The sequence below is a fragment of the Pedobacter aquatilis genome (genome assembly GCF_032678425.1).
In the GTDB taxonomy this organism is placed as follows: domain Bacteria; phylum Bacteroidota; class Bacteroidia; order Sphingobacteriales; family Sphingobacteriaceae; genus Pedobacter; species Pedobacter aquatilis_B.
Genome location: NZ_JAVTSG010000002.1, coordinates 230,686 through 288,356 on the forward strand (window position 1 = coordinate 230,686; position 57,671 = coordinate 288,356).

Here is a 57,671-nt window from a genome sequence, read left to right on the forward strand (position 1 = left end):
TAACCGATCAAGTTCGGCTCCCTGCTCTTTGCTCTTTAATCCTTGCTCCTTGCTCCTCACTAACGCTTCACACAACTTCGCAACCGACATAATCGGCCCACCATAAATGTAAGCCGGTTTATAGGAAGCAGAAATGTGGAGGGTTTTCAATTTTTTAAATAGTTATCTAATCGCTTAATTACGAATTTATTCAGGAAGATGTAAATTAAGAAGAAGGCAAAGAAACTACCTACAAGCTTATCCAAAGCGGTTTCAAAAAGATTAATTTGAAATATAAACGGAACCAGAAAAGCAAATCCCCATATTTTATTGTATGATTTTAGCAAAATAAACTTATAACATAAACCTATAATAACTCCCCAAAGCAAAAGGGGTACAAGCATTCCAGGGAAACCAAAATCAATATAACTTTCTGTAACGTAACCCAGGCTAACAGAAGTACCTGAGCTTGCCCCGGCGAAACCTACCCCAGTGTAGGTTATTGTTTTCTCCGTATCATCAATTACTGTCTTTTCTGGAAATAAAATACGTGGCATCAAAACTCTTTTGAAGGCGTCTAACCACAATCTTCCATGTTCATGCGGTCGATTAAGAGGAACGAACGAGGTAGAAGCCGAAAAGATATCAATATAAGTAAGGCGATCTAATAAATTAGTAATGCCGTCCTCGTATTTGAGCTTTTCCGCATTGCGTGTCAAATCATATAACTTCTCAAGAGCTTCAGTTTTTGAAACGGTTACAATCTGAGCACTTTCCCCACCCGATAAATATTTTCGATACTCAGGTTTTACGTACTGCCAAACGATCATCAAATTGAATAGTAGGACAATTAACAAGCCAAATAAAGCATAATTAAGATAGGTATATGCCCTTTTGACAAATACATATAGTACAATGGCAATAATGAAAAAATCTTTAAAAGAACTGAAATAGCCAGTTAAGCTGAAGATAATTTCAGTAGTTAAGATGGTATAGAACAATTTTTTATTTTTATCGAATAAAAAATAATAAGTAAAAAAGAAAAAGAAAATAGCCCATTTAAGATCTTGCACTTTAATAAAAAACTGTTGTAATCCAGGCAAAGCATGGGAAAAGTAAATAAGAAAAGGAGTAAGAATTACTGCACCTAGGTAAAGGGTAACTATTTTTTTTAAATTATAATTTTCAAGTTGTTTTTTTAAATCAGCTCGTTCCAATTGAGGTATTTTTTGGGTAACCATAAAAATTCCTATGCTGATAACATAGAGTGAGATTAAACTGTAATAATAGGCTTTATCTATATTTTGATAATAGGTAAACAAATCACCAAAATCTTTATAAAGGTAATCTGCATAGAATACTTTTAAACAAATCTGCGACCATTGCATCATCAAAGCGAAAAACAAAATGGGCGGTTCGTTCTTTCGCCAAAGTAACTTAGCAGCAAACGGAATAAAAAGTATCGCAAAAAATGTAGCCGTTGGGTTTATCGTAAACAATGATAAAGCCAATATTACCCCAATTCCAATTTTTAAACTTCCTAATTCTATAGCTTGCTTAAACATTTTTAGATTATGCTATGGTAACTTTTAGCAGCAACTTTTCAATTTTTAATTTTCTACTAACTGTAAAAATTAGCCATCTAAATAATAAAAAAATGATGTTAGTCTCTGCTGATAAGGATTTATATGTCTTTTTGGCTTCCTGATATTCTTTTTTAGAAATTAGGAATAAGAAATCATTGAAATAACTCGTTTGGGTTTTAAATAAATAAAATTTTCTCCCTTTATTTTTTTCATTACCAGTCATCAAGCTAATTATTTTTTTATGAATGCTTATATCTTCAACGATTCTAGGATAAATGCTCTTGAAATTTCTACTTAATTGATTTGAATGCCTTCTCAAATAAATTAGTTTTCTATCTATTCTTCCAATTGATGACATCTCAGCTATTCTTGTCCAGAACTCAAAATCACCGCTGACTTTAAGATCTGTCCTGAATAAATCCGTTTTTTCAATAATGGCTTTATTGAGTGTTACAGTAGATATATTGTCTGTAATACATCCATATCTTACACTTATGTTTAAATATAAATTTAATGGGATGATTTCAGGCGTATTATCTATCAAGTGATTTTCTATAATATTATTATTTTCATCAATATATTCAACTGAATGATAACTCATACCCAAATTGGGGTGTTTTTTATGAAATTGAATGCAATTTACTAGGCAATCTGATTTCATGATATCATCTTGTGCCCAAATATGAATTAAATTTGTTAAAGAAGTATTTATTAGTATATTTAATGTTGCAAAAAGCCCCAAATTTCTAGTATTCTTAATAAATTTTATTCTGTCTGGGTATTTTTCCTGTATACCTTGAATGATATTCTTACTGGAATCGCTAGAAAAATCATCACAAATGATAAAGTCAAATGCTTGGCTGCTTTGAGATAGAACAGAGAGTATCGATTCTTCTAAATACTGTTGACCATTATGTACCGGCAGAATTACAGTAATATCATTCATGATTCAGTTCTTTAATAATTTTTTTTACTTGGTCTTCAAAGGTCCATTTACAAATTATCTTTTCAGAAGATTGCCCCATTTCGTGTAAATTTCTATACAACAAACTTTTTAGGCCCTGTTTAAAAGATAAAATATTTTCATTTTCAAAGATATATCCGTTATGCTCAGTAATAATATCTTGACTACACCCAACTTTATCTGAAACTAATATTCCTTTCCCGGCTGCCATAGCTTCATTTACCGCTAAACCCCAGGTTTCATTTGGTCCTTTTGAGGGTAAACAAAATAAATCACAGGCCTGATAAATTACAGGCATATAACTTTGATTTTGGAAGTCCATAAAATGAATTCTTCTATGAATGTCATCCTTAGCTTGCCGAAGGATCTTTTCCACTTTTAACTTTAAGTTTTCTTCCGACTCCCCACTACCCACAAACAATAAATGTGTATTTTCCAAATTCAAATCCAAAAACGCATTAAGTAATAATTGCGGTGATTTCTTTTCCTCCAACTTACCTGCAAATAGTATTAATTTGTCATTGGAGGTTAAGTAAAGGCTTTCTCTTAAGTGCTTAACCTCATTACTTCTATCTTCCGAAAATCGTTCATTATCTACAGCATGAGGTGCGAATACAAGTTGTTCTTCCTTTAATCCAAACTCCTTAAAATAAACCTTATTTGCTTTGCCTACATAAAATGCCTTATCGACATAACTATATACCCAAGTTAATAAGGCTTTTCGAGCCAATTTTTTCCAGACCGGTTTTGAATCTAATAAATGACTATCGCCCCTAAAGTAAATGGGTATTTTACCTTTGAAATATCGCAAAACTTTTAGATGACTTGAATAAGGCCAACCATAAACTAATATGGCATCTGGATTATTTTCACTTATTTTTTCAATAATATCAGGATTTTTAATACCACTGTAGTGATGTGTTCCCTTCTCTTTCGCTTTGTTCTCCAAAAATTCATATTCGTAACCATCCAATAATGGAATATCCCATGTTATTTTTTTCTTAAACCCATTATCTATTGTCTCTTTAGCATTCTCTATCCCTGCTGTGTAAAAAACCTTCAATTTACATTGCTCAGCCAAAAGCTTAAAAACGGGAGCATAATATTGAATAGGGTGGGTAGAGATAATGGCTAACTTTTTCAAATATCAAAAATTAATAAAACATTCTATTGTTGGTAAACTAAATGCTTTCATTGAAAACTTTAAAGTTGTTTGCTGATGATAATCTTTGCTTAACAAAATCAATATCTTTAATGTAAATTGTATTTGATTCCAAGTTAGGATCGCTTTGTGTTAAATCCCTTGTGAAAGGGTCATAATTATAAGATTTGAAATTATAATCAAGCAATATTTTGTGTACAGCCATATTGCTTGAACCGTAAAAATTGGCACCACCAATGATTTCGATGATAATGGCTTTAAGATTTGAGTTGGATAGCAATTCTTTTGCTCCATCTAGAACTTGTGCTTCATATCCTTCAACATCAATTTTAATTAAGTTTGGAACATATTGCTTGCAGTATGAGTCTAAGTTAACTACAGTAATGCTGACACTGTTTTCTTTGGGCTCATCTGAATTCAATACATGATTGGTGGTGTCATTATCAGTTGAAAAGAGAAGCTCACCCGATTTGTCTGCAACACCTTTGTTTTCTAATGAAACTAAGTTTTGAAGGTTGTTCAGCTCAATGTTCTTTGATAGAATTTCAAATGTTTCTTTAACTGGTTCAAAAGCTACCGTTCGAGCATTGCAAACTCCTGTCGCCAATAGAGTATATGAACCAACATTTGCGCCAATATCATAAAACGAATCATCCTTTCTTAAAAAATGCAAAAGAAATCCCATATCATTAAATTCATGTAAGCCGGTATAAATATTTCCAGTAATACCGGTAAGTCTTTTTTTGGCATAGAATGAAACATTCGCGATAAAAGGCATTTTTACCAAACCCTTATTTAACCTAGAGATAATTTGCCATTTTATAAAATTGGAGTAGGCACGATATAAGTTTCTTTTAGCAAGTGGATGCTTATGAATAAATCCGAACGTTCGTTTAAGGGCACTTAACATATAATTGAATTAAAGAACTCAACTTGCTGTTTTGCCATAAGCTCTGCTGTAAATTTAATAGTGTGGTTGCATGAAATCTTCTTATCAAAAATAGTATTGACAAAATCATATAACGCAGAGTTTATCTGCGCCTGGCTATCACTTAAATAAGTTCGATAAATCGAAGAATATTCTGCTAAAATATGGTTTCCCGGACTTGTCTTATGTAATAAAGAAAGCATAGGTTTATTTGCTAAAATATAAGTATAAATTTTAGAAGGAATATAGTTAGCCTCATCCGAACCAACAATTAACAATCCATCACTCAATCTTAGGTGTCTTAAAGTATTAAAATAACTTAGTCTATCAGTAACTTCAACAACGGATTTATCTATGCCTAGTTCTGTAGCGATGGGTAGTACAGATTTTTCTCCGGTACCTTTTGGTGCGTAACTGGTACCTAGAAAATATAAAACAACATTTTCTCTCCATTCGCTTGGTAAAGCTTTAAAAGCAGTAAGCACTTTAGTGATACTTGAAACCATAATATTACCAACGACTCCAGCATATAATATTCTTATTTTTTTTTCATCCTTAAAGTAGTTGGTATCCTCTATAACATCTGCTATTTGAAAGTCTTTAATCTCAGCACTGAAAGGTATAACTTTTGATTCTACTTTCTCTAAAGAAGAATATCTATGTTTAATTTCATCAATATAACCCTGAGAAACAGAGATTATTCCGGCCACATTTTTCAGGGCAATTGGTTCAAGAAATTTATTTAATCGGTAAGAGAACCAATATTTTTTTGGTCTATCAGATTTAGGTTTGTCCTCATAGTATTCTGTATGCCAAGGGTCTTGTAAGTCTATAACATAAGGTATCTTAAATTTTTTTTTCCAAAAAGGGCCTAGAATACAAACAGGATATTGTGTGGTTGAGAAATAAATTAGATCATAATGATTGTTTTTTAATAATTGGCCAACCTTTAGTTTAAAATACCACAGGGAGCGAAGTGCGATACTTCCCAAACCAAATTTCATAGTTATATACTTTGGAAAAGCCTTGACCTTATGGATTTTAATGTTATCGGGAATTGTATTGCTAAAAAGATTTTCCTTTTGTAGATCTGTATATTGCTCATCTACGCAAACAATTTCTGCTTTCCATCCTAACTTTTCAAAATAAGGTAAGCTCATTCTTATGCGTTGCATGTCTACAGCATTAACAGGTGGGAAATAAGGAGATATTATTAGAACTAATTTCAAAACTTGCAGTTGGGCTATATTGCTACTTTATCAGAATGGAACTCTAAATACCTTTTTTCAACTTCTGCAATTAATAATTTTCTGTAATCCGACCATTGATATTTTCTTGCTTTCTCAATAATTAATTTACTCATATCGTCTAAAATAGATCTATTTTTTACTATCCAACACATTTTTTCTGCAAGCGCATCAAGATTTCCCGCATCTACAATAAATCCGTCTTTGCCATCATCTATTAAATCGTTTCCGGCAGAATTGTTAGTGGTTAATACTGGTAAGCCCTTCGCCATAGCTTCAGTAATGACCATGCCAAAACCATCTGCCAAAGTTGGGAAAACTAAAAGATCTGCCTGATTATATAAGTTATCTAATTCTTTTTTATTTAAAAACCCCATCAATTCTACATTTTTCGGCAGATCTTCTGTAAATTCTTTTGGTAAAGAGTTACTTCCAGCTAAAATAAGCCGAATGTTTTGTTTGTCGGAGAAATATTTTAACCAAATTTCCAGCAGTATATGAGTTCCTTTAGTTAAACTAAGAGAACCAGCATACATGAATGTAAAATCGTGTGTTTTTTTCTTCTGTACTTTATTTTCTGAAACCTCAGGATAGGCAAGCGGTATTTTCAAAATTTTCTTATGCTCGATTCCAGCATCAATCAGCGTTTTCATAGTAAAAGTAGAATTACAGATGATCAGGTCGGCTAAATCATACTCTTCATCTTTTCTTTGATTTCTTTTATGTAAACCTTTCAATGAAATTTTTTCGTTGTATCTAGAGCGAAGACTTGGATAAAGTTTAAATTGCTCTGATGCCATCTTCCCGTAATAAGTATGGTGTTGGCTCACTTGCTCTAAAATTTTGAAACAACCAGATTTTTGTGCTTTTTTAAAAGTTAAAAGTGCTGCATGTTCATAACAATGAACGATTCTCACATCTTTATCCAGTTTGTTTGATACCCATTTATCGAAGCTTAGTTCGGCCCATTCCCAAACCGAATCTGCAGCTGTCAAATTCAAAAACTTTACAGCAAATAATCTGCAAAGTTCTTTGTAAGGATAGAGCTTTATTTTTTTTAAGGGAATTTCTGAAAAATATCTGTTCTTAAGTTTTGCTTTTACAAATGGAAAGATTTTAGTAAGGTATTTAACAGCTATATTTTCTGGATGAACTACCAATGTGGTGAACATATATTTTAAAGCGCCAGATTCATCGTAAGCTTTTAAAGTTTCTGTACTAAATTTTCCAACACTAGGTGTAGAGTGAATTAGCGCATTATTCAGAGTATTTATATCTGAAATTTTAGTCAATTTTAATTTGTTTTATCATTTCAATTAATTTTTTCTTCTCAATTGTCCAGTCGAATATTTCTTTCGCAGCAATTCTGGCAACGGTTTTAGCGTATTCTAATTTTTCTCTATTTTCAGTCCAGCTTTTAAGCTTATTTAGGTCTGAGTTAGCCGTAAATAGCGTGCAGGCATCTTCGGCTTGTTCAGTTACCGATTTTTGTCCCGTTGTTGGTGTTGCAACCACTGCCAAGCCTGCGTTAAAATATTGAAATATTTTATTGGTTATGCAAATATCGCGATTAACTGGAACCGTTAATTCCAAAGCCAAGCCAATATCGAAGTTCCGCAACCATACATCTAGTTCGTTCGGAGAACACTGTCCATAAAAAAATATTTTATCCATCCAGTCTGCAGAAACATTATCTAATAAACGTGAGCGAATAAATTCATCATTCGTACCTCGTAAATGCAATTCAAATAAATCAGAGTCTAGCAGAACTAGTTTTTCAATAAATTCCTTCAAGCCTCTGTTTAAGCCAATCGTTTGAGAAAACCAAACAATTTTAATTGGCTTCAAATTCTCTGCATCTTTGTACAGATTTAATTCTTCGTATTTAAAAAAGTTATTTAACGTTATAATCTTTTTAAATTTAAAGTGCTTCAAATAAGCACCGCTTATGAATTTACTAGCTGTGCTTACGTATTCAGCATCTGCTAAATACTTATTTTCAATAGCTTCTGCAAACTCATTTTGAGTTTTATCGGTACTTTCTGCTCTGTGGTAATCTTCTGCATCGAAAGCGAATCTTGTTTTCTGCTGCTTTGCAGCCCATGCTACTACTGGTAAGGCTAGTAAAGTATGACCGATGTATAAATCTGAGTTATTCTTACTAATTATCTTTTTAAATTCAGGAAAGAACAGATTTTCGCGTAGTTTACTTGTTGGATTAACCTTTAGCCAAAATTTACGCAACAACCTTTTACAATTCAAGTATCTCGTTGATAAATCTTTACCTCCAAAATTTATTGCGTAGAACTTAACTTTCGCAAGCTTTTCAATAATTTCTTCATCAAAAATTTCAAGTTCTGCTATATGTTGTAAAAAAATTACGCTTACTGTAAACCCAGCTTCATCAAGTGTTTCGGCTTCTTTAACCAGTCTGGGATTCGAAGTTAAATGACTGTTGCTAACTAATGTTATTTTTTGAATCGACATTTAATTTAAGCCTTCAAATACTGTAAACTCTTCATTTTTAAATATGGTTTTAAAATGCTGATAATTTCTAAATGAGCCCAAAATTGCTTTTTGTTTACCATTTTTTTCAAATCTGGATTGTAAAGCAATATAAAGTTTTGGTACTTTTCCTAAATAATGTTTTTCTTGTAGTCCTTGTAGCGGTTCGAAATCTGCTTGTGAAATTAAGATTCTTGAATTATTAAATTCTAAAGCTGCAGCTGCATCAGGAAGGTATATTAAAGTTGCAACAGTGTTATTTTTATCTAACTGTTTTAAAAACGTTAATGTTGGTTTATCAATTATAGCGAGCCTGAATCCACTATCGCTGATATATGAATTTTTTTGAAGACCAATCTCTCGCTGTAGAAAGGAGGTTATCCCATATAAACAACTTACAAATATTGTAGATATAAGTACATAGCCAAATAGTGTTTTTCGACTTTCCTTCAAGTAGTCGATTACACCAGGTAAAATTAAAAATCCAACGCTTCTAAAATGCCTCATTTCCATAGAGCTGGTAATGTCTTTTTTATTGTAAAATATTAAAAACACACAAGTAAATATCATCAGAAATGAAACTAATAAAGCTTTGTAATCCTGACTAATTTTAAGCTTTAAAATTTTTTGCACACTCAAAATAGAAATTAGTGCGATTATTAAGTAATATACAGGCTTAATGATCGATAGCTTACTTTCAGGAATGTTATAACCGGGGAACTCAAACAATCTCTGATAAATGTCATCAATAGAAAGAATTGAACCCAAAGGCTCGGCCAGTACAAAAATAGAATTAGTTAAGCTAAAACTGAAGTTAAATGTTTGCTGATTGTATAAACCTTCATTAATAAAAGTAAAATAACAAACTGCGAAAAATACTATAAACACTAAACCATGTTTTACGGCAAATATTATTACATCACTTGATAAAACTTTCTGAATCGATTTTAAGTTACGGATTATTAAAAATACAGTTAATGCTAAGGCTATAATTATAAAAGAAAATTTGCTGAGGAAGCCAATGTAGCACAATAGAATAAAATAGAAAAAATCAACAACGCGATTATATTTAAGCGATACTAGGACTAATAATATCCAGGGTAAGATGCCGAAAAGAATGGTTTCACCACCATTATATAAACTGTAAGAAATTGAATAAAATCGTTGACAAACAATTATCAACAATGTGGTTAAAATTACGGTTCGGTCAAATTTAAGGGCAAGAAATAGATAGTAAAAACCAAACAATCCTAACAAACTCATCAAAAAATTTGTAACTCCAATGCTTTCCCCAATGTTTAATCCAAAGTATTTAATGAATAACATAGGCACTAAATATTGTCCAGGTGCCCACGTACTATTATATGTCATTTGGTTAGTATCTATCGAACTTAAATTAACTGTACTGGTATAATTAAATGGTGCACCAGCTAGCATTGATTTCATTGTATTGAAACCAATAGCACTATCATAATACATAGATGGTTTAAGTATCAAAGAAATTATAAAGTAAGATAAGGTTAAAAAACTTATGGCAAGGATACAGGTTTTATGGAATGGCATTTTATATAGATTGCTATAATTGAATTAGATAATTTTTTAGGTTTGTTCCCGAATAGTATAGTTTAATATCAAATCCTTTATTTTTCCAAATTCTCATATCTCCCAAATCATTGGCAATTACAGGGATGTTTTTTTCAAATGCTTCGTAAAGGACGAAAGGACCGGTTTCGAGCCATATGGATGGTATAACTAAAGTATCAATCTGTCTATAAAAAAAATCTATCTCTTGTTCATCCAAATCAAGTTGCCAATGGATATTTGTATCTTCTTTTGTTTTAGATCTCAGTTTTTCAAAATACTGTTCATCATTAATGATGCCTGCAATGTGTAGCGTTAAATCTTTTCGATTTGCTTGCTTGAAAGCGTCGATTAATATATGTAAACCTTTCTCATGACTTATTCTGCCGACAAAGCCAATATTTTTAATGACCCTTTTTGTAGTTTCGTGTGCAATAAGTACCTTATTTAATAATTGATTGGTGACTTCTATTTTTGTCTCATCGAAACCATTAAGGATAAATATATCCTTTTGCCAGTTTGTAAAAAGAAATATTTTATCGCAGAGATTATTTAAACGCTTTAAATCCTCAATTTTTTGCTCTACTACATTTGCTATGTTTCGTGGATAGTTAAAGATTTTTACAGATTTAGCAAGAATATTGCTTAAAGGCTGATTGAAGCCTTTTTTACTAATGTAACAAGCGGTGCATCTTTGTTTTTTAATTATTCCATCACAGGCTCTTTCTCCAAACTGCATTAAATCACCATGAAGGCAAGTAATGCCTGGTATATGAGCAGTGAAATGGATTTCTACCTCCAAACATTTATTAGTTTCCAAAATATGAAAAGTATTAAATGTTGGCGTAAGCGTATGAAAATGAACTAAGTCATAATTGTTGTTTTTTAATATCTGAATAAACTCATTCAAATTCGCAGATGCTCTTTTACCAGCTAAAATATCAGATTCGTAAGATAGCTCATCAGTTATTTCATAAATTTTTAAACCCTGATAACTTCGTATTACTTCTTTAGTACCCGCTGTTAATACATCAACATCATGGTTCTGGGCAATTAAATTTCTAGCTAAGTTGAGCACGTATTTTTCTGTACCTCCATTGCTTGTTGGGTAAAAGTAGGCAGTTACTAACGCAATCTTCATGAAACAAATGCTCTTTTAAATCCAGCCACTCTCTCAGCGTTTTTATAACCAATAATTTTTGATAATCTTCTGAGTAAACCCATTTCCGCAGGTATATAGTTTGGTTTGATGTCTAGCAATAGTTCTATGGCTTCATTGGCTAAATTTTTATCCAATACGCTGAGTCTATTAATGCAGTGCCTTAAAGATTCGATAATAGCGGTTTCTTTTTCCGAATTTGTCGTTACGTCAGGCTCCCATTCTTTGTAAACACTTTTGGTATTTTCAAACAAATCCCTAACAAAATTCAAATCACTTTTTTGAGATAGAGAATTTGATTGGGCAGATCTATATTTCGCCATAATTCCCTTGGTATAAACAAATTCACCCTTGGCTATGGCAGCATCCAGAAAATACCTGGCGTCTTGTATAACCGGTAAATTTTCATTCCAACATAATTTTTGACACAGTCGCCTCGAATATAATATAGCAGCAGGCGGGCACCAGAAATAAGTGAAAAGTACAATTTCTAAATCACCCTCAATTTGGCGTTCGATAGTTTCAGTGATAACGAATTTGTCATTTTCATACTTAAACTTTTGCCAATCTCCGTAAGCAACATCGGCATTGTGCGCCAGTAAAGCATTTAATTGTTGATCAAGCTTGTAAGGCATTAACAAATCATCAGCATCTAGATACTGAATATAATCGCCTACTGAATTGGCAAAGCCTAAACTCCTGGCGGAACTAACACCTCTGTTTTCGGTTGTTATAATGGTTATTGACCTTGGGTAATTTTCTAAAATAGACAACGTATCATCTGTTGACCCGTCATTTACCACAATAACCTCCAAATTTTCAAAAGTTTGTGCGAACACTGAATCCAATGTTTCCTCAATGGTATGCGCAGCATTATATGCTGGAATGATAACTGAAACTAGTTTCGTTTGGATAGCCAATTTTGAGTTTCTTTTATAGCTTCATTGGTTGGTATAGCAGGTTTCCAACCTAAAATTTCTTCCGCTTTTTTTGAAGAAAACTTGCTGTTCGTATTTGCAAAAAGCTCGTTAAGCCAAACCGGAGGATTGAAAGGCTGATTTAAATCCTCGGTTAGGTTTTCCTTTCCGATACCTGTCCACTCAATTTCTCGCTCACTATTTAACTTATTTCTGAATTTAGGAATGTTTTTAAAAATTGATTTTTTAATGCCGCCCAAAAATGGATGCTGATTAATCAATGAAACAAATTCATAGTTGGCAAGTAAATATCGAACAATCTTTTTCAAATTGGTTGCCTCTTTAAAATTTTGAGCAAGTAAATTATTCGTATCTAAACTTTTAATATGCTCAGCCTTATCCAATAACAGTGGCTGTAAAAAGTTCTTCCAACTTATCGTATCATCATTAATAATGAAATTTAAACCATGTGCTTCTTTTACTTTAAGCGATTGCTCAATTGCATCGAGTAAGTTTTCTATATAAACAACATTAGCTAAACCCTTGCCATCATCAATCCAGCAAAACCGATTTGAATTTGCAAGCATTATTGGCAGTGTAGTGTAAGTCTTTCCATTCGGACCATAAACACAGGTAGGATTTAAAACCACTAGTCTTGTTTTTATTTGTGTTTTTGCAAATTCCAAACACCAGTCCTGCATTATTTTTTTTGATTTTCCATAATCACCACCTGCAGGTTTTCCATTGGTATTTTCATCTACCAATCCATCAGGGAAGCCATAAACGTTCATGGTGCTCAATACTACAATTGCTTCTACGCCCTGTTCACAAGCCGCTTTTACTATATTCTTGGTAGCTTCAACATTTATATTGTAAGCATTTTTGCCATCTGTAGCATAGGCCAGGTGAACAATGTATTTCTTTCCTTCAACAACTTTCTTTACAGATTCATAATCCAACAAATTTACTTTCGGCAAATCAATAGCAAACCGGGCTATAGGAGCACAGTTCTTATAACCTCTAACAGGTACAGTTATGTCTCTGATTCCACTTCTCCATAACCTTTCGGTAAGGGCTGTTCCGATAAATCCGGTACCACCAGTTATTAAATAGGAATCTTTTTTTTGTTGTAAGGCGTATAACTTTCTATTATCATATGCCCATTCAACTAATTGTATAACTGCTTTGGCATCATCGATTTTAACAAGAGTATCATCATCATCACGAAACTTAATAAGCTGCTCTACAAAGCAGGCTTCGAAAACGTAACGTAATGCCTGATCGCTAAAGGCATCTTTTATTTTTATTTCATGAACGATATGTTCTTGTGGTGAAAAAAAACAGCTTTCAAAATTGTCTTTTTCCATCCACATCCTGCCATTTGTACCAAGCACTTGAAATGTGTTGTGTAGTTTTTCTGTTCTAGAGAGTTTTAAGGAAATGCTAACTCCTAATTCATTTTCTAAAATATACGCTGTATTTGCTTCAACCCCTCCTTCGCAATCATCAATGTAACTTATGGGTTTCAAATTTCCGAATAAATTGTACAACAGGTCTAAATAATGAACGCCCATATCCGCCAAAACGCCCCCGTTTTTTGGATCGAAAAAAGCGTAGCTATCGGCCACCCAGGCAAATGGATTTCCATCTTCGATATGAACTGACTTGATCTCCCCAAGCAAATGTAAACTTTTCTGTAATGCTAGATATGATGGCATATATCGGCGAACCATTCCTGTATAAACACGCTTATCTGTTCTAGCTTCAGAAGCGCTTATCCGTTTGCAGGCATCAGTTGTTAAAACGAGTGGCTTCTCACACAGAACCGAAATGCTTTTGGCAAGACATAAGTTTATTGCTTCTTCATGAAGATGATTTGGCAAGGTTATAATTGCGTAATCATAATCTGTTTCACATTGACTGAAAAATTCTCTAAATCCAAGGTTAACTACTGAAATATTTCTGGCATTTAGATACTTACAGGTCGCAACATTTGGTTCAACTATGGTAATCGAATTTAATAAATTTAGATGCTCGAACGCTTTCAGGTAATATTCCTGAACCACTGCGCCACCACCAATAATAAGCCACTTCTTATCTGTCATTTAATTAATCTTTTAAAATTCATGCATCTCTTTTCTATTAAATTCCAGCTCAAATAGGCCAAGCCAAAGGCAACAGGTAAGGTAATTAATAGTAGTATTAAGGGTTGTAGCTGATCATTAAATAATATCAAAATTGTTTGTATAACCACAAAGTGATAGATATACAAACCGTACGAATAATCGCCAAATCGCTCAATCGATTTGATTGGTAAATGCATCGTTAACCAAAGTAAAATATAGAGTAAAAAGAATGGATGTAATGGATAATCTACGTTATACTTCAAATCCAATAACCACAAAACAATGCAAATAGCGAATATAATTTTTGAATCTGGGATATGTTTTTTATAAAGAAATCCTATTGAGCCAACCAAAAAATAGTAGGGTAGAATGGCAACATTTGAGCTGGTATAAAATTTTAAAAATATGGTGCATTTGCAAGTATCAATCCAGTAGCAGATAATATAGGTTATGGTAAGAAAGATAAGTAGCCATTTCCTTTTACTCAAAGCGCCAAATAATCCACCAATTGCCAATAAAATATAAAAAAGGAACTCCCAGGATAAGGTCCATAATGAACCATTTAGCGATTTTTCTGCCAAACTATTTGTGAGATTGCCAATGTCGGGTTGATTGATGATGAGGAGCAGGTTTTTGAATATATAGCCCCCCATTTGAGTTATAATATGCTGATTTAAACTTAGTCCTTTTAGTATTATGATTATGGGTGCTACAACTAAAGCAGTAACCAATAAACAAATCAAGAATGCTGGAAAAATTCTTAGTATTCTACGCCAAACATAATTAATAATGCTCCTGCTATTTAACCAGCTTGATGTAATTAAGAATCCACTTAAAATAAAAAATCCATTTACACCTAATGCACCAAAACTAATCAGTCCAATTCTGCTAAGTGGATCTGTATAACCTGACAGTGCGTAACTATGTTGTACAATTACGAAAGTTGCTAATACTAAGCGGATAAAGCCTATTGCATTATACTTAGGGTTATAAGTATTTTCGAATGATTTATACGCCATATAATTCGATATGCTTATCAGCCCAATTGTTAGTCCTCATGTTTACTAAGGAGAATAATGGCTCATAATTAAAGTCCAGCCATTTTCTTGCAATAATAAACTGCATCAACTCTTCTTCATCTTTAGCAATAATATCATCATGCAAAAGCTCATTTATACCTTTCGCACTGCGAGCCATTACAGGAACAGAACAAGCTAGGCTCTCTGCTACACACAGTCCAAAGGTTTCAATTTCACTTAATGAAATGCTCACATCGCTTAACGAGTAATACTCAGCCATAATTTCTTTATCGGTTGTACTTGGCAATTGTATTTCTGTAACCCATTCATTTCTTTTGTTGAATGTTGTTTTATCACCAACAAGTTTTACAAGGTAGATTTTACGAGCTAAACATGACTGTGTTGTTAGATTCGTTTCTAAGTATTTAAACCATTTAGAACCTTTCTTTACATCGTCCCATCTACCTTGCGGAAATAAAATTATATCTCCATCTATAGGCAAATTATATTTCTTTCTAAGTTCAGCTTTCCCATTATTCATTTTTTGAAAACCAGGATGAACAACATGAGGGATTGTAGAAATCTTTCCATCAAGATTATGGATGTACTGTTCATTTTCTTGGATTATCCATTTTGAAGGAGATATAAAATGAATTTTATGTTTCTTGATAAAATTCATTTTCTGCTTATGAAGGTTTGGGGTGTTATCCCATTTTAATATTGGATATTCCTGAAGTTTAGGACAGTGGTGGCAATTGCTCAAGTACTTATCGCAATTAATAGGATGGATGCATTTGCCCGTTAAAGGCCATAAGTCGTGCAAAGTCCAGAAAACTTTGTTATTATTGGCTAGTTTATTTAACAGTTCAAAAGAGATTTGAGCAACATGTGTAACGTGAATATGAACTATACCAGTGTAATCATTTAATACGTTGGGTGATAAAAAATTATCTAAAGGATTTACCCACCCGGGTTTGGCCAATATATTTTCTAGTTTTAAAAAACCTTGTTGTATTCTACCCATCACACCGCCAAATCTTCGGTAACCTTTACCGTACTCTGAACCCTCCAACTCATTGCTCGATAATACTGCACTCTCAATTCCATTTTGCTGTAAAGCATAATGTAGGTTCAAAGCCGCAATAGTACCACCACTATTATCTTTGTTGGATATGATGTGAAGTACTTGAATCAAACTTTTTTAAGAGTCAAACTTTTTAATCATTTTCAGCATCTTCCTTAAGATTGATGATGCTTTTAAATATAAAATTCTCCAGAATGTTGTTTTAGGAGTTATGTCACTTTTGCTAGCTGTTTGAATTATAGTATTTTTGGTGGTCGCATAGCAATTCATAAAACTATGTATTTCCGCAAAAATCCCATCTATCCAATATTTTCTCATCTCTGCATATCGAATTATTTTGGAAACGGAGGCTCTATTTACTGCGTAGGCGTGGGTTTGAAGCGCCCAATTTAGTTTTTGTATATTTTCTGACAGTAGTGATGGTGGTTTGAAATGCTCAAATCCAAAATAGAACATATCCCATTTCTCTTCTATAATAAAGTTTTTAACCTCCTCACATTCAAGAGATTTTTTATCAACTATCAATGCGTCATCCTCCAAAATAAGGACTTTATCGAAATCAGATTTTTCAATTATTTTAAGCAATTCAATGTGACTTTTCCAGCAACCAAGAGCCCCTTTATTGAATTTCCACTCATCATCCTGGACTAACTTCCCCTCTATTGCTTCGAAGACTTCAATATCTAAGTTCTTAACATATGCAGCGTTATTTTTGTAAAATTCGTCTAATCGATCTGGCCTTCGTTTTAGATTAACTAAATATATTTTATCGAATAAATTTAATGCGTTAGTATCCAAAATTTACGATCAATTTAAAGGTTTAAGATTAGTAATATTCCACTTTAAGTATTTCACAGTGTAATAGACCTTTAAAGCAATAACAGTCAATATTGCTGCAAAAATTCTATTTATCGTATTATCATCAACATAATTAAGCATTTTACTGGAAAATTTATAATCAAAATCATTTACCGAAAATCTATCAAAGCAAATAATCATTGGATTTTCAGCGTAAATAGATTCAATAGTCGTACGCCGAAAATTAACATTATAAAAGATGGAACCTCCAAAAAAAATGTTAATTATTCTTCTGGAAAAATACATTGTTTCAACTTTTACATTCATGTCTGGGACAGGTAATTCAATGTTCATCAATACTGAAGCAACTGAAAAAATTATTTCGTCATCCTTATGATTACCATATACTTTGGCAAAACCATTAGCCTCATAATTTTTTATTAATTCATTGCATAATGAGAAAAAATTCTTAGTAATATCACTATCTCCAAAAAAATAGACTCCTCCGTTTATTTTGTATAATTTGTCTATATAAATTTTAAGATTAATAATGGAATTTCCTCTCCAATCATCAAATTTATGTAATGAATTACCCCATATTACAAGATCATTATTTTCAAACTTTCTAAAAATTGGTTCTAAATTTGAAGATATAAAACTATCTGCATCGATGAGTAATATGTTCTTACATTTAACATATTCTTTCACTTGAAATTTGTTAAGTAAAACATCCTCACCGTATAACACGGTATTAGATATCACAACGTGAATTTTTCGATTGAGCTTTTTACTTAGATTAAGAGGGTAATCTGTTATGATGTAGAATTGTATATTATTAGATGAGTTATAAAGCAAAAATGAATTTGCCAAACTCAATGCATATTTTTGATATTTCTTTCCAATTGCAAAAGTTACGACAGCATCATTTGATATCATTTTTGGGATTTTAAAGTCGCAACATAATTAATTCCTAATTCATCTCTCAATTCTGCAGTAATCGCATATTCATATTGACTTAAAATTTCCTCTATATTAGCCTTATGATTTAATGCAGTCCTATAATCTGAATCTGATTCAAAAATAATTAATCTAGGTGGATTGGTTCTTAATAGGATCTTAGCACCAAGGAGTATATTTTCCTCCCATCCTTCTGTGTCAAGTTTTATTACAGTCGGTGTCGGAAATTCTAATTTCTGGATTAGTGAATCAATACTGTATAATTCAGTATCAAAACTAGCAACTACATTTCTCGGATTATATCCACTAAGTCCATTGTTGTGTACACTTGATCTGTAAAAAGTTCTAGTACCATCAACTGCATCTAAACCAAATGTGTAACTCGAAATATTTAATGATTGATTAATTCTAATATTTTGCTCAAGGAGAACTATGTTATCAGGATCAGGATCGAAGGCAATTACCTCGGAACTTCTTGTAGAGGCTAAGAGAGAATAATAACCAACATTACAGCCAACATCATAAAAAACATCATCAGCTTTTAGGTTTAAATTTAAGAAATTCGTTAATAATGGTTCCCATGTTTGTTCAAAGAAAATTGTTTTTTGTATAATATCTTTTAAATCTAAAGACATTTTAAATCCTGAATGTGTTGTAGCTATTAGTCTTTTATTATATAAATACGATCTAAACCATGAAACTATTCTTTGTTTAAAGGGATGCTCTTTCCCCCTTAGATATTTCACAATTAGCTCATTTATGAACCTATTACAATGATTTCCTTTATTGCTCTTCACCTATTTTAATATTCGTTAAATCTATATATTGACTTTGGAGCAACATTTCCGACTGAGTTAACATTTAGTTGTGTACTAAGATCAGTCATATTGCAGACATTTAACTCAACGCAATCGGACTGTGATAAAATATCTTCATCTTTATTCCCATAAAAAATGCTAATGTAATATTTTCCATCTAGTAATTTTGGTTCTGCTATTTCAACGATAATTTTACCTCCATTTTTTTTTGATACATTGAAGTTTTGATTTTCAATTGTTGGATTCGTGGCAAAGATTATTTGGCCATTTGAGTTCTTGATAACTATGCCCAAATGGGGCGATCTTAGATTTGGGAAATGTTTATATTCAGCTTCTATAAAAATCTTTTGATTAGCTTGCCAAGCTTTAACATATGTTAGTTCACGATTAAAATAAAAGCTATTTGTTAATCCTCCGCTATTCAAATAGAGATCGATTATTTTTTCAGTTGAATTTACAGATTTGACTATACCATTATCTAGTAATATTGCGTTATTACATAATTGTATTACACTGCTCATATTATGACTTACAAATAGAACCGTTCTTCCATCACCCTTGCTGACTTCACCCATTTTCCCCAAACACTTTTTCTGAAATTCAGCATCACCAACCGCCAGGACCTCATCTACAATTAGAATTTCAGATTCCAAATGAGCCGCTACCGCAAAAGCCAATCGAACATACATACCAGAAGAGTATCTTTTAACCGGAGTATCTAAGTAGCGCTCAATACCTGCAAAATCTACAATTTCCTCAAGTTTTCGCTGTATTTCTTTCCTGCGCATACCGAGAATGGCTCCATTTAAGAAAATATTTTCGCGACCGGATAATTCAGGATGAAAACCGGTACCAACCTCCAATAAACTGGCGATTCTTCCTTTTCCATAAATCTTCCCGATTGTAGGCGCAGTAACCTTGCTTAATATTTTTAATAAAGTACTTTTACCCGCACCATTCCTACCAATAATACCAACTGCATCTCCCTTTTCAATTTCAAAATTAACATCCTTTAAACTCCATACCACACCACTTTCACTTTTGATATTTTGGTTGTTGCTTTCACCAATTTGTAGAAAAGGATCTTCCTTACCACGTAATCTTGCATACCATCGCTCCAAATCACGACTGATGGTACCCGTACCTATTTGTCCAAGTTGGTAGGCTTTACTAAGGTTTTCTACTTTTATAGAGATGTTCTTTGACAAACTGTATTAAGTTAATGGAACGAAAATCGTTCCTTGAGTTTAAGAAATGGCTTTTCGAAAAGGTAAAAAGATAAAAAACCAAAAATAAAAACCGAGATTAAATTATAAGGGAAATAAATGTAATGTTCTAATATGGGATAATTTCCCTTTGGTATTATAAATAACTGCTGCCAGATATATAAACTGTAAGAAATGATACCAATCTGAATGAATATTCTGCTGTTTAAAACTTTGAAAATAAAATGATCTTTTCTAATAATTGAAAATAATATTATGTAAATGAAGCAAAAATCAGTTAAAATATTGCCAAATGGTAAGATGAATTTTGCATAAGTACTCTTCGCTGAAAAATAGTAGATGGAATATATAAGGACAATAGCAAAAATAAAAATACCGAACTTGAAGTTTTTGGATATTAAAAACTTAGAAGAAATATAAGAATTGAAACTTAATAGACTAATAAGTGCTCCCATGAATATTGAACTTGCAGGAATAAAAAAAGGAGCTAGTATGTAGTTTCCAACTTCAGGATCAAGGTATTCGACAATTACAAAACCAGGAATAATTAAAATTATTATTATACAAGTTAATATTCTGTTTTTAGAGTATTTAAAAATAGCAGGCCAGACTAAATAAAACTGCTCTTCTACAGCTAAACTCCAGGTGTGTTGCGTTATCCAGGTTCCAGATAAAAAATTAAAATTATTAACATAGAATAGTGGCCCAATAAAATTCGAAATGGTTAAGTTGAGATTAAAAAGATAGTTCACCAAAAAAACAGCAATCAAGTATAAGTATAAAACTGGGATTATTCTTAATGCTCTCCTAATGAAAAAGTTTTTTAGATTTATGTTAGCGTATTTTATTTTTTCTTTAATTAGAAGCGTTGTGATTAAGAAACCACTTAAAACAAAAAATATCTTAACACCTAGATTACCTATGGCTGTTAGTTTTAATATTGTATGAATCGCGCCTCCTTTTTCCAAAGTAAGCATAAAATGACCTAAAATCACCATCATAATAGCTACAGCTCTCCAACCGTCCAGGGATGGAATATGCTTTGAATTCAAAAATTCAGGAGTACTAAATGGCTTGTTTAGTTGCTGTAGATATTGCTTAAATTTATTTTTGAATACCAAATTTGGTAGCTTTAATTAGAGTTTTAGATTTAGTATGTATACTTGTTTTTAAGTATTAAAAAATATCTTTCATAATAATTATACGATAGATATGATATACATACAATATATATCAGATTAACGGGAAAGAAAATAAAACTTTGTCCATTACGGTAGGATTCGCTAGTCTGCAAAAATAGTTGTTGCCAAATGTATATACTATATGACATTATTCCAATTTTAACGATAATGGGGTGGTTCAAAAATTTAATGAAAACTTCTTTTTCGGATTTTAAGCTGTAAATAATACAATAGGCGATTGATAAATTTGTAATTACAGTACCAAATGGCAGAATTAATATTCCAAAGAGTCCATTACTTTGAAGGTAGAATATAAAAAGTGTTAACAACATACTAAGTATAAATAATGATTCCTTAAGAAAACCATTAAATGAGATTTTTTTAAACAAGATTATACTTGCTACAGCACCTGTCAAGAGGGCGGTAGTTGGTATATATATATGATTAATATATATATCAAAGGCTGACGGATTTAGATATATTAATATTTTAAGTGCTGGAAGTAGTGTTATTAAAATTAGATAGAGAAGTATAGGTCTCTTTGATGCTCTTAGAACTAGCGGCCAAATTAAGTAAAATTGTTCTTCAATGGATAATGACCATGTGTGGGCTAACCAAGGATCAGTATAAATGATGTTAGAAACATAAAGTAGAGGCCAAATAAATGATAAGTAAGCAATATTAAGTTGAAAAAAATAGTTTAATAACATACAACAAACCAAGTATAAATATAATACTGGAAAAATTCGCAGGCTCCGTCGAATAAAGAATTTGGAAATATTTATTTTGCCTGTTCTTATTTTTTCCTTTATTAATATACTAGTGATTAAAAATCCACTTAAAACAAAAAATATATCTACACCTAATCTACCAAATATAAATATATTGGCTATTTTAGAGTAGACAGAACTGTGTCCAATATTATTTTTTAAATGTTCACAAATAACAATAATTACTGCGATTGCTCTCCATCCATTTAGGGATGGATAATATGGCTTATCCAAAAAATCAGGGATGCTAAACGGCGCATTTAGCTGAGCTCTGATATCATTAATTTTAGTTCTAGTGATCAAAACACAAAAGATAAGCTTTTACTTGGATTTTCGATTTATTGAGATGTTAGACATATATAAATTTAATAATGAATCAATTCCACACCTAAACCGTATCCACAAAATTCCGTTCTACCTTATTAAAAATCACAATGCCGGATAGGAGTAGGGCAGCCGTTATTCCAGTGGCATAACCAAAGCCGGCCCAGGTAAAACTGCCTTCACCCAGAAAGCCATAGCGGAAGGTTTCCAAAATTGGTGTCATTGGGTTATATTCTATTACCCATGCGTATTCAGGGTATTTTTTTATAGCTTCTGATAACGGATAGATTACCGTAGTGGCATACATGAGCAGTTGCACTCCAAAAGTGACCAGAAAAGCAAGATCACGATATTTTGTTGTCATGGCAGAGATAATCATTCCGGCACCTAAACCCAACAAGGCCATTAGAACAACAATTAATGGGAAAAGTAAAATGGTTGAGGTGATATGGAAAGATGCTCCATTCAAATAGTAATATCCCATCATTAGAAGAAACAATATCATTTGCACACCGAAGCGCACCAGATTACTCACCACAATACTTAAAGGCATAATTAGCCTTGGGAAATACACTTTACCAAAAATCCCGGCATTATCTTTAAAAACGGTCGATGTCTTGTTTAAACAATCTGCAAAATAGTTCCATGCTGTAATGCCTGCCATGTAGAATAAAGGCTTTGGCAAACCATCAGTTGAAATGCCGGCAAGGTTTCCAAATATAAAGGTGAATATGATGGTTGTAAACAATGGCTGAATAAAAAACCACAGCGGACCAAGAATCGTTTGTTTATAAAAGGAAACAAAATCCCTGCGCACCAAAAGCAACAATAAATCACGATAAGCCCAAACCTCATTTAATTTTAAATCAAACAAGGAAGCCTTCGCTTCAATAGTCCAATTATGCTCGTCTTTATGTTCCATTAAATTAGTGGTCAGTATTTAGTTGTCAGTTATCATTGTTCAGCTATGAGCAGCTTGTTCAAATTTGCAAATAATCAATTCTCAAACCTAAGTTGCCCCTCGGCTAAGCCCTACCACTATAACTCCGTTCTGCTTTTTAACCGGCATGGTCTAGATTTCGGGACCTCAATATTAGCTCCATCACTTTCAGGGGGGGGCGGGGGGTGAGGTTAAAGCGAGCTTCGCTGGTCATTTGATGTCAAAAGAAAGAAGCCTGTCCGGCCAGGACAATAAACCTATTTAACAATTAACCAATTCACCAACTAACCAATTTTCCCCTTCTATTTCCACCTAACTAAGCCTAACCACAAATTCTCGTTCCGCTATTTCACCGGCATGGTCTAGATTTCGGGATGCAGGAATTTGCCTAACTACTGCCTTTAGAAGAAATCTAGCAAGCCGGCAGTTTTTGTTTTTTCACCTGTATTTGTTTTTTTTACGGTGTTCAAGCTTGCTTCGCAGGTCTTTTGTTGTCAAAAGAAAGAAGCCTGTCCGGCCAGGACAAATCAACCAACTTACAAAATATCAGAGATTTTGCTTTTATATCTTTCAAATCCAAATTCAGTTAAACATAGACTTTGTAGAACTTCAGGTCTATAACCTTCGTGCAGCTCTTCAATAATTGCATTTTTCAATGCCATTTTATCCAAAGGATTTATCGACTGACCCAATTTCCCATGCAAAATTGCATCGTTACTACCATCCTGGTTTCCGGTAATCGAACGTCGACCACAAGCTGCGGCTTCGATGAAACTAATCCCAAAACCTTCGCCCGTACTTGGCATTACATAAACATCAGCAAGCAAATAATGGTCAATGAGTTCATCATCCGCAATAAAGCCTGTTAGAATCACTCTTCCCTGAAGGTTATTTTCTGCAATAAGTCTGTTTATGCTTTGTTCCTCTTCAACATCAGCTTTGCCACCCAAAATGTAAACTATATGATCGGGAAGTTCAGCCATTGTCTCCATAACCTTGTCATAGCCTTTATATTGCTCAGCGGATGACAATCGGCTTAATGTAAACAAAACCTTCGAATCAGCTTTTAAATTATATCGTTTTATTAAGCGCTGAGGTTTTTCATACGTGTCGGGCACTTTAAAAAACGGGTCGAGACAATTATTTAAAACCTTAATATTTTCGGTAGGGACTTGATGGATTTCATGAACCTTTTGCCCGGTATAATGACTTACGGCAAGTATTTCAACACTTTTCCGTAAGAAATTTCTTTTCCAGGAAGATAATTTACCCCAGATTTCAATACCATGCGCAAATAAAATAATCCTCTTCTTTGGGCTGAATTTTTTAATCAGCCAGGCAAAAATTAACAGGTTTATATGACTTAAAACAATCACATCAGCAGCTGCTCCACTTTTTATCGCCTGAAAGGCAAAACTTATTTTGCTTGATTTAAAACCAGTAAAATATTTTGCATCAACATAATTTGAATCCGCAATATTATCATACATACTCAAAACCTGATAATCTTTAATGCTCCCTCCCAAAGTAAAATCCTTTAAAACTTTAGCAAAAGCCCTGCAAACTTTCTCGATTCCCCCAGTCAAACTGAAAGTATGCAAGGTTAGAAACAGTACTTTTTTGTTATTCATTCAATTACGTCAAGATGACGACAAACATTTTACCCATGTCACCCTGAGCAGAGTCGAAGGGCGTTTTGGTATCAGGTTATCTGCTTTATCCTTCGACTCCGCTCAGGATGACATTTTCTATAAAAGCTTCAAATAAATTTAATCAATGATAACTGGAAACAGGCAACTGATTATATACAATCGTTTACTTAATCTTCAACTTCGCTCGTAGTTACACTGTTCAGGGAAGCAACCCGAATGCTAAATTTAATCATTGTGAATAAGTGACTGACAACTGAACCCTGGCAACTATCTACTTAATCTGATACAACGCCATCAACTTACTCCAATGCAATTTCCCCTGTTTAAAATCCTCAACAAAAGCATTAACGCTTTCATTTTGAGTACCTGAAAAACTGCTCAGAAATTTATCATCTTTAGCCAGCCATTTTTGAAACGGAAAGGTAAAACCCATCTTCGGGCGGTTCCATATCTTATCAGGTAGAACATTTATAAAAGCATCTATTAATAAACCTTTTGGTTTGCTGGTTTTATAAATCAAATCACTTCTGACCTGCCTAACCATTTTAACTAAATCCTTATCCAGAAATGGAACACGCACTTCAATACCATGTTGCATGCTCATCGCATCTGTATCCTTTAACAGCTGATTTTGCATGTATAAATTGTACTCCAGCCAACTGGCTTTTTCCGCTGCTTCTAAATTTGTAGTGATTTCGCCAATCTTTGCCGATTTCAAAACTTGATCAACCTCAGCTATGGAACAGTTTAATATCGAAGCAATTTCTTTTGGATTAAAAATCCCACGTAAAAACAAATATTTGCCACAAGTATTCTTATAGCTTAAATAATACGCTCTTTTTAAAGCCGGATTGTTAAAAACCAAAGCTTGCTTAAGAATAAAACGCGGTAAACTACTCAACTTTTCCACCCATTTTATCCTTTTAAATGAAGGATAACCACCAAACAATTCATCAGCTCCAATGCCAGAAAGTACAGCCTTTAAGCCGTTCTGTTTGGCGAAATAGGAGATAAACCACGAATTAATACCATCTGTTGTGGGCTGATCAATAGCATTAAGTGCATTTGGAAATTGAGCCTCAAAAACTTCGTTACTTATTTTATATTCCTGATGAATACTTTTGATTTGTTCGCTGATTAAATCCTGATAAGGCTTCTCTGAATATTCGGATTCATCAAAATTTATGGCGAGCGTATGTAAACACGGTTGGTTTTTTAGAACCCCACTTGCTATAATACTAATGATACTACTATCTATCCCGCCGCTCAAAAAAGTGCCAATTGGCGCATCAGAATATAAGTGTGTTCTAACTGCTTTCTGAAGCGTTTTTTTCACCAGGTCAACCGCTTGTTTATAATCACTTAACTTTTCTGCTGTTGAAATAATCTGATAATCATTAGTTTCAAAAGTATGGGCATTATGTAACCATTTTAGATAATGGCCTTTTGGCAACATCTCTATTTCCCTGAAGGTTGTGTATGGCTCTGGAATGTGCCCAAATGCTAGAAAATAAATCTTCCAGTTTAAATTTTCTGTATATTGATAATCAGTTTTTTTAAAGGCTTTGACTTCTGAAGCAAAAACCAATTGTTGGTTATCTGTACTGAAATATAGTGGTTTAATACCAGCCGAATCGCGAACTAAATAGGTTGCGTTTTCAGTACCATCATAAATTGCAAAAGCAAACATGCCTTTCAGTTTATCGAAACTTTTAATGCCCCATGCTGCATAAGCGGCCAAAATTACTTCTGTATCGCTATTGCTTAGAAAGTCATAATTTAGGTCGAGCAATTCAGCTTTCAATTCACGATAGTTATAAATTTCACCATTGAAACTGATTACATATCTTTCTTGATAAAGCATGGGTTGATGCCCGGCAGCACTTAAATCTATCAATGCTAATCTACGATGGCCAAAGGCAAGCCCTTTATTCGCTTCAACGTAAAAACCCTTATCATCCGGACCGCCATGCGCCATAACATCGCACATTGCTTTCACATTAGCTTTTAATTCAGCTTCTGTTTTAGTATGATCTATAATTCCTGCGATGCGGCACATTTTTATTAGTAGTCAGTTGCCAGTTGTCTGTTGCCGGTTATCAGTTGCCAGTTATCGGTTTTCGGTTGCCGGTCTGATGAAATTTAAAGCCAGATTCTAAAGCAAAGTTAGAGTTGTCATCCTGGGTATGGTCGAAGCTGTCATCCTGAGCGGAGTCGAAGGACAGCTTTTTAAAATAAAATATAATTGTAGTATTTCAATTTCAAATAGATTAGGCCCTTCGACTACGCTCAGGGTGACAAAACTTTTTATAATGATAAAATTGGTTTCATACGGATATCATTAATCAGTTGATTAGGCGTAATCGAAGTTGTCATCCCGAGCGGAGTCGAAGCTGTCATCCTGAGCGGAGTCGAAGCTGTCATCCTGAGCGGAGTCGAAGGACAGCTTTTTAAAATTCAAATGAGTTGTATCGTTTTTACAAATGGCAAGTTCTTTCAGCTTCTCCCAATTATTGGATATGATAGCCTCTTTCTTTTTCCTACCCCAACCTTTTATTTGTTTCTCAAAGGCGATGGCTTGATTGATATCTATAAAATGATCGCAAAAAACTAATGATAGTGGTCTTTTATTAAAGGTGTAGCAAGTTTTATTTTCACCATTGACGTGCTCCTGAAACCTTCTTTCAATATCATTGGTAACACCAGTATAATATGAACCATCGTTACATCTTAATATATAAACATGGTAGTATTTCAATTTCAAATAGATTAGGCCCTTCGACTACGCTCAGGGTGACAAAACTTCTTATAATACTAAAATTGGTCTTATACGCATAGCATTATAAATAAATCAGTTAAAGTAGGCGGAGTCAAAGCTGTCATCCTAAGTGGAGTCGAAGGACACAGCTTCGCCCTCTCAGTCACATTTTTTTTAAAAAATGACTGCTTATTTAACTATTTGGTCGTTGCGACTTACCAAGCAAAACAGATTGCTTCGTACCTCGCAATGACGGTATTTGTACCTATATCCTCTCCACAAAAGCCATCGAAGTATTAATCTCAATCGCTACACCCATATTTTCTAAACGTAAAATTAGGCGTTGTTTATTGTGGATGGAAACCGTTTCGGCAAGCATACCTTTAAACGGCCCTGCCTTTATACTCACTTTTTCACCCGCTTTAATATCATATTCCAATACTTCCAATTCCGAATCGGTAGCCAATAGTAATTTCAAATCTTCTATTTGTTTATCCGGCATAGAAGCAATCTTTCCTGAAAAATAAAGAAATCGGGAAATTCCATTTGTCATTAAAACTTCTGCATGCTCTTTGGCAGAAATATACACAAACAGGTAAGATTTTATCAAGGGTTCTTCGACAATTTTTTTACGGTCGCTCCACTGTTTAACTGTCTTTTTTAAAGGAAGATAAGTGGTAATGCCTTTTTTTAATAACTCATCATAAGCTTTTTTTTCAGCTCGCGAACGCGTATAAACCGGATACCACTTGTAATTATTGTCCATTCAATTCACAATTTTCAATAATCAATTATCAAATTCCAATAGCAAAATTTCTACTAACCAATTACCCCCTAAACAACTAATAAACAAAACATCAAACCAACTATAAAAGCTACTTTTTCTTCCAAAACATCCACCATTTCCTACTCTCAATATTTACTATTTACACCAGCCATCCAATTAAGCCTAATCTCAAATCTCCGTTCCACTTAAATCCGGCCTAACAAATTTTTCGGTCAGTACTTTTTAAGCCTCAGCACCAACTTCAAAAGAAAAATTTTCAGCCGGTGATTTTTGTTTCTTTTGATCAATCAAAAGAAAGAACCCTTCCGCGGCGGTGAGCGGATTCAACTACTTTTTCTTCCAAAACATCCACCACTTCCTATTCTCATCATCATAATAACCAGAACCCGAATAACCCGAGTAATCAGAGTAATAATAAGTACTGTTACCACCACCTCTCGAATAATCCGTAGTATAATAATTTGAATAAAGCGCATCATCACCAAATGCATTTAACACAATGGCCAGGTTACTCAAGCTGTATTCCCTTGATAGTCGCTCCGGAATATTGGCCGCACGTTGCTGTGATACCCCCGAACGAATAACAAAAAGGTTAATATCTGATGAGCGTATTAACGGAATTGCATCCGAAACCAAACCTACAGGAGCGGTATCAACCAAAACATAATCGTATCTTTTTTGAAGATTCTTTAAAAGCTCCTTCATTGCCTCGGTATGCAATAACTCAGACGGGTTTGGTGGAACAGGCCCAGATGGAATAAAATCAATATGATGCAAATCATCGTGAATCATTACTTCTTCTAGTGTGGCTTGTCCGGATAATAAAGAACTCAGCCCCCTTTTGTTATCACTTCCAAAAGCCTTATGCAATTTTGAGCGTCTTAAATCGGCAGCAATTAAAACCACACGTTTTTCAATTAAGGCAAGCGTACCAGCAAGGTTTACCGTCACAAAAGATTTTCCCTCGCCAGAAATTTCAGAGGTTATGCAAATAATTTTACTTTCCTTATGACTGGCAAGAAAACTCAGATTCGTTCTTACCGAACGTACCGATTCTGCGAAAACAGATTTTGGCTTAGATAAAGAAAGTGCCTGCCGACTGTCCTGGTCAATATAATCAGGAAATTTCCGGATGACTCCAATAATTGGTGTATGTGTTAAACCTTCAACAGTTTCCTTATCGTAGATGTAAGGATTTAAAAACCTAACCAATAAGATTAATCCAAAGCCAGCGGCTAAACCGAGGGTTAGCGCAGTGCTGTAAGCCTTATTGCCATTTGGTGAAATTGCATAATAAGATGGGTAGGCCGGATTTACGATGGATGCTCCCGAGACCACTGCTGCCGCATTCATTTCTGCATCCAGCTTTTTCTCTGATAGGAAAGTTCTAACCTTATTGTTCACCTCAAAATTGGTTTGCAGTTTCACAAAATTTTGCTCTTTTACCGGAATGCTGCTCATGCTTTGCGTTACACCCGAAATTTGATTGTCTATATAGCGGATGGTTTGCTCATTTTGCCTCAACATCCCGTCAACCGCACTTCTGATACTTGCTTTAACATTCGCAATTTGTTGTTCAATTTGTTTTACTGGCTGAGAATCGCTGTTAAATTGCGAAAGCTTCGCTTCCCGGTTTGCCAAAAGCGTATTTAGCTGACCAACCAATATGCCTAAACCGGAATTTAATTCTCCATCTAAATCTAAACCAATTTCTATTTTAGATTTATTGCTGTTTACTTGCTCCTGTAATTGCTTAATACCTAGTTGCTTTAACTTTAGCTCTGTTTTTTGTTTTTCAAAATCAGAAAGTTTTCCAACAGTCATAGACGTAGACGAACCCATATCTACCATTTTATTCTGTGTTTTGAAATTGGCTAAAGTACTGCCGGATTTGCCTGCCTCCGCATCAATAAAATTTAGCTGGTTATCAATAAAATCGACCGTTTGCTTTGCGGAACGCCTTCTTTGGATGATGTCGTACTTAACGTATTCCTTCATGATGGCATTCAGGATATCAGCTGCAAAAACAGCATTTGCATCGGTTTGACTAAGGCTCATTACATTTGTAAATCGGGCAGCCTCACCAATGTATAGCCCGCCCATTGCCCGGCCGATAAAATCCTCCTTACTGTTAAATTTAAATTGATAAGTACTGTTTGCAGGGATTTTATCTTTAACACGGAAAATCATATTTCCGATGTTAATGTTCTGACCGTATTTGTAAACAGTTTTCTGTTTATCATTATCCGCCAGGTACAAATTGAAATGTTGATCATCAGCTGCGGTAATTTCATAAAGTGAACGCTCAAAATTAACGCTGTCTTGCTTGATGATTTCTATAACAAAAGGCACATTAGGATAAAGTTCTGTAGTGCGTACACGGCCTTTAAGGTAATAACTGATTTTGTAATCGAGGGTTTTTACCGCATTTGAAATCACTTCATTACTACGGATTGTAAAGCTTTCTGCCTGAATTTTATCGGTATAGTTATAATTCGCAGATTGCATTCCTCCATCTCGTCCTAAAGAAGATTGACTGTTATCCTCTAATTTCAGAGAGGCGCCAGTTTGGTAAATAGGAGGTGTGTACCATAGATATAACCATGCAACGCATAAGGAAATACCAACAGTCCCCGCAATCCAGTACCAGCGACTTAAAAAAACCCGAAAGATTTTATAAAAATCTATACTCTGGCTTACACCCTTTTTTTCTTGAATAACCTCAGTCAATGTTTTTTCTTTTTATACTTAATTTAATATCGGTTGTCAATTTACTGTTATTAGCTGCTGATTAAGCATTTTTTTGTAACTCTGAATCTGTCGAAGACGAAAATATCTGTCCTTCGACTCCGCTCAGGATGACAATATTTTCATTGCCTGCGTAACCAGTTTTTCAATTACCAAATAACCAGTTTTTCAATCACCAATTATCCAATGTTCAATAACCAATTCTGCAATTTCACAATTAACCAATTTTTTCAATCATCAATTAACCAACTTTTCAATCACCAATTAATCAATGATCAATAACCAATTCTGCAATTTCACAATTAACAATCATCCCCTCTATTTCTACCCAACCAAGCCTTACCAATTTATCTCCGTTCCGCTTTTTTTCCGGCATGGTCTAGATTTCGGGCTGCAACAATAAGCCTAACCACTACCTTTAACAGAAATCTAGCAAGCCGGTGTTTTTTGTTTCTTTTTGACATCAAAAAGAAAGAGCCCTTCCGCGGCGGCGAGCGGATAAATGCCTAATACAAATCTATTTTCTTCCAAAACTGCTACCTAAACCTATCTCGTTACGGTAAAAATCAAAACCGCCAAGTTAACCACCACTAATAATGGCTGTAAAATGTTATTATAACTCTGCAACTTTTCCGTTGTTGCACTACTCTTTGTTTGTTGTAAAACAATAATATCGTTATTCTGCAAAATCAGCTTTTTACTAGCTAAACTGTTAATGTCATTAAGATTTACGTAAATCAATTCCGGATTGGCTCTGTCGCCACGAATAATTTTAAGCGTTTTAGGGTCGGCAGTTTTGGTAATGCCTCCGGCTTCGCCAATAATATCAATCAAAGTGGTGTTCTCTCTTTCTAATAAAAAATTACCTTGCTTTCCAAACTCCCCTAATAAGGTAACCTTTAAATTCACCACACTCAATTCAATAATGGGATTGCGCAGTAATTGCTTGGCATACAAATCCTGAATTTTAAGCGCAGCCTCTCTGCGGCTTAAACCAATAACCTCCACCTTGCCAATAGCAGGCAGATTAACCAATCCATCTAAATCTACCGGATAAGAAAGTGTATTATTGATAGATCCACCAGAACCACCTTGGCTACCGCTTGATAGGCTTGTTGTTCCTGCCGTACTGCCTGTTGCACCAAATTCAGGGTTTTGAACGTTACGAATGGCCAGCCTGTCATTTACCTTTATTTTATAGTAAGCATCGCTGATACCCTGGTCGTTTACCACATAGACTTGTTTAATGGTGTCTGTTACTATATCGCTCTTTGCATTAAATAAACTACGTTCCTTTCTGGCTGAGCAGGCATTAAAGAATAAAACAATCAATACAGGAAAAATTAAAAAAACGCCTTTGCTTTTGTAATAAGATATCATATTCAAGATATTGATTGTTGTTGGTTTCAGTAACAAAAATACTTTATTAATGCGTAAATGACGAAAAATCGATAAATTTTAATCAGTAATTGATTTTTGTCAATCGATTTGCATTCATAATTAAATAAGCCCTTAGAGTCTGCTAAGGGATTTTCATCTTAAACCATTTTCTAAAATTTATAATTACTGCATTGGGTAAAAAATTTGCTTTATATCAGTAGATCAATTTAAAATAAGATTTGAAAATATTCCCAAAAGGAGTAAGTTTGCTTATTGTTGCTTGCGAAGTCAACTTTATAAATCTGTGTCTTTCTCTGAATTCTTTTTCTGATGCTAATCTGCACGAGCCATTAATTAAATAGAAATTGCCCTTCTCTTCCTAGCCAGTTTTTATTCCAAAATCTTAATTATTATGCACTGCTTAAAAACAACCATTGTAGTATTAATAGGTTCGCCGATTCTCCTATTTTTGTTGATGCCAAAAACTGCTAATGCCCAACCAAGTACGGGTGCTGGCTGTATGAGCAGGGATGGATTTAGAACTGTTTATCAGGCCTACACTGGTATGGGAGGTTTGCCATTCCTTGCCAGGTATCAACCGCAAACGGGCGGCAGGTATAGTCAATGGGGGCCGAAAGATGATTGGATTGGTGATGAAACTCATTATCCCTGCGTTAAATGGATTCCAAATGGTACGCTAAACTGTTATTATCGGAGCACAATAGGCTCTGGTATTTATTTAAGAGGAGATTTAGGAAGTTTTACAGGGAATGAGTTTACAACTTGCGCATTAGATGATGACGCAACGTGGTTGATATTGCCTTTATGTGTAATTGGGTGTTTTTTTGTTAGAAAAACAAAAAAATAATCGGAATGATTACTGCTGAATAATATTATATGCCGCTCGTGATTTGGGTATAACGAACTCGATTAAAAAAGGCCAGATAAATTTAAATTTATTAATTTGGATATCTTATTTTTTGATTTACTTTTGCGCATCCCCAATTGTTAATGGCTCATCCCATAAAATTATGTTAATTTTATGGTTAAGTTATCCTTATCATTTGCTTTTCTGTTATTTTTATTTCCGTTGATATCTAATGCCGATACTGGATGCGTTATGAATTACAATTCAAGTACTGAAGTTGTTTATCCGACTAGTATAGGTCCTGCTCCAGCTAATACTTCAAGAACAAATTACACAGGTCCAATAATCTATAATGATTTATATTATCCAACTTTTTGCCCAAAATACAGATGGATATCATTAGCTGTAAGTAATACCAGATGTTGCATTGATAACGTATGCAACAATTCCTATCGAGTTGCTGAGTATTCCCCAATAAACTGTCCAATAGATAATTACATTTCTTGGTTAATTCTACCAGCGGGTATTTTTGCTTTTTTTAGCATAAAGCGACATAAAACTATTTCGTTTCTTAATAACTTATAACCATTATCTTATTTAGAATTTATTGTAGAATAAATTTTGTTAATATTCTTAAAAGGAGTAAATTTGCTTTACTAATTTTATAAAGCGAAAGCCACATTAGCAAATCATTTCGTTTAATATCACTGTTTTCTGATGCAGCCCTGCGCAAGCTATCTTCACCAATAGAAATTGCCCCTTCTTTCGTTGCCATTTTTTATGTTAAAGTATTAATTCTTATGCCTTGCTTAAGATTCTTCAACTTTAAATTAATGCTCAAAAAAGATTTCGTAATATTATCGAATGCATTTTTTGTTAAAAGCCAACCCGCTAGTGGAATACGCATTTTAATTCGATATACTAGTAGCGCAATTTACCAGGTCTGTATCGAAATCAGCTATTTGTTATCATTTCATAAGCAGTTTAAGTATTTTTTTTTAAGTGGTTTGTACTTTTTTGCAGTATCAGATGTATTTGCAAGTGAAGGTTGTGGCAAAAACATTGATAACTCATCTTCAGAAATCATTTATTCTGTAAGGATTATGCCAAATATTAGTGGCTTCCAAAACTACACAGGGCCTATTATTTATAACACCACGGGCTATCCTTCAGCATGTCCGAATTATAATTTTAATGATGCAGAACCACAAGGCACACGTTGTTGTATTAATGGTGATTGTAATCCCTTGTATGAAATAATAATTTACACGCCTTTAGTTACAAATTGTCCGATTGATGATTACATAGAATGGTTAATTATACCAGTTGGTATTGTTGGTCTATTTCACATAAAAAGAAGGGGGAAATAAATAAAAGCGTGTTCCATTCACTCCATCTTCCATCAACCATTATCCATCCTCCATTCTCTACATTTCCATCCCCTCCATCAACTTCTAAATGATAAATATCAATCATAAGCACTCGCTTTGATATTTATCATCAGGCATCAACAGCTTAAATAAGGCTTTAAGTAACCTATTGGATAGTTTTGCAATACCTATTTATGTTAAACGTATCCTCCCGAAAGTATTAAAATATTTTATGGGAAAATTTATTTTTTTAGCTGTTGCCTGTTTGTTTTTATTTAGCAACACAAAAACCCTTGCACAAACGGGTTGTTTAGTTTCAGGAAGAATTTATACAGATAAAATTGATGACGTATATGGTGGTTTTCTGTGGCTATTTAATAGGCCTCAATATGATAATTCTCTGATTACAAGTTACGTAGCGTTATCAGGAGCATGTCCAATTGGAGATCAGAATTTCTATGCAAGAACTACAGGTGGAGCAGGCAATAGATGTGGCTTTACAACGTCTTACAACTCAAATACTGTCGGTTATGAATATTCCTACAGCATTATTAGATGCCCATTAGACAATTATATCTCCTTTTTATTCCTGCCTATTGGTTTGTTTGGATTTCTTCGTTTTAGAAATTACTATAACGGAATCGCTCAACATTCTTAAAAATCTCTACGAAATCTCCAGATTATGTATTTTTCATTTAGCTTTTGATATATGTCATTTTATTGCTTTTAAGTTGATAATTGTCAAAAGCAGATCGTGATCAATGCGTTAGCCTGAGTTTAATTAGAGGTACTTTTGTCTATTCTCTATTTAATCAGACAGGGTTAATTTCATGAACAAACTGAAATGGATATTTTTTTTAATATTCAGCAATATATCAATCTTAACAGCCTCGGGACAAGGTTGTGCTATAGGTTATGCTACTGCTAATGAAGTAATCTATTACGGTCCTTTAGCGGGAACAAGAAATTTTGGGCTTCCAATAGCTTACAATAATTCACCTGGTACTGCTTATCCTACTGCCTGCCCAAAATATAACTATAATGCTGCAACAGGTAATATGAGTTGCACAGTTAATGGCTCCACAACAGGAGTATTCAAATCGGCAGCAAATTTTAGGATGGTGCCTTGCCCATTAGATGATTATATAGCTTGGCTATTGCTGCCAATTGGAATATTTAGCTTTTTTTACCTCAGAAAAAAACAATTATTAATGGTTAAGGTATAATGATAATTAATGATACTCGATTTGCCTAAATTGTTAATATCCTATATGTATTTAAAATTTCATAGCTAAAACATTCCTATATGTTGTGTTTTTATGGTGTTTTATGCACTTTTCTGTTCAAAAAACATAAAAGTTGTATGATGATGTAGCAGAATTAGTGTATTTAATACACCATTATATATTTTTGCGATTGGAAACTGTCCCGTTCCCTGATTATAATGAGGCGTTTATGCTATACTTTGATTTTTACTCTAATATTTTGTGGTCTCAATGCTGTCACTCAAGCTTCATTAAGATTGGATAGAGTACCTCCGCCACCTTCTCCTGGTGGTTGCCTTATCGGTGGGATAATGTACACTGGTTATATTAGAACTATTTACATGGGGCGAACTGGTACGGCTCCAAATGAAACTGTAACAGGTTACAGATATCAATACGATTCCGCAGGTCCTCGACAAAATTGTTATGTCGGAAGAACAAATTTTATTGGGCCAGACCCGAATGCTACAGGGAATACACCTATTGCGGATATTGGTTGCGGCTTCTCGCCAAATTATAATCCCAATACAACTTCAACAAGTGTATTTACGATTGTGGCATGCCCAATTGATGATTATACCCCTTGGTTAATTCTACCAATTGGAATTTTTGGTTTTTACTATATGCGTAAAGGGAGCTTTACAGGTTAACACAATCTGTTTTTAGGAATAAAACTTTTTAATAATAAATTCCGTTTATACTGATGTACCATCTTAGTTTTTAGATGTTTACATCCTCTGGTTGATTTTTGCTGATTCGATATGCTTATAAACTTATAAGCTATGGAGAATTTTAAACTCAATTTGTGGGATTTATGCCCCCCATCAAAAGGTTATTTTAGAAAGTTCAGTTGTCAATTTGTTCGGACTTCAGTTAAAAGTTTCTTTGCTTATTTTATCTTAAATATTCTAATTTTTTCTGCTAGTGCAGACACTGGATGTTTAAGACCAATCGATAATCCACTGAGGATTTATGATGGCTATGTTACTACAGGTACTGTTAATGGTCCGTACTATAGTGGAGGCAATAATTACGTTGTTTACAATTCAGGTGTTCCAGCATGGACATGTAATAACCATCCCGAAGCAACTTATGCAATAAATGTATCTTCATATTCCACTTTCAATTGTAAAGTAGGTGACAGGCTTTTCAATAATGGATATCTGGTTACTTATAACATATTTCGTTGCCCAATTGATGATTATGTACCCTGGCTAATTTTGCCAATAAGTATTCTTGGCTTTTTCTTTTTTAGAAAATATGGTACAAGGACTGTCTAATAATGTCTCGTTGATTTCATTCGATATGCTCTCCTAGAATGTAATTTCACTTTACGTAGACCAAACTTCAAAATCCAATCGCATTTGGTTTACGTAGATGAGGCTAACAAACCAAACAATTTCAATAGTCAGGTTTTGATTAGAACCAATTGCTCTTTAGAAAAATTATATACAACTTTTAGCTCTGTTTTTGTTCATTTTGTTCATTTTTTATCTAAATATTTTTGTTCATTTTCGCATGCCTATTGAAAAATTAGTTAACTAATTTTTAATCCGTTTCTTATTTATGAAGACTCTTAAACCATGCCTAAAGGCGAGGTTCAACATCTTTGCATGTTATAATACCAGCTGTTTAATTCAAAATAAACTAACTGCTTCTAGTTAAGGTTACAAGAGAATATGAAGAGTTTAGGTATTATATTTCTAATTATTTGCATAGGGATAATTGAAACAAGGGCGGGGACGATTGACGGTTGTGCGTATAATGGTAGGATTTACACCACTCCTTCCGGGGATAATGGAAATCCAAATAATAGAATCTATTATTTCTCAGCATCAGTTAGCTACGAAATTAATTACAATTATAACAATCCATCGGTTGGGCACAAGCCGTGTACCGTGGAAGATCCTGTTTATATTGGTCCTGGTTGCAGAGTCAGAAATCCATCAGGTGGATTTTATAATACTGATAATATTTATAGGTCTACTTTTATACCTTGTAACGTTCCGATTGACGACCATGTCATATTAGCTATCTGTATTTCAATCATATTCAGTTTGTTCTTTTTTCGTAAACATGCTATAAGAAGTGTAATTTCTTGAACAAAACGAACGATCCTATAGATACCTAGCGCCTTTAGTTTTGTAACACATCATCCCGTTACAAAATTATGAGAAGCATTAAAGGCTTATTCGTTATTATAATTTTATTCTCTTTCAATAAACTATCTGCTGCTGATGGTTGCTTAATTGGTTCTAATATTTATACCCAACATGATAATGGGGCAATAAATGTAAGTCTTTTTAGTAGCTTGGAATTATTTAATAGTGTACATGCAAACACAAATAATTGCATTTCAGGGGTCACAAGAGGTGATTGTTACTCTTGTGTTAGTGGGGGTAGTCCATTATTGGTTGTTAGCGTTGGAAGCTTGCTAACTGGTATAACTTGTGCAAATGGATTATCACTATACGGAGCTACTAAAGGTACATACTACTCCAATTATGTTCTTCAATGCAACCTCGATGACTACTCTTGGGCTTTAGGTTCAGCTGCTGGTGTTTTCGGCTTCGTACTTCTCCGCAGAAGGAAGATTTTATGAGTGGTCAGTTGTTAGTAGTCAGTTTGTCCTCCTGAGCGGAGTCGGAGGATACACTCATTAACTACTATTCCTAAGAGGCCTTTCGATACGCCCAATGTGAGAACTAATTGCGTGCTTTTTTTTAACTAGCAAACAGATAGTCAGTTAACTATCTAACTTGGTAATCAGTTGAACAATTCAGCAATAAAACAAATTTTCCTAACCACCTAACTCTGCTCCAAACCACTTTGCTGCAACAATCCCAGCCGGATGAAAAAGTTTCCCATTCACAACCCGATGTTCGTTATGCTTACTTTCAGAGAATATTAATGCAATACCAATAATAACCAAATCGCCACCTTGAATATCCAAAACAAAATTTTTGCCGTCAAATGTTTTATCAAATTTATCTATATCGATCAGTTCAATGGGATGGTTAAATGTGTTACGTTTTTTAAAATCGATTACGGTTACCTGAACCTGAAGTTGACAGAAACTACTGTTTTTCGGAAACCTGATGTTTTTTGAAACGGTAAAAGATGGTGTCTCAATGCTAACTAGATTATTATTATAAGTCACTGTGGGCGCAACGAGCAAACTTTCATTAAGCGGAGAGTAGGTATTGAAATCAAATCCTTCCAGACGTTTAAAACTTCCATGATTAAAATCAAAATCATTTTCACCTTCAATGTGCTGATAGATTATTGTAGAAATCGCTGAACTCATTCTGCTTACCATTGATCCATCATACCAGCCAAGGTGAATAGTATTAAAAGCCAGGCGGATTTGCTTAGCGAAAGGACTAATGTGCATCCCAAAAATAGAAGCGGTTTTTTTGGTTGCTTCCGTTTGTTTAACCCCACCTTTACCCGGTTTCGATTTAACAACGGTTAGTTTTCCAATTTTACTGAAAGCTAGGTTCCCGATAGAGCCTTTCAGGCTTTTCCCATCAAATATTGCCATAAGTATAAGTTTTTAACAGTAATAAATTGCGGGATGATTGGAGGATGAAGCTAGTCCTAGTCATGAATGATTAAAACCTTACTCGTATTAAAGTTAACAATAATCTAAATGTACTCCAATATTTTGTGTCAAAACATGGACTTACCATGGACTTACTATGGAGTTAAGTAGTTAAATACCCGAAAAAAATGACACAGAAATTCGGATTGTGATAGGTGTCAGTCTGAGCGAAGTCGAAGACCAATAGCACCCTTTCTTTTAGGAGAGGGTGGGGGTGACGTTTATATCTAGCGAGCAGGCAAGTATTAGGTCAGCTAATTATTTGTTCTGCCTATCCTCCTGAGCGGAGTCGAAGGATACACTCATCAACTATTATTAATACGCCTATCGAAACGGTTAATATTTCGAACAGAGGCTTTTCGGGTTAATTACGTTAACAGATTACAAATCTGTATTTATTGCTCATTCGAAATACGCTACGCTTAACATTTCGAATAGCGGTAATAACGGTTAACCAGTTAATCAATTCAGCAGTTTACACTGATCAACCAATTATCTAACCAAAAAAACATAATAAAACTTTGAAACAAATAAATAAAACCTATCTTGCTGTATGATTAATTCTATAGCTTATGAGAAAGTTGTGTTTAATCATCCCGCTCTTAGTTTTCCCTATATTAAGTTTTGCTGCCGATGGTATAGATGGTTGTCATATCGTCACCGGCGTAACCAATCAATCCAGACTTTATCACACACCGTACACCGCAGGGGCAGGTAGTCCAACTCAGTGGATTGAAACCTCCGAAGGCCATGCAGGTTGGAATGCATTAACTGCTACGCGATGTTTTAATACCACAAATATCCCTTGCGAGGTTTACATTTATGGTTCAAGCACTATTACACCCGCATCAACCTCCGTTATTTACGCTGGTTATTATGCGGTGATAACAACCAATTGCCCGATTGACGATTATGTGCCCGTATTTTTTATCTTTACTGCAGGTATAGGATGCATCAGCATTGCAAACAGGCAAAAGAATATTAATGAGAATATCCATCATAACGGTTGTATTTAATGGCGAAGCATTTCTGGATGACTGTATAAAATCGGTACTGAATCAAAATTTTACTGATATTGAATACATTATCATTGATGGCGCTTCAACAGATAACACATTAAGTATAATTAATAAATACTGTGGTCGTGTTCATAAAATTGTTTCGGAGCCTGATAATGGTCTGTATGATGCCATTAATAAAGGCATCGCATTAGCTACCGGAGAAATAATTGGCCTACTAAATGCCGATGATATGCTCGCAGATAATACCATAATTGCAGATGTTGCTTCACTTTTCGAAAAGGATAATAGCTTACAAGGTATATACGGCGATTTAAATTACGTCCATCCAATTAGCCTAAAGGTTATCCGTAAATGGAAATCAAAACAAGCCAATAAAAACGACTTAAAAAACGGCTGGATGCCTGCACACCCAACCTTATACTTAAAGCGCCACCTATTTGCAAAATGTGGTAATTACGCCTTAAACTTAGGTACAGCAGCCGATTACGATTTAATGCTCCGCTACCTTTACGTGCATAACATCAAAATCCAGTATTTGCCAAAACTGATGGTTAATATGCGTATTGGCGGTTTAAGCAATGGAACAATAAAGGGCATTTTAATGGCTGCAAAAAATGATTTAACTGCGCTCAGGAGAAATAAAATCCCGATGCCAATTATTACTTTATTAAAGAAGAAGCTACTTAAAATAGAGCAGTTTTTCTGATCGTAATGATTTGGCTTTAGATAATCGGTCTGAACGGAGTGCTTCGCAATAAAAAACTAAAAACAATTTATCCTTCGACTCCGCTCAGGATGACAAATCTTTTAACTTAAGCGCACACAGCTATTTCATTTGGTTATAACAGTGGAACATCAGGCGGTCTAAACCATACCCAAGATAAAAAGCCCCGACTAATTTAAACCTGACAGTAGCAACCAAGCAGCCGAATTTTTTATGAGGCATTAAAGCGGATGGCAGGGCCTTTCCCAAACCAAAAGCACTGCAATTGATTTTCTGATTATTTTTACCCATCACCATATTAAGAACCAGGTTAAGCACGTATAAATACATTGATTTTTATCATTGTAAACATACTTTGTTGTAACCATAAAATTGCAATGCTTATATTTGTGTTCAATCTAAAATTGTGTTAAAAAGCTTGTTACAAACGAACCCCGAATTTTTCTATATAGCAATTGCTGTTTTGGCGGCTGCTATGGTGGTTTTTAGTTTGCCATCGGTTATTTATTCTTCAATCAAATATGGTCTCTTCGATACGAATGATATGCATCGGAAGAATCATAAGCACAATATCTCCCGTCTTGGCGGTCTGGCTATTTTCGGAAGTTTTACCATAAGTGTTTTATTATTTTCGGCATTGGTACAATTTAAAGAAGCCAATTTTCTAATCACTTCTTGTATAATACTAGCCGCTTTGGGCTTAAAAGATGATGTTTATGGCAGTAACACCAGCACAAAATTTCTACTTCAATTAATTGTAGCCCTTATTCTGGTGTTTTTTGGAGGATTTAGATTAAGCAGCTTGTACGGCGTTTTAGGAATTGGTGACATGAACATGCTTTGGGGTGGCGTTTTTTCTGTTATCCTTATTATCTTTTTGAATAATGCCTTTAACTTGATAGATGGCATTGACGGATTGGCAGGCTCTATTGGAATTATAGCGAATCTGGTGTTTGGTGTTTTCTTTGCCATGATGAACCAAATTCCTTATGCTTTTATTGCCTTTGCTTTGGCGGGTGCAGTGGCTGGTTTCATCAGGTTTAACTGGTACCCGGCAAAAATATTTATGGGCGATACCGGCGCACTTATTATTGGTTTGGTCACTGCCGCATTATCTATAAAATTTATCGAATTAAGTAAGTTTACCGGAGACACAACACCTTTTGTTTTCTCAGCCCCTGCAATAGCGGTATCTATTTTGATTGTACCAGTGTATGACTCACTTCGTATTTTTTCTGTTCGGTTGGTTAAAGGGAAATCACCTTTTGAGGGAGATAGAAATCACATTCACCATCGTTTGGAAAGGTTAGGCTATAAACCACCTCAAATTATTCTGCTAACCGCCGGATTAAATATTGCAGTAATTGCAATGGCACTACTGATGCAGCATTTGGGGAATTTCTTTTTAATATTCTTTATTATCGGTTTGTGTGTGGTATTCGATTTTGTGCTATTCTACCGCTTACGTAAAATGGATAATACGAATCGAACGGATTAGTTTGTTTGTCAGTTGACAGTTTTTAGTTATCAGTGGTCAGTTGTCGGTAGTCAGTGGATAGTGATCAGTGATCAGTTAGGTAATTCAAGCTAAAGTTTTTTGATCCTTTTTCTTTTGTCCTTGACCGTGCTTTGTTTTTCGTTTTCAGCTCTTCAAGATGTTTTAAAGGGCCTCTAGAATTTGTAATAAAATACGCTCAGACGAACAATCAATTTAACTTAAGGAAATACCAATTGGCCAGTAATCAATTGACCTAATAAACAATTTAGCAATTCAAACAATTCATCGATAACGAACAACCAATTTTATTCCTAAACAATCTCAAAATAAACATTAATTTTGCGCTCTAATTTTAGTTAATGAGAATAGCAATAAACGGGTTTGGTAGAATAGGGAGGACCTTTTTACGTTTGGCTTTAGCCGAAGGATTTGAGGTAGTGGCGATAAACGATTTATCAGAACCAAAAACAATGGCACATCTTTTTAAATACGATACCGTTCATGGCGTGTTTAAAGGAAAGGTTGAAGCCAAAACAGATGCCATTGTAGTTAACGGATTGTCTATTCCATTCTTTTCGATGAAACATCCGGTACAATTACCATGGTCGGCTTTAAAAGTTGATATTGTGGTAGATTGTACAGGCAAAAATCTTACACTTGAAGATGCTGAAGGGCACATTCAATCTGGTGCAAAACAAGTCATAATCTCTGCTCCGGCTGCTGATGATATTCCAATGGTGGTATTGGGTGTAAATGATCAGGCCATCGATTTAACAAGTCCGGTTTTATCTAATGCCAGTTGTACCACGAATAACATTGCCCCAATGATTAAAATCCTGAATGATAATTGGGGTGTTGAGGAAGGTTACATCACAACGGTCCATTCTATGACTGGCGACCAAAACCTGCACGATAGTAATCACAAAGATTTGCGCAGGGCAAGGGCAGCATCATCATCAATTATTCCAACAACAACCGGAGCCGCCAAAGCAATCACCCATATTTTTCCGGAGTTGGAGGGTAAATTAGGTGGGGCAGGTATTCGCGTTCCCGTTCTAAATGGTTCCTTAACAGATTTTACCTGCATCCTTAAACAAAAAACAACGGTTGAGGAAATTAATAATGCTTTTAAGAAAGCAGCAGAAAATGAATTATCTAATCTGTTAGAATATACAGAGGACCCAATTGTATCTATTGATATTATTGATAACCCGCATTCGTGTGTATTCGATGCACAGCTAACGTCTATAGTTGGCGATTTAGTTAAAGTTGTAGGTTGGTATGATAACGAGTACGGTTACAGCAGCAGAATTGTGGATTTGGTTAAGAAAATAGAGCAGTTATCGGTAGGTAGTGGTCAGTAGGTAGTGGTTAGTGGTTAGTTTTTCAAAGCGCCAATTTTCAATAACCAATTTACGAATTCACCAATGACTAATTTACCAATGACTAATGACAAATGAACCAATGGCAAATGAACCAATGATCTAAAAAACCAATAATCCTCTTGATTTACGGGAACGATTGCATAAATTTGAAACATCCCCTGAATTAAAATAAACTTATGGTAAAATTCATATCGGCGAAAGAGGTACTTCCTTTGAGAAGCATGATGCTCAGGAATGGAAAGTCATTTGAACATTGCATTTTTGAGGGCGATGAAGCATATGATACCTTTCATTTGGGGTATGAACTGGCGGGAGAAATCCTTTCGATAGCCACTTTTATGCGCAACGATTTTTTTGAGGGTGAGGGAGAAGGTTACCAACTTAGAGGTATGGCAACCCACACCGAACAAGGCGGAAAAGGTTATGGCAAAGCATTGATAGATTTTGCAATTGAATACCTTAAGGAATATAATACCAATTATTTGTGGTGTAATGCCCGTTCAACGGCAGCACCTTTCTATAAAAAGATTGGCTTCACTACCGAATCACCAGAGTTCGACATTCCCGGAATCGGTTTCCATTATGAAATGAAATTAAACTTAAATCAAAATAAATAAACATGAGAACAATAGACCAGTTTAACTTTAAAGACAAAAAAGCATTGATAAGGGTAGACTTTAACGTGCCTTTGGATGATAACTTTAAAATTACTGATGATAAAAGAATGCGTGCTGCGCTTCCAACCATTCAAAAGATATTGAAAGATGGTGGTTCGGTTATCTTAATGTCGCACTTAGGTCGCCCGAAAGATGGCCCGACAGATAAATATTCTTTAAAACACATCTTAGCTGATTTATCTTCAATGTTAAATTTAGAAGTGAAATTTGCTGACGATTGTATCGGTGATTCAGCAGTGAGCCAGGCAGATAATTTAGCTGCCGGTGAAGTTTTATTACTTGAAAATCTTCGCTTTTATAAAGAAGAAGAAAAAGGAGATAAGGCTTTCGCTGAAAAACTTGCTGCCTTGGGCGATGTTTATGTAAATGATGCTTTTGGTACTGCACACCGTGCGCATGCTTCAACTGCAATTGTTGCTGAGTTTTTTCCCGATGCTAAATACTTTGGTTATTTAATGGCTTCGGAAGTGGAGAATGCAGAGAAAGTATTAAACCATCCTGAAAGACCATTTACAGCAATCATGGGTGGCGCAAAAGTATCTGATAAAATTCTTTTAATTGAGAAATTATTAGATAAAGTTGATAACCTGATTATTGGTGGCGGTATGGCTTATACCTTTGCTAAAGCACAAGGTGGTGAAATCGGTACTTCACTTTTAGAAGCGGATAAACAAGAACTTTCTTTAGAGTTAATTGAAAAGGCAAAAGCTAAAGGTGTTAACTTAATCCTTCCGGTTGATACCGTTATTGCCGACAAGTTTGCAAATGATGCGGATAAGAAAAGTGTAGATTCTGGCCACATTCCTGCTGACTGGATGGGATTGGATATCGGTCAAAAATCTGCTGCCTTATTTCAAGAGGTCATTAAAAACTCTAAAACCTTATTGTGGAATGGTCCGATGGGCGTTTTTGAAATGGAGAGTTTTGAAGTTGGTACAAAAGCTGTAGCGGATGCAGTTGTAGCCGCAACTAAAGATAATGGTGCTTTCTCCTTAATCGGCGGTGGCGATTCTGCTGCGGCAATTGCTAAATTCGGATTGGAAGATGAAGTAAGTTATGTATCTACAGGCGGTGGTGCCTTGTTAGAATATATGGAAGGTAAAGAATTACCAGGCGTTAAGGCAATCAACGAATAATTATATATATTGCAGACCGGATTTACGATTCGGTCTGCTTATAATTTATTCTCCTTTGCGCTCTCATGAAGATATATTTTATCTCCTTAAATATTCTGTTGCTTGTTCTTGCCCAATCTCTATTATCCAAAGCGCAAACCAATCAAACTGTTTTAAGTGGTGAGAATACTACAGCAATTAATTTTGGTGCTTCGGCATGTAAATACAACTGGGTAAATGATAACCCTGCTATTGGTTTAGCTGCAAGCGGAAATGGTGATATTAATTCTTTTGTTGCCACTAACAACAGTTCAAAACCAATTACTGCAACAATAACCGCTACACCTGCTGGTTCTGGTTTTGCCTATATTGCCGATTATTTTCTCAACATTGTTTCGGTCGTTAATCTTTCAAATAATCTTGTTGTAGCAACTATTCCCGTAGGCTTAAACCCTACGAATGTTGATATAAGTCCTGACGGAAGTTTGGTTTACGTAGGTAACTATCATGGTGGTTCAATTTCGGTAATTGATGCAGCTGCAAATACGGTAAAGAAGAATATAATAACAGAGGATTATCAAACAGGATTTGTATTAAGTAAAAATGGTAATTACATTTATGCTTTACATGGTAATGGGAATTTTTCTGTTATTAATACAAAAACAAATGAAGTTGTTAAAACTCTTCGCCTTAATATATCGACCTACAGCTTGTGTGCCAGTCCCGATGGAAAATATATCTACATTGCAGCGGCTTATAATGATGATGTTTCAGTTTTCGATACACAAACAAATACCATAGCTTACAAAATACCTATCGGAGCTGGTTCTAATACAGTTACACTTAGTCCGGACGGTTTAAGTTTGTATGTTACCGCCCGGGATAACAGCATTAAAGTAATAAATACCGTTACCAGGTCAATTACCTCAACAATACAAATTCCTTATCCGTATGCAACTGCTATAAGTCCAGATGGAAAAAATTTATATGTTACATCAAGGGCAGGAGGAAATTCGGTTATCGTAATCAATAAAATCAATACAATCGATAACACGATTATAGCAAGTATACCAGTAGGTGAATATGTTGAGGGGATTTCCTTAAATAAGGATGGGTCACGCTTATATGTCATTAATCAAGTTCCAGGAACTGTCTCTGTCGTGAATACCGCTACAAATTCCATTATTGCTGATGTCCGGGTTGGTACAAATCCATATTCACATGGCACTTTTATATCTTCTTGCGCTGCTAAACCACTTTCGTTTACAATAATTGTTAATCCGATTATACCAGTTCCACAATTATCTGTATCTGGTAATTTAAAATCCTTAAATTCAATTTACGGACAGCGTTCTGTTAGTACAAATTTTACGGTCTCTGGAAAAAGTTTAACAGAGCCAGTTGTAATTTATGTCCCAGACGGATTTGAGCTTAGTGCGGATCATAAGCTTTTTAGCTCAACTATTACCCTTGGTTCTTCCGGTGATTTAGAAGCAACTACAATTTACATAAGACTTAAATCAAATATTCCGGCCGGGGAGTATTCAGGACAAATTCAAATCAAAAGTGGCTCAGGGCTTTCTAAGGAATTGGCTATGCCATTGAGTTATGTTGGTCTAGCTCCTTTAGTAATTACTGCTGATAATAAAACTAAGTATGTTAATACTGAAAACCCATTATTTACAATAACTTACAGTGGTTTTGTAAATAATGATAAGCCTGCAATGCTTTTACAACAACCAAGAGTAAACTCAATAGCTGATAAATTCTCACCTATAGGCTTTTATAATATTACTGTCGCAGATGCCTCCTCAAAGAATTACGATATCTCCTACCAAGACGGAACACTTAATGTTGTTGAAAATTTTTCGGCAGGCGTTGTTCCTAACGGATTTTCACCTAACGGCGATGGAATAAATGATGTTTGGGATATAAAGGGTCTCGCATCAGATTTGAAGTGTCGGGTCGATATTTTTAACAGATTAGGTACAAAGGTTTTCTCATCCATTGGTTATAAAATTCCTTGGGATGGTACAAGTAAGGGTAAACCTTTAACTATAGGCGCCTATTATTATGTTATTAATTTTGATGACGGAAAAAAAGTCACAGGAAGTATAGCTATTTTAAGGTAACTAATAATAATCCTTAATAAAAGATTGTTAACTCATTGTTTTATGTAGGGTAAATGGATATTTCTAAACCTAATTATACAGAAAAGGCTCGGGATTTATTTCGAGCCTTTTTCTTTTGGCAGTAAAGCCATTCCTATAAATTGAGCGCTTAAGGTATATTATGATGCATTTTCAAATTCCTCGAACATGGCCTCAAGTGTGGTTTTATCCTGGAATATTGCACCGCTTGAAATTCTATTCGCGGGAGAGAAAATGGTTAAAGATTGTTTGTCGCAATCTACATATGTGCTAAGCTCCAGAAACTTTTCAGGTGTAATCTTAAAAACCATCAAGGTTTTTTTATTCGAATTTGACATGGCAGCTTGTTAGTTTAGAATTCTTCACACTAACAATGTTTTTTTTACTTGGTTAGTGTTTAGCAAAAGTCTGCTTTAATATTTATAAATCATTTAATCTGCCTTGTTCTTATGTATCGATATTCAAAATCGATACAAAATTACTTACTTTTAAGTGCTGATAGATATGCAGAGGGGCTTTTATCCATTACTTTTTTAAAAGCAACAAAGAATGTATTTCTGGATGAAAAGCCTGCTTCAAGCGCAATTGCCTCCAAAGTGTACTGTTTCCAATCACCAGAATCTAATCTTTCTCTTACGTATTCAATCCTCAAATTATTGATGTAATTGTTAAAGTTAGATTGGTAATGATTATTAAATAAATCGGATAATTTATGATTGGGAACATCCAATTGTGAGGCAAGTTCGCTCATTGTTAAGCCGACTTGTTTGAAAGTTTGCTTTTCAATAACATGATGTTCTACCTGCTCAATTAATTTTTCGTCAATTGGTTTGGCTTTACGTTTTTCGGTTGGTAGGGGTTCAATTAAATCATCTCCGATTGGAGCAGTTTCCGCTACGGGCTTCAGCGCAAAACCAAAAATCGCTTCCGGATTTAAAAAGAAAGATAAACTCAGTAAAAGTAGGGTTAGGGCTAAAGATAAAATCAACGGACTTCTGTGCAACATAAAATATGCATTATTTGCATTGCGAAGTATCGCCACATTCAGCAAAAGCATACCTAAAAATATAATGGCCAATAATCCGGAAAACAAATAAGCCCATCTGATTACCTTAATCCTTTGCTTTTGTTTAGCGATGATGTAGGTAAGGCGCAATTGTAATATCGAATAAATAAGTGCCGATAAGGGAAACGTGAACCAATGCCAGGGTTGTACAATATATTTATCTGTCGAAAATGCATAATGAACATCGGTTGCCACGCGGCTAACAACTTGTTGTTGTTGTTCTATATCCAACAGGTTATAAGGTATAACTGAAATTATTGCAGGGATAACAATAAGAAAGTGCAAAAGATGTTTCTTGTTAAACTTTGAAAATTGCGGCTTTAACTCGCCTCTGAGGTAAAGATAAAAACAAGGGCCAATTGCGTAATACAGCGGCAAACCTTTGTTAAAAAGTAGCGGATAGTTTTTGATATTGCCCGAACTGGTTAATAAAAATATCATCGCATACCACGCTGTGCCGCAAATTGCAACCCCAAGCAAAGCATTTAAATACTTTTTGTCTCGCCCGTAAATCCACAATAGGATAACGATAAGCGATAAAATGAAAATTGCACCTATTACGGTTAAAAAGAAGGGATGCAAAGATTTGTTTTAGTTAAAGGAGTCCAAAAATAATAATCTAATGTTTACTGTATATTAATATTCCTGTTTGCTCTTATTTTTTAGAGCATTACAACTTTTTAATGCCCAAAAAACGAGAACGGGTTGAAAAAATAACCGGGCTAATCGTTTCTCGTCTGTGTCTAATCCGAAAGCACTTCGCTTATTTGTATATTGCGCAATATTACCAGGGAAAACGGCAACAAACATCAAAGCGGTCAATATTCCTAATTGTTTTTCATGTTTCTTGGGCATAAAAACTAAGGCTGCACCCAACGCAATTTCTCCAATGCCTGAATAAATCACAGTATCATCTTTTTTAAGTGGTACCCAATTCGGCACCTGCGCCTGAAAGGCTTTCCTGGCAAAAGTAAGGTGACCAATGCCTGCAAATATTAATCCCGTTCCTAATAAAATCTTCGCTGCTGTTTTATAATTTAATCTCATAATAATATAATTATCTGATAATAACATCGATATGGAGAATAAGTTCGGTATTGAGGCGTGCCTGAAATGTTATTATGTTTATAACATTTGCCAAAATATGCTTGCCATCTCCCTATATTTGATTCCTTTTTTTAGCGAATTGGTGGCTTAACTCCCACCAAGTTTAAATTTTACTTCCTGAAAATGGGATGAAGCTAACTTGCTTTTTATCAGTAGATAAGCTATTTTGATAAGGTTGAGTGGGTTTTTTAAGTGCTTGTTTTAGGTCTCCGGTGGGAGAAAAATGATGTGGAAAACTTTTTTGTGGTAAAAAGTGGTAAAAAGTGGTAGAACTCTTTACTTTTACACTACATAAAAAGTGTAAATACCACTATGACCCAACTTTTAGGAGAATTTGATTGTAAACTTGACGCAAAGGGACGCCTTATGGTGCCTGCTGCGCTTAAGAAGCAATTGCCTGAAAGTGAGAAAGAGGGTTTTGTTATTAACCGTGGTTTTGAGAAAAATCTGGTTATCTATCCTAAATCTGTTTGGAATGATGTTGTGGCGGAAGTAAGTAAATTAAATCCTTACGATGCTGAAAGCAGGATGTTTGTTCGTGCCCTAACCCGTGGCGCAACTGAAATTACCCTTGATGCTGCTGGCCGTGTGTTAATTCCAAAATCTCTTGCTGAATACGCTGGTTTAAGCAATGATATTGTCTTGGCTTGTCAGCTAGATAAAATCGAGGTATGGGATAAAAAATCTTACGAAGATAGTTTTGATAATATTCCGGAGAACTTTGCTGCATTAGCGCAAAAGGTGATGGTTGAAAAGAAAGGAGGTGCTGATGGAGAATAATTACCATGTTCCGGTTATGCTTCAGCCATGCATCGATGGTTTGAATATTAAGCCTGATGGCGTTTACGTTGATGTTACTTTTGGTGGTGGCGGTCATTCTAAGGAAATCTTAAAACATCTTGGTAAAAATGGAACCTTGATTGCTTTTGACCAAGATGCTGATGCGCAGGCAAATATTCCTGCTGATGAACGTTTAGTCTTTATCGATCAAAACTTCGGTTTCCTTAAAAATAATCTTCGTTTAAAAGGCTTTAAACAGGTTGATGGTATTTTAGCTGATTTGGGAGTTTCTTCTCATCAGTTTGATATTCCTGAACGCGGTTTTTCTATCCGTTTTAATGCTGATTTAGATATGCGTATGGATAAAAACGGTCGCTTAACAGCGGCTGAAGTTTTAAATACCTATTCAGAAGATAAGCTTCATAAAATTTTCGGGATTTACGGCGAAGTGAAAAATGCAAAATCGCTTGCCAGAGCAATTGTAACGGCTCGCCTGGATGCAGCATTTACTGATATTAATAGTTTCAAGGAGGCAATTGCTGCTTACATCCCAAAGGGAAAAGAAAATAAATATTTAGCGCAGGTTTTTCAGGCTTTAAGAATTGAGGTGAATGCAGAAATCCAGGTGTTGGAGAACTTTTTACAGCAAGCAGCTGAGGTTCTAAAGCCAGGAGGTCATTTGGTGGTGATGTCTTATCATTCATTGGAAGATAGACCGGTCAAAAATTTCATGGCAAAAGGAAAATTTCAGGGAGAAGTAGAAAAAGATTTCTTTGGAAACCAGCAAAAGCCATTTAATGTGATTACCCGTAAAGCGATTGTAGCTACAGAAGAAGAAATTGCGCAAAATAACCGTGCTCGTAGTGCAAAATTAAGAATAGCGGAAAAGATATGAACAGGTTTAGGGAAGATATTGATGATGATGAATTAGGACCTGAGCCAGAATTAAAGGCTAAGTCGGAAAAGGTAAAACCTGAAAGGGTAAAATCTGAAGACGAGAAAAAGTTTGCAGATACTTTTATCGGTAAGTTTTTTATTGAGGGTGTAATATCAAAAGAAGCGGCTACAGATGCATTGCCGTTTTTGTGTTTTCTGGCTTTTTTAGGTATGATTTACATCGCTAACAGCCATTTTGCAGTAAACAATGTACGCAAAATTGATAAGTTAAATAAAGAAGTAAAAGAATTAAGGTGGGAGTATAAGTCGATGAAGGCTGAACTGATGTTTAAAAGTAAACTGACAGAAGTAGCCAAAAAGGTTGATACCCTCGGGATAAAAGAATTAATCGAACCTCCAAAAAAAATAATTGTTAAAAGCGATGAATATTAGAGCAAACATACTGCTTCGTGTATATCTGGCATTTGGCTTAATTGTGCTTTTTGCTTTGGCGGTAGTTTTACGCCTTGGGCAGGTGCAGTTTATACAAGGGCATAAGTGGAAGGCAATGGCGGATAGTCTTTCAACGAGGTATATGGCTGTTGAAGCCACTCGTGGTAACATTTATTCTAATGATGGCAGTTTATTGGCTACCTCTGTACCTGAGTATGAATTGCGCATGGATATGTTTGCGGGCGGTATTGCTGATGATAAGGTTTTTAATGAAAAGGTTGATTCTTTAGGGATGAAACTTGCAGGGATTTTCCAGGATAAATCTGCAAAGGATTATTCGAGAATGCTTCGCAAGGGACGTGCTGATAGTGCCCGTTATTTATTGATTCGCCGCAGGGTAAGTTATACCGATTTAAAAACCGTAAGAACTTTTCCTTTATACAATGTTGGCAAGTTTAGCGGTGGCTTAATCGCTGTGCAACAAAACAAACGCATACTGCCGTTTAAGGCGCTTGCTGCCCGTACCATTGGTTATAAAAATGAAAACGTTAAAAATGGTGTGGGTTTAGAGGGGGCTTACAACGAATATATTAATGGTGAAACGGGCAAAAGATTAATGCAGCGTATTGCTGGAGGCGTTTATGTTCCGGTAAATGATGAAGAAGAAGTTGCGCCGAAAGATGGTGCAGATATTATTTCTACCATCGATGTAAACATGCAGGATTTGGTGCAGAATGCATTAGAGAAACAGTTAATAGCGACTAAAGCTGACCACGGAACGGCTATTTTAATGGAAGTAGAAACCGGAGAAATCAGGTCGGTAGCTAACTTCTCAAAAATTGAGGAAGGTGTTTATAAAGAGAAATTTAACTACGCGATAGCTGGTAATCAAGATCCGGGTTCGACATTTAAATTGGCTTCTTACATGGCTTTGCTTGAAGATAAGCTAGTGGATACAAATACCATGATTGGAACTGGGTATTATCAGATTCCGGGCAAATTAATTACCGATTCGCATCCGGTTATTACTTCAGTAACGGTTAAAAGAGCTTTTGAGGAATCTTCAAATGCAGCTATTGCTAAGTTGATTAATATGCATTATGGTGCAAATCCAATCAAGTTTACCGATCACCTTTACGATTGGCATTTGAATGAGAAAATGGGACTTCAGATTCCTGGCGAAGCAATGCCGGTTGTTAAAAATCCTAAAACAAACAAAAGCTGGAATAAGAACATGACTTTGCCTCAAATGGCTTACGGCTATGAAATGCAGTTAACACCGTTAAAAATGCTTTCGTTTTATAATGCGGTAGCCAATAATGGTAAATATGTAGCACCAATTTTTGTAAAGGAAATCAGAAGATTGGGTAATCCGATTGAGCAGTTTAAGGCTCGTGTGATTAACGACCAGATTTGCTCGGATGAAACGTTAAGCAAGATTAAAAAAATGCTCGAAGGTGTGGTAACGGAGGGTAGCGGAAAGCAAATTGTTTACAATCCATTGTATAAAATCGCAGGTAAAACCGGAACAGCACAGGTGGCTGATGCTAATAAAGGGTATAAGGCAAATAAACAATATCAAGCATCTTTCGTAGGTTATTTTCCTGCTGATAAACCGAAATATTCGCTAATTGTGGTTATTAACGATCCAAAAGGGGCTTATTATGGTGCACTGGTTTCTGGTCCGGTTTTCAGGGAAATTGCGGATAGAATTTATGCGAGTGATATGCAGATGTATAACGATGTTCCCACTAGATTAGTTGGCAATATCGGTAATCCGCCAACAAAGGCCGGACAAAGCAAAGCCACTCATAAAGTATATAAAGCATTTGGATTTAAGCCACTTTTTGCTTCAAAATCTGAATATTACAACATTATCGATACAAGTGCAGGTACAGTTTTCCAGGAGAACAGTGAGCGCAAAGGCGTTATGCCAAACGTATCAGGCATGGGATTAAAAGATGCGCTTTATCTTTTAGGTAATGCCGGATTAAAAACAAGGGTATCAGGGTCTGGAAAAGTTATAAGGCAATCTGTTCAGGCCGGAGTTAAAGTTGGCAAAGGATTATTGGTTGATATACAATTAGATTAAAAAAATGAATGATTGATAGAATTAATGAATTATAGAATGAGTGAATTAATGAATTATAGAGTGAGTGAATTATAGAATGAAAATGAGCAACCATCAACACATTCATTCATTCAAAACTCACTAATTCATTCATTTAAAAATAAAAAAAAGCATGCAATTACAAGATTTACTATACGGTGTAACGATTAAAGAATTGGTTGGCAAAACCGATAGGGAAATTGCTGCGCTTCATTTTGATTCGCGTAAGGTTGCACAAGACGATGTTTTCTTTGCCATTGTAGGAACAGCTGCCGATGGTCATCAATATATTCAGCAAACTGTAACGAAAGGTGCTGCGGTCATTATTTGCGAAAACCTGCCGGAAATTGAAGATTATAATGTAACCTACATCAAGGTTGATAATACTTCTGTTGCGCTTGGTATTATGGCTGGCAACTTTTACGGCAATCCTTCAAAAGAATTAAAACTTGTTGGCATTACCGGAACAAATGGTAAAACTACAATTGCAACTATTTTATATAAGCTTTTTAGAGATTTAGGTTATAAAACCGGACTAATCTCAACGGTTGAAAATTTTGTGAATGATAAGGTTGTAGCTGCTACACACACTACTCCAAATCCAATTGCTTTAAATGCACTGCTTAAAGATATGGTAGATGCAGGCTGCGATTACTGCTTTATGGAAGTCAGTTCGCATGCGGTTTCTCAACACAGAATCGAAGGTTTAACTTTTTCTGGGGCTGTATTTTCTAACCTCAGCCATGATCATCTTGATTTTCACAAAACATTTGATGCTTATTTAAAAGCTAAGAAAACATTCTTTGATTTATTACCGAAATCGGCTTTTGCATTAACCAATATCGATGATAAAAACGGTATGGTGATGCTGCAAAATACGAAAGCGCACAAAAAAACTTACGCATTAAAACAGCTTGCAGATTTCAAAGCTAAAATTATTGAAAATGGCTTCGCTGGTTTGCATTTGGATATTGATAACGAAGATGTATACTTCAAATTAATCGGTTCTTTCAACGCTTATAATCTGCTTGCCGTTTATGGAACAGCAATTTTATTAGAGCAGGATAAATTGAAGGTGCTTACATTATTAAGTCGTTTAACTGGTGCTGAAGGACGTTTTGATTATATCGTATCTGATGATAAAATTATCGGGATTGTGGATTATGCCCACACACCAGATGCGGTGCAAAACGTACTGAACACAATTGCCGATATCAGAAAGGGCAATGAGCAGGTGATTACGGTTTTAGGTTGTGGAGGAGATAGAGACAAAACCAAACGTCCGATAATGGCTCAGGTTGCCTGCGATTGGAGCGATAAAGTTATCCTTACTTCTGATAATCCACGTACCGAGCAGCCGCAAAGCATTATCGATGATATGGAAGCTGGCGTTTCGCCAAGCAATAAGCGTAAAACTTTATCCATTTTAGATAGAAGAGAAGCCATAAAAACGGCATGCCATTTGGCGCAAAGCGGAGATATTATTTTGATTGCCGGAAAAGGACACGAGAAATATCAGGAAATAAATGGAGTGCGTAATCACTTCGATGATAAGGAAATTTTACTTGAACAATTAAACCCTCGCAGCTAATGTTATATTTATTATTTGAATACCTGCATAAGCATTACGACATACCTGGATTAAGGTTGTTCCAGTACATCACTTTCCGTGCATCCGTTTCGATTATTTTATCATTAATCATTACCACGGTTTACGGACGTAGATTGATTGATTATCTGCACGCAAAGCAAGTTGGCGAAACGGTAAGAAATTTAGGCCTCGAAGGACAAATGCAAAAACAAGGTACACCTACAATGGGAGGTATCATCATTTTGCTTGGTATTTTGATTCCAACATTATTGTTTGCGAATATCGCGAACGTGTACGTAATCCTGATGATTATCACCACCATCTGGATGGGCGCAATCGGGTTTTTAGATGATTACATAAAAGTCTTCAAAAAGAATAAAGAAGGCTTAGCCGGAAGATTCAAAGTTGTTGGTCAGGTGGGTTTAGGTATTATTGTAGGTTGTACCATGTATTTTCATCCAAATATTGTCGTTCGCCAAACGGTTAAAGATGATGTGAAAAATACTTCATCTGTTCCGATGGTTTTACGCCAAAAGGGCGAAACTTTCTACTATACACAGGATGTTAAATCAACAAAAACAAATATTCCTTTTTATAAGAATAATGAGTTTGATTATGCTAAAGTGCTTAAGTTTTTAGGTACTGGCTACGAAAAATACGCATTCCTTGTATTCCTTGTATTCACAGTTTTCATCATCACGGCGGTATCAAATGGTGCAAATATTACGGATGGTATAGATGGGCTCGCCACAGGAACATCTGCAGTAATTGGAACAACGCTTGGTATTTTGGCTTATGTGTCGGGTAACACAGGTTTTGCCGATTACCTGAACATTATGTACATCCCGAATTCGGGTGAGTTGATGATTTTTGCCGGTGCTTTTGTAGGTGCTTGTGTGGGTTTTCTGTGGTACAATTCATATCCGGCTCAGGTTTTTATGGGCGATACAGGAAGTTTAGCAATAGGTGGAATTATCGCTTCGTTCGCCATTATGATTCGTAAAGAATTATTGATTCCCATTCTATGTGGCGTGTTTTTAATCGAGTTGGTTTCGGTGATTATGCAGGTTTCCTACTTCAAATACACAAAAAAGAAATTTGGCGAAGGCCGAAGGATTTTCCTGATGTCGCCATTGCATCACCATTATCAGAAAAAAGGGTATCACGAAGCAAAAATTGTTACCCGCTTCTGGATTATAGGAATTATGCTTGCCATTATGACGATTGTAACCTTGAAATTGAGATAGGGTTTTAGTAAAAAGTATAAAGTAAAAAGTATAAAGTCGCAGGGCGATAATTGAATAACAAACAGCAAAAAGAAATGAGCACTAATCAAAATACAGCAACCAATCGTCAGTCAGCAATGGCAGGGCAGGGCCGTGTTGTAATTTTGGGTGCAGGCGAGAGTGGTGTT

At 34.9% G+C, this 57,671-nt stretch carries 53 protein-coding genes (2 of these 53 only partly in view); 21 read left to right on the forward strand and 32 right to left on the reverse strand.

All coding sequences use genetic code 11. From position 1 onward, the window contains the following. The 27 genes from R2Q16_RS06950 to R2Q16_RS07075 all read right to left on the reverse strand — a co-directional run. Positions 1–150, reverse strand: the start of a protein-coding gene (locus R2Q16_RS06950) for an XrtY-associated glycosyltransferase XYAG1 (RefSeq protein ID WP_316736052.1). 1,245 nt of this gene lie to the left of the window's left edge; only the first 150 of its 1,395 coding nucleotides appear in the window; the start codon lies at positions 148–150; its stop codon lies off the left edge, out of view. Further along, positions 147–1,544, reverse strand: coding sequence for a hypothetical protein (locus R2Q16_RS06955; RefSeq protein ID WP_316736054.1), 1,398 nt, complete (start codon positions 1,542–1,544; stop codon positions 147–149). Before R2Q16_RS06955 ends, R2Q16_RS06950 begins: the two co-directional genes overlap by 4 nt. Positions 1,545–1,551: 7 nt before the next feature. After that, entirely contained in the window at positions 1,552–2,511 is a 960-nt protein-coding gene (locus R2Q16_RS06960) for a glycosyltransferase (protein ID WP_316736055.1), read from the reverse strand. Next, entirely contained in the window at positions 2,504–3,673 is a 1,170-nt protein-coding gene (locus R2Q16_RS06965; RefSeq protein WP_316736057.1) for a glycosyltransferase family 4 protein, read from the reverse strand. The genes R2Q16_RS06960 and R2Q16_RS06965 overlap by 8 nt, the downstream gene beginning before the upstream one ends. Before the next feature lie 37 nt (positions 3,674–3,710). Beyond that, positions 3,711–4,601 carry an FkbM family methyltransferase gene (locus R2Q16_RS06970; RefSeq protein WP_316736058.1) on the reverse strand — a complete coding sequence of 297 codons (891 nt, stop codon included), beginning with the start codon at positions 4,599–4,601 and terminating at the stop codon, positions 3,711–3,713. Further along, positions 4,595–5,848 carry a hypothetical protein gene (locus R2Q16_RS06975; RefSeq protein ID WP_316736059.1) on the reverse strand — a complete coding sequence of 418 codons (1,254 nt, stop codon included), beginning with the start codon at positions 5,846–5,848 and terminating at the stop codon, positions 4,595–4,597. The genes R2Q16_RS06970 and R2Q16_RS06975 overlap by 7 nt, the downstream gene beginning before the upstream one ends. 14 nt (positions 5,849–5,862) lie before the next feature. Next, the gene (locus tag R2Q16_RS06980; protein ID WP_316736061.1) at positions 5,863–7,158 is read right to left on the reverse strand and encodes a glycosyltransferase family 4 protein; all 1,296 of its coding nucleotides are present in this window, start codon (positions 7,156–7,158) and stop codon (positions 5,863–5,865) included. Further along, entirely contained in the window at positions 7,151–8,353 is a 1,203-nt protein-coding gene (locus R2Q16_RS06985) for a hypothetical protein (protein WP_316736062.1), read from the reverse strand. The genes R2Q16_RS06980 and R2Q16_RS06985 overlap by 8 nt, the downstream gene beginning before the upstream one ends. Beyond that, positions 8,354–9,817, reverse strand: a complete 1,464-nt coding sequence (locus tag R2Q16_RS06990; RefSeq protein ID WP_316736063.1) for a hypothetical protein — start codon at positions 9,815–9,817, stop codon at positions 8,354–8,356. A 130-nt stretch (positions 9,818–9,947) separates the two neighbouring features. Beyond that, positions 9,948–11,093 carry a glycosyltransferase gene (locus tag R2Q16_RS06995; protein ID WP_316736064.1) on the reverse strand — a complete coding sequence of 382 codons (1,146 nt, stop codon included), beginning with the start codon at positions 11,091–11,093 and terminating at the stop codon, positions 9,948–9,950. Then, positions 11,090–12,031 carry a glycosyltransferase family 2 protein gene (locus R2Q16_RS07000; protein ID WP_316736065.1) on the reverse strand — a complete coding sequence of 314 codons (942 nt, stop codon included), beginning with the start codon at positions 12,029–12,031 and terminating at the stop codon, positions 11,090–11,092. The genes R2Q16_RS06995 and R2Q16_RS07000 overlap by 4 nt, the downstream gene beginning before the upstream one ends. Beyond that, positions 12,010–14,133 carry an NAD-dependent epimerase/dehydratase family protein gene (locus tag R2Q16_RS07005; RefSeq protein ID WP_316736066.1) on the reverse strand — a complete coding sequence of 708 codons (2,124 nt, stop codon included), beginning with the start codon at positions 14,131–14,133 and terminating at the stop codon, positions 12,010–12,012. Before R2Q16_RS07005 ends, R2Q16_RS07000 begins: the two co-directional genes overlap by 22 nt. Beyond that, positions 14,130–15,173 (reverse strand): acyltransferase, encoded by a 1,044-nt coding sequence (locus R2Q16_RS07010; RefSeq protein WP_316736067.1) that lies wholly within the window; start codon positions 15,171–15,173, stop codon positions 14,130–14,132. The genes R2Q16_RS07005 and R2Q16_RS07010 overlap by 4 nt, the downstream gene beginning before the upstream one ends. Beyond that, positions 15,163–16,368 carry a glycosyltransferase gene (locus tag R2Q16_RS07015; RefSeq protein WP_316736068.1) on the reverse strand — a complete coding sequence of 402 codons (1,206 nt, stop codon included), beginning with the start codon at positions 16,366–16,368 and terminating at the stop codon, positions 15,163–15,165. The genes R2Q16_RS07010 and R2Q16_RS07015 overlap by 11 nt, the downstream gene beginning before the upstream one ends. 6 nt (positions 16,369–16,374) lie before the next feature. Beyond that, entirely contained in the window at positions 16,375–17,055 is a 681-nt protein-coding gene (locus R2Q16_RS07020; RefSeq protein WP_316736070.1) for a glycosyltransferase family 25 protein, read from the reverse strand. Positions 17,056–17,064: 9 nt separating this feature from the next. Then, on the reverse strand, positions 17,065–17,991 hold the full coding sequence (locus R2Q16_RS07025) for a hypothetical protein (protein ID WP_316736072.1): 927 nt from the start codon (positions 17,989–17,991) through the stop codon (positions 17,065–17,067). After that, positions 17,988–18,809, reverse strand: a complete 822-nt coding sequence (locus tag R2Q16_RS07030) for an FkbM family methyltransferase (protein ID WP_316736074.1) — start codon at positions 18,807–18,809, stop codon at positions 17,988–17,990. Before R2Q16_RS07030 ends, R2Q16_RS07025 begins: the two co-directional genes overlap by 4 nt. 5 nt (positions 18,810–18,814) lie before the next feature. Further along, positions 18,815–20,038 carry an ABC transporter ATP-binding protein gene (locus R2Q16_RS07035; RefSeq protein WP_316736076.1) on the reverse strand — a complete coding sequence of 408 codons (1,224 nt, stop codon included), beginning with the start codon at positions 20,036–20,038 and terminating at the stop codon, positions 18,815–18,817. An 11-nt stretch (positions 20,039–20,049) separates the two neighbouring features. Next, the gene (locus tag R2Q16_RS07040) at positions 20,050–21,177 is read right to left on the reverse strand and encodes an acyltransferase (RefSeq protein WP_316736077.1); all 1,128 of its coding nucleotides are present in this window, start codon (positions 21,175–21,177) and stop codon (positions 20,050–20,052) included. Between the two features lie 29 nt (positions 21,178–21,206). After that, positions 21,207–22,310, reverse strand: coding sequence for an acyltransferase family protein (locus tag R2Q16_RS20360; RefSeq protein ID WP_410478154.1), 1,104 nt, complete (start codon positions 22,308–22,310; stop codon positions 21,207–21,209). Positions 22,311–22,395: 85 nt separating this feature from the next. Continuing rightward, on the reverse strand, positions 22,396–23,253 hold the full coding sequence (locus R2Q16_RS07045) for an ABC transporter permease (protein WP_316736079.1): 858 nt from the start codon (positions 23,251–23,253) through the stop codon (positions 22,396–22,398). A gap of 554 nt (positions 23,254–23,807) precedes the next feature. After that, complete coding sequence (locus tag R2Q16_RS07050) at positions 23,808–24,902, reverse strand: glycosyltransferase family 4 protein (protein ID WP_316736081.1); 1,095 nt, start codon at positions 24,900–24,902, stop codon at positions 23,808–23,810. 292 nt (positions 24,903–25,194) lie between these two features. After that, positions 25,195–26,982 carry an asparagine synthase (glutamine-hydrolyzing) gene (gene asnB, locus R2Q16_RS07055; protein WP_316736082.1) on the reverse strand — a complete coding sequence of 596 codons (1,788 nt, stop codon included), beginning with the start codon at positions 26,980–26,982 and terminating at the stop codon, positions 25,195–25,197. Between the two features lie 294 nt (positions 26,983–27,276). Beyond that, complete coding sequence (locus tag R2Q16_RS07060) at positions 27,277–27,681, reverse strand: GIY-YIG nuclease family protein (protein WP_316736084.1); 405 nt, start codon at positions 27,679–27,681, stop codon at positions 27,277–27,279. A 265-nt stretch (positions 27,682–27,946) separates the two neighbouring features. Beyond that, positions 27,947–28,447 carry a UpxY family transcription antiterminator gene (locus tag R2Q16_RS07065; protein WP_316736085.1) on the reverse strand — a complete coding sequence of 167 codons (501 nt, stop codon included), beginning with the start codon at positions 28,445–28,447 and terminating at the stop codon, positions 27,947–27,949. 348 nt (positions 28,448–28,795) lie between these two features. Continuing rightward, the gene (locus R2Q16_RS07070) at positions 28,796–31,198 is read right to left on the reverse strand and encodes a polysaccharide biosynthesis tyrosine autokinase (RefSeq protein ID WP_316736086.1); all 2,403 of its coding nucleotides are present in this window, start codon (positions 31,196–31,198) and stop codon (positions 28,796–28,798) included. Positions 31,199–31,762: 564 nt separating this feature from the next. Next, positions 31,763–32,596, reverse strand: a complete 834-nt coding sequence (locus R2Q16_RS07075; protein WP_316736088.1) for a polysaccharide biosynthesis/export family protein — start codon at positions 32,594–32,596, stop codon at positions 31,763–31,765. A gap of 412 nt (positions 32,597–33,008) precedes the next feature. On the opposite strand from R2Q16_RS07075, the gene R2Q16_RS07080 reads away from it, so the two are divergent. Continuing rightward, on the forward strand, positions 33,009–33,464 hold the full coding sequence (locus R2Q16_RS07080) for a hypothetical protein (protein WP_316736090.1): 456 nt from the start codon (positions 33,009–33,011) through the stop codon (positions 33,462–33,464). A gap of 604 nt (positions 33,465–34,068) precedes the next feature. Here R2Q16_RS07080 and R2Q16_RS07085 read toward each other — a convergent pair. Continuing rightward, positions 34,069–34,239 (reverse strand): hypothetical protein, encoded by a 171-nt coding sequence (locus R2Q16_RS07085; protein WP_316736091.1) that lies wholly within the window; start codon positions 34,237–34,239, stop codon positions 34,069–34,071. 58 nt (positions 34,240–34,297) lie between these two features. Here R2Q16_RS07085 and R2Q16_RS07090 point away from each other — a divergent pair, with 58 nt between their 5' ends. From R2Q16_RS07090 to R2Q16_RS07115, 6 genes are all read left to right on the forward strand, one after another. Then, complete coding sequence (locus R2Q16_RS07090; RefSeq protein WP_316736092.1) at positions 34,298–34,834, forward strand: hypothetical protein; 537 nt, start codon at positions 34,298–34,300, stop codon at positions 34,832–34,834. A 232-nt stretch (positions 34,835–35,066) separates the two neighbouring features. Continuing rightward, a complete protein-coding gene (locus tag R2Q16_RS07095) occupies positions 35,067–35,492 on the forward strand; it encodes a hypothetical protein (RefSeq protein WP_316736093.1) in 426 nt (141 codons plus the stop codon). A 172-nt stretch (positions 35,493–35,664) separates the two neighbouring features. Beyond that, complete coding sequence (locus R2Q16_RS07100) at positions 35,665–36,060, forward strand: hypothetical protein (protein WP_316736094.1); 396 nt, start codon at positions 35,665–35,667, stop codon at positions 36,058–36,060. Positions 36,061–36,356: 296 nt separating this feature from the next. After that, a complete protein-coding gene (locus R2Q16_RS07105; RefSeq protein WP_316736095.1) occupies positions 36,357–36,749 on the forward strand; it encodes a hypothetical protein in 393 nt (130 codons plus the stop codon). 132 nt (positions 36,750–36,881) lie between these two features. Next, the gene (locus R2Q16_RS07110; RefSeq protein WP_316736097.1) at positions 36,882–37,379 is read left to right on the forward strand and encodes a hypothetical protein; all 498 of its coding nucleotides are present in this window, start codon (positions 36,882–36,884) and stop codon (positions 37,377–37,379) included. A gap of 890 nt (positions 37,380–38,269) precedes the next feature. After that, positions 38,270–38,701, forward strand: a complete 432-nt coding sequence (locus R2Q16_RS07115; RefSeq protein WP_316736099.1) for a hypothetical protein — start codon at positions 38,270–38,272, stop codon at positions 38,699–38,701. A 198-nt stretch (positions 38,702–38,899) separates the two neighbouring features. Here R2Q16_RS07115 and R2Q16_RS07120 read toward each other — a convergent pair whose 3' ends face one another. Next, positions 38,900–39,643 carry a hypothetical protein gene (locus R2Q16_RS07120; RefSeq protein ID WP_316736100.1) on the reverse strand — a complete coding sequence of 248 codons (744 nt, stop codon included), beginning with the start codon at positions 39,641–39,643 and terminating at the stop codon, positions 38,900–38,902. Positions 39,644–40,275: 632 nt separating this feature from the next. On the opposite strand from R2Q16_RS07120, the gene R2Q16_RS07125 reads away from it, so the two are divergent. From R2Q16_RS07125 to R2Q16_RS07155, 7 genes are all read left to right on the forward strand, one after another. Continuing rightward, complete coding sequence (locus tag R2Q16_RS07125) at positions 40,276–40,719, forward strand: hypothetical protein (RefSeq protein WP_316736101.1); 444 nt, start codon at positions 40,276–40,278, stop codon at positions 40,717–40,719. After that, complete coding sequence (locus R2Q16_RS07130; RefSeq protein ID WP_316736102.1) at positions 40,688–41,431, forward strand: glycosyltransferase family 2 protein; 744 nt, start codon at positions 40,688–40,690, stop codon at positions 41,429–41,431. The genes R2Q16_RS07125 and R2Q16_RS07130 overlap by 32 nt, the downstream gene beginning before the upstream one ends. A 436-nt stretch (positions 41,432–41,867) precedes the next feature. Next, positions 41,868–42,947: an MraY family glycosyltransferase gene (locus tag R2Q16_RS07135; protein ID WP_316736103.1), complete on the forward strand. Its 1,080-nt coding sequence runs from the start codon at positions 41,868–41,870 to the stop codon at positions 42,945–42,947. A gap of 359 nt (positions 42,948–43,306) precedes the next feature. Further along, positions 43,307–44,311, forward strand: a complete 1,005-nt coding sequence (gene gap, locus R2Q16_RS07140; protein WP_316736104.1) for a type I glyceraldehyde-3-phosphate dehydrogenase — start codon at positions 43,307–43,309, stop codon at positions 44,309–44,311. Positions 44,312–44,508: 197 nt separating this feature from the next. Further along, positions 44,509–44,949 (forward strand): GNAT family N-acetyltransferase, encoded by a 441-nt coding sequence (locus R2Q16_RS07145; RefSeq protein ID WP_316736105.1) that lies wholly within the window; start codon positions 44,509–44,511, stop codon positions 44,947–44,949. A 2-nt stretch (positions 44,950–44,951) separates the two neighbouring features. Beyond that, a complete protein-coding gene (locus R2Q16_RS07150) occupies positions 44,952–46,145 on the forward strand; it encodes a phosphoglycerate kinase (RefSeq protein ID WP_316736106.1) in 1,194 nt (397 codons plus the stop codon). Between the two features lie 65 nt (positions 46,146–46,210). After that, positions 46,211–48,256, forward strand: coding sequence for a gliding motility-associated C-terminal domain-containing protein (locus R2Q16_RS07155; protein WP_316736108.1), 2,046 nt, complete (start codon positions 46,211–46,213; stop codon positions 48,254–48,256). A gap of 158 nt (positions 48,257–48,414) precedes the next feature. Here the strand turns inward: R2Q16_RS07155 and R2Q16_RS07160 are convergent, their stop codons facing one another. The 3 genes from R2Q16_RS07160 to R2Q16_RS07170 all read right to left on the reverse strand — a co-directional run bounded on the left by R2Q16_RS07160 (position 48,415) and on the right by R2Q16_RS07170 (position 50,414). Continuing rightward, on the reverse strand, positions 48,415–48,612 hold the full coding sequence (locus R2Q16_RS07160) for a hypothetical protein (protein WP_316736109.1): 198 nt from the start codon (positions 48,610–48,612) through the stop codon (positions 48,415–48,417). Positions 48,613–48,752: 140 nt separating this feature from the next. Beyond that, positions 48,753–49,922: a helix-turn-helix domain-containing protein gene (locus tag R2Q16_RS07165; RefSeq protein WP_316736110.1), complete on the reverse strand. Its 1,170-nt coding sequence runs from the start codon at positions 49,920–49,922 to the stop codon at positions 48,753–48,755. Between the two features lie 54 nt (positions 49,923–49,976). Beyond that, positions 49,977–50,414 (reverse strand): hypothetical protein, encoded by a 438-nt coding sequence (locus R2Q16_RS07170; protein ID WP_316736111.1) that lies wholly within the window; start codon positions 50,412–50,414, stop codon positions 49,977–49,979. A gap of 345 nt (positions 50,415–50,759) precedes the next feature. Between R2Q16_RS07170 and mraZ the strand changes: the two genes are divergently transcribed. The 7 genes from mraZ to murD form a co-directional block, all read left to right on the forward strand. Then, positions 50,760–51,227, forward strand: a complete 468-nt coding sequence (gene mraZ, locus R2Q16_RS07175) for a division/cell wall cluster transcriptional repressor MraZ (protein ID WP_316736113.1) — start codon at positions 50,760–50,762, stop codon at positions 51,225–51,227. Next, positions 51,217–52,122, forward strand: a complete 906-nt coding sequence (gene rsmH / locus R2Q16_RS07180; protein WP_316736769.1) for a 16S rRNA (cytosine(1402)-N(4))-methyltransferase RsmH — start codon at positions 51,217–51,219, stop codon at positions 52,120–52,122. The genes mraZ and rsmH overlap by 11 nt, the downstream gene beginning before the upstream one ends. After that, positions 52,119–52,556: an FtsL-like putative cell division protein gene (locus tag R2Q16_RS07185; protein ID WP_316736114.1), complete on the forward strand. Its 438-nt coding sequence runs from the start codon at positions 52,119–52,121 to the stop codon at positions 52,554–52,556. Before rsmH ends, R2Q16_RS07185 begins: the two co-directional genes overlap by 4 nt. Then, positions 52,546–54,648, forward strand: a complete 2,103-nt coding sequence (locus R2Q16_RS07190) for a penicillin-binding protein (protein WP_316736115.1) — start codon at positions 52,546–52,548, stop codon at positions 54,646–54,648. The genes R2Q16_RS07185 and R2Q16_RS07190 overlap by 11 nt, the downstream gene beginning before the upstream one ends. Before the next feature lie 151 nt (positions 54,649–54,799). Beyond that, entirely contained in the window at positions 54,800–56,257 is a 1,458-nt protein-coding gene (locus R2Q16_RS07195; protein ID WP_316736116.1) for a UDP-N-acetylmuramoyl-L-alanyl-D-glutamate--2,6-diaminopimelate ligase, read from the forward strand. Next, positions 56,257–57,504, forward strand: a complete 1,248-nt coding sequence (gene mraY / locus R2Q16_RS07200) for a phospho-N-acetylmuramoyl-pentapeptide-transferase (RefSeq protein WP_316736117.1) — start codon at positions 56,257–56,259, stop codon at positions 57,502–57,504. The genes R2Q16_RS07195 and mraY overlap by 1 nt, the downstream gene beginning before the upstream one ends. Positions 57,505–57,578: 74 nt before the next feature. Then, positions 57,579–57,671: the beginning of a UDP-N-acetylmuramoyl-L-alanine--D-glutamate ligase gene (gene murD, locus R2Q16_RS07205; RefSeq protein ID WP_316736118.1), read on the forward strand. 1,296 nt of this gene lie beyond the right edge of the window; only the first 93 of its 1,389 coding nucleotides appear in the window; its start codon is at positions 57,579–57,581; its stop codon lies beyond the right edge, outside the window.

Coding starts and splice junctions, on each gene's coding strand:
- R2Q16_RS07075 (WP_316736088.1), bottom strand. CDS start 32,596: ATGATATCTTATTACAAAAGCAAAGGCGTTTTTTTAATTTTTCCTGTA.
- R2Q16_RS07160 (WP_316736109.1), bottom strand. CDS start 48,612: ATGTCAAATTCGAATAAAAAAACCTTGATGGTTTTTAAGATTACACCT.
- R2Q16_RS07195 (WP_316736116.1), top strand. CDS start 54,800: ATGCAATTACAAGATTTACTATACGGTGTAACGATTAAAGAATTGGTT.
- R2Q16_RS07100 (WP_316736094.1), top strand. CDS start 35,665: ATGAACAAACTGAAATGGATATTTTTTTTAATATTCAGCAATATATCA.
- R2Q16_RS07085 (WP_316736091.1), bottom strand. CDS start 34,239: ATGGCAACGAAAGAAGGGGCAATTTCTATTGGTGAAGATAGCTTGCGC.
- R2Q16_RS07110 (WP_316736097.1), top strand. CDS start 36,882: ATGGAGAATTTTAAACTCAATTTGTGGGATTTATGCCCCCCATCAAAA.
- R2Q16_RS07125 (WP_316736101.1), top strand. CDS start 40,276: ATGAGAAAGTTGTGTTTAATCATCCCGCTCTTAGTTTTCCCTATATTA.
- R2Q16_RS06960 (WP_316736055.1), bottom strand. CDS start 2,511: ATGAATGATATTACTGTAATTCTGCCGGTACATAATGGTCAACAGTAT.
- R2Q16_RS07025 (WP_316736072.1), bottom strand. CDS start 17,991: ATGATATCAAATGATGCTGTCGTAACTTTTGCAATTGGAAAGAAATAT.
- R2Q16_RS07155 (WP_316736108.1), top strand. CDS start 46,211: ATGAAGATATATTTTATCTCCTTAAATATTCTGTTGCTTGTTCTTGCC.
- R2Q16_RS07010 (WP_316736067.1), bottom strand. CDS start 15,173: ATGGCGTATAAATCATTCGAAAATACTTATAACCCTAAGTATAATGCA.
- R2Q16_RS06955 (WP_316736054.1), bottom strand. CDS start 1,544: ATGTTTAAGCAAGCTATAGAATTAGGAAGTTTAAAAATTGGAATTGGG.
- R2Q16_RS06995 (WP_316736064.1), bottom strand. CDS start 11,093: ATGAAGATTGCGTTAGTAACTGCCTACTTTTACCCAACAAGCAATGGA.
- R2Q16_RS07090 (WP_316736092.1), top strand. CDS start 34,298: ATGCTCAAAAAAGATTTCGTAATATTATCGAATGCATTTTTTGTTAAA.
- R2Q16_RS07005 (WP_316736066.1), bottom strand. CDS start 14,133: ATGACAGATAAGAAGTGGCTTATTATTGGTGGTGGCGCAGTGGTTCAG.
- mraY (WP_316736117.1), top strand. CDS start 56,257: ATGTTATATTTATTATTTGAATACCTGCATAAGCATTACGACATACCT.
- R2Q16_RS07190 (WP_316736115.1), top strand. CDS start 52,546: ATGAATATTAGAGCAAACATACTGCTTCGTGTATATCTGGCATTTGGC.
- R2Q16_RS07185 (WP_316736114.1), top strand. CDS start 52,119: ATGAACAGGTTTAGGGAAGATATTGATGATGATGAATTAGGACCTGAG.
- asnB (WP_316736082.1), bottom strand. CDS start 26,982: ATGTGCCGCATCGCAGGAATTATAGATCATACTAAAACAGAAGCTGAA.
- R2Q16_RS06970 (WP_316736058.1), bottom strand. CDS start 4,601: ATGTTAAGTGCCCTTAAACGAACGTTCGGATTTATTCATAAGCATCCA.
- R2Q16_RS07130 (WP_316736102.1), top strand. CDS start 40,688: ATGAGAATATCCATCATAACGGTTGTATTTAATGGCGAAGCATTTCTG.
- R2Q16_RS06985 (WP_316736062.1), bottom strand. CDS start 8,353: ATGTCGATTCAAAAAATAACATTAGTTAGCAACAGTCATTTAACTTCG.
- R2Q16_RS07080 (WP_316736090.1), top strand. CDS start 33,009: ATGCACTGCTTAAAAACAACCATTGTAGTATTAATAGGTTCGCCGATT.
- R2Q16_RS07145 (WP_316736105.1), top strand. CDS start 44,509: ATGGTAAAATTCATATCGGCGAAAGAGGTACTTCCTTTGAGAAGCATG.
- R2Q16_RS06990 (WP_316736063.1), bottom strand. CDS start 9,817: ATGAAATCAATGCTAGCTGGTGCACCATTTAATTATACCAGTACAGTT.
- R2Q16_RS07045 (WP_316736079.1), bottom strand. CDS start 23,253: ATGGAACATAAAGACGAGCATAATTGGACTATTGAAGCGAAGGCTTCC.
- R2Q16_RS07065 (WP_316736085.1), bottom strand. CDS start 28,447: ATGGACAATAATTACAAGTGGTATCCGGTTTATACGCGTTCGCGAGCT.
- R2Q16_RS07120 (WP_316736100.1), bottom strand. CDS start 39,643: ATGGCAATATTTGATGGGAAAAGCCTGAAAGGCTCTATCGGGAACCTA.
- R2Q16_RS07170 (WP_316736111.1), bottom strand. CDS start 50,414: ATGTTATTATCAGATAATTATATTATTATGAGATTAAATTATAAAACA.
- R2Q16_RS07150 (WP_316736106.1), top strand. CDS start 44,952: ATGAGAACAATAGACCAGTTTAACTTTAAAGACAAAAAAGCATTGATA.
- R2Q16_RS07115 (WP_316736099.1), top strand. CDS start 38,270: ATGAGAAGCATTAAAGGCTTATTCGTTATTATAATTTTATTCTCTTTC.
- mraZ (WP_316736113.1), top strand. CDS start 50,760: ATGACCCAACTTTTAGGAGAATTTGATTGTAAACTTGACGCAAAGGGA.
- R2Q16_RS07050 (WP_316736081.1), bottom strand. CDS start 24,902: ATGAATAACAAAAAAGTACTGTTTCTAACCTTGCATACTTTCAGTTTG.
- R2Q16_RS07095 (WP_316736093.1), top strand. CDS start 35,067: ATGGGAAAATTTATTTTTTTAGCTGTTGCCTGTTTGTTTTTATTTAGC.
- rsmH (WP_316736769.1), top strand. CDS start 51,217: ATGGAGAATAATTACCATGTTCCGGTTATGCTTCAGCCATGCATCGAT.
- gap (WP_316736104.1), top strand. CDS start 43,307: ATGAGAATAGCAATAAACGGGTTTGGTAGAATAGGGAGGACCTTTTTA.